Below are 42243 nucleotides of genomic sequence, written 5' to 3' on the forward strand. Positions count from 1 at the left end.
CGCCGGCCCGAGCGGGCCAGCGAGTAGCCCAGCATCCCGCCGCCCATGCCGGTGCCCACGACGATCACGTCCCACACGACGCGTTCGGCCTCGCGCGCACTCAGATCGCCGTCAGCCAATCGAGCTCCTCAGCGGGTGGTGTCCAACGCTTTGCCCGGTCGGGGCGAATCGCGATCCTAGCACCGCATTGCCGTTGTCCGATCTGTTGAAAAATGTTGCGGTGGCCAGCGGCAGCGGCTGTTAGCATCGCCCCCATGTCTGCAGGCGGCGCCCCAGTACGGATCGGCATCCTCGGCGCTTCGCGTTGGGCGCCGACGACGTTCCTCACGCCGGCCAAGGAGAACACCGAGGTCGTCGTGGCCGCGGTGGCCTCACGCGATGCGTCGCGCGCCCGAGACTTCGCCGCCAAACACGGCATCGCCCGGGCACACGACAGCTACGAGGCGCTGCTCGCCGATCCGGACCTGGACGCTGTCTACAACCTGCTGCCGACAAGCGTGCACGGCCGGTGGACCCGGGCCACGCTGGACGCGGGCAAGCACGTGCTGTGCGAAAAGCCGTTCACCGCCAACGCCGCCGAGGCCCGCGAGATCGACGAACTTGCCGCCAAGTCAGACCGGGTCGTGATGGAGGCGCTCCAATACCGCTACCACCCGCTGACCGCTCGCATCGAGCAGATCATCGGTTCGGGAGAGCTGGGCAAGCTGGAGCGGGTGGAGGTAGCCGTCTGCGTGTTACTGCCCAAGCGCTCCAACGGCAACGTCTACGACTACTCCCTGGCCGGGGGCGCGGTGATGGATGCCGGCGTCTATACGGTCGACATGCTCCGCACGTTCGGCGGCTCGACTCCCGAGGTCGTCTCGGCCAAAGCGAAACTGGACGGTCCTCAGGTGGACCGGGTCATGACGGCGGAAGTGCGCTTTGCCGACGGGCACACCGGCCGACTGCACTGCGCGCTGTGGTCGTCGAACCTGTTTTGGGCCAACGCCAAGATCATCGGCGATCGCGGCCAGCTGAGTTACTTCAGCCCGGCGGCGCCGCACCTGTTGCCTCGGCTCTCGATCCGCACTGCCGACGGAAAGCGTGTGGAGCGCTTCCCGCGGCGCACCACCTACGCCTATCAGCTCGACGCTTTCGCCGGGGCGGTGTTGCGCGGGGAGCCGGTGAAGACGACGTCCGAAGGCGCGATCGAGAACATGACCGTCATCGACGGGATCTATCGGGCCGCCGGCCTGCCGCTACGCCAGCCGGGCTGAGCCGCTCATCGGTTCCGATCAGCGACGACGATCCGACTTCGGCGGTTGGATCTCGGGCGGTAGGGAACCATCGGTGAGCCAGCCGTCGACGGTCCGCGAGAAGAGGTCCGGATAGCGTGTGGCCCAATCATGGGGCATGCCGGCTGCGACCCTGTCGACTCCGTTGGGCATTTGCTCCGCGAGTGCTGCTGCCCAGCGGCGCACGACCGGCAGCTCCTTGGCGCCGGTCAAGAACAATGTGGGCGAATCCGATTGGCCGAGTTCCTCGGGAAGCGTGAATCCCGAGGATGCCATGATGACGTCGGCGAGCTGTCCGCTGGTGATGAGACGCACGTCCTCGCGATACTCATCGATATGGGCCGCGGGAACCTTTGCCAGCCAAGCGTTCCGGTAGCCCCTCACCATCGAGCGGTAGAGGGAGTTCCGGGCTGGCAGCGACAGCAGGCGCCGTGTCAACGGCACAAACGGCACCCTGTTGATGGCGGTCCCGCACAGCACCGCCCGATCGACGAGTTTTGGCTCGGTGGCCAGCAACTGCACCCCCACCTGGGCCCCGAGCGATAGGCCCACCACGTGCGCCCGGCCGGTGTCCACCCGGGAGCGGATGAGTTCTGCCACCGCGGTGGCGGCTCGGCCCATCTCGAATGGCCCCTGCTCGAAGCTCTTGCCGTAGTGGGGCAGATCGGGGACCAGACAGTGGAATTGCTGCATTCGTTCGACCACCGGCTCCCAGAACCAGCCGCTCGTATACGCGCCGTGCAGGAAGACGATTGCTGGTGCCCCGACCGGACCGGATTCGCGCACGAACAGGTCCATGCGGCCGACCATATCAGTCATACGCGGGGTTCTTTCCGGTCTACCGGGGGTCCAGCATGGTGGCGCCGGCACGATCAATTCGCCTGTATTCGCCGCCGTTGCGGCAGTCGCATGCCAACTGCGGGTGCGAGCCCAAACTTCTGGTCTATTGTACCGGTGTTGGATTAGACTGCCGGACGGGTTAGCCAGGGGCGGGAGGCCCCTACCATTCCACAACGCGCACGGGGGACCGAAGGGCTAGGTTCCGCGATGGCTGAAGGCGTGTTCGGACGCAGCGATGCTGAGATCGATTTGTTGGTCCGTGGCATGCGGTCGGGGATCGCGGTGGTGGGTTTTGGCTATATCGGCACGGTGATCGGTGCGGTGCTGGCTGATCGGGGTTGGCCGGTGACCGGGATCGATGTGCGACAAAACGTCGTCGATGAGATCAATCTGGGCAAGACCACGGTGCCCGAGCCGGGGCTTGGTGAGTTGGTGGCCGACAACGTGCGGGTGGGTCGGCTTCGTGCCACGACCGATTTCGGTGCCGTCGCGGACAACGATTTTGTGATCGTGACGGTCGGCACGCCGCTGGGTCCGGATTATGAGCCGATCGTTGATGACATCAAGGCGGCGGCGCGGGCGGTGGGGCAGCATCTGCATCGCGGTCACCTGGTGATCCTGAAGAGCACGGTGCCGCCTGACACCACCGAAAATCTGGTGTTGCCGATCCTGGAGGAGGCTTCGGGGCTGCGGGCCGGGGTGGATTTCGGGTTGGCGTTTTGTCCGGAACGGTTGGCCGAGGGGCAGGCCATCCGCGAGTTGACGTCGATCCCGGTGGTGGTGGGTGCGGTCGATGAGCGCACCGCGCGCGCCTGCTGCACGTTGTGGCGACATGCCCTGGGGGTGGAGTCCATTGTCGTCGATGACCCGCGCACGGCCGAGATGGTGAAGCTGGCCGATAACCTGTGGATCGATCTGAACATTGCGATGGCCAATGAGCTGGCCAAGGTGTGCGACCGGCTGGACATGGACGGGCTGCAGGTCATTGAGGCGGCCAACTCGATGCCCAAGGGCACCCACCACGTCAACATTTTGCGCCCGAGTATGGGTGTGGGTGGTTATTGCCTGACGAAGGATCCGTGGTTCGTCAATCATCTGGGGCAGACGCTGGGGTTGGAGCTGGGTATCCCGCGCACGTCGCGGACGGTCAACGACACCATGCCCGCCTACACCTATGGGCTGCTCACCCAGCTGCTGGCCGAGCAGGACAAGGCGATTCAGACCAGCAAGATCGCGGTGCTGGGTATCGCGTTTAAGAACAACACCGGCGATTGCCGGCTCACGCCCACCAAGTATGTCGTGGCCTTGCTGGAGGAGTCGGGCTGCGAGCTGTCGATCCACGACCCGTGGGTGCCCGACGAGGAGGCTCCCACGGTGACCAAGATCCCGCTCACCCCGGACATCGAGTCGGCGGTCAAGGATGCCGACGCCCTGGTGGTGCTGGCGGGCCACCGCGAATTCCACCAGATTCCGCTGGCCCGGCTCGCGGACCTGACGGCATCGGGCTGCGTGTTCCTCGACGGGCGCAACAGCTTCGACCCGGCCGCCGTGCGCGCCGCCGGTTTCGTGTACAAGGGGATCGGCCGATAGCCATACTGCAGGCGAAGGTAACCCGTACACAGAAACGAAAGAGCGAATATGTCTAATGTCGTCGTGACGGGCGGCTACGGCCTGATCGGGTCGCATTTGGTCTCCGCACTGCTGGAGCGTGGCGACTCGGTGACGGTGTTCGACCAGGCAAAGAACACGCGCGACACCAGCATCGACTTCGACCGGCACGCCAACTTCCGGTTCGTGCAAGGCGACGTCACCGATCTGGGGGCACTCGAGGAAGCCCTGACGCCCGGCGTCGACAAAGTCTTCCATCTGGCCGCGGTCGTCGGCGTCAAAAACTATATGAAGGATCCGCTCCAGGTTCTCGACGTCAACGTGACCGGCACCCGCAACGTCCTGGAGCTGTGCCAGCGGCACGGCACCCGCGTGGTTTTCGCCAGCACGTCCGAGGTGTTCGGCAAGAACCCCAACCCGCCGTGGGCCGAGGACGACGACCGCGTGCTCGGTTCGACCAAGACGGCCCGGTGGAGCTACAGCACCAGCAAGGCCATGGCCGAGCATCTGGTCTTCGCGATGTACAGCGCCCACGGACTGCCGGCGACGGTCGTTCGCTACTTCAACGTCTATGGCCCGCGGCAGAACCCGATATTCGTGATCTCGCAGACCATTCACCGCATCCTCAATGGTCTCCCACCGTTGCTCTACGACTCGGGTGACCAAACACGGTGCTTCACCTACGTCGACGACGCCATCGCCGGCACCTTGCTGGCGGCCGACAGCGACGCGGCAATCGGTGAGGCCTTCAACATCGGGAGCATGACCGAGACCACCATGCGCGACGCCATCGAGCTGGCGATCAAGATCGCCAACGTCGATTCGGTGTCCGAGGCCGAAGTTATCGACACGGCGGCGCGCTACGGGGGTCGCTATGAGGACATTCCCCGCCGCATCCCGGACTCGACGAAGGCGCAACGGGAGCTGGGTTGGCGCCTGAAGGTCGATGTCGAGGAGGGGATTCGCCGCACCATCGATTGGGCGCGAGCCAATCCGTGGTACCTCCAAGGACCCGCAGGGGACTAGTGCGAGTGCCGCGCTAGCCGTGGGCGAGCGCGCGATCGGCAAGCGCCCCCATCGCCGGTGCCAACTCCCGGGAGTAATCGGCCGTGATGTGGTTCCAGTCGAGGTAAACCATGGCGTTGCCGACGATGACTGGGCAGCGGTTCGTGGTGCAGAAGAGTTCGGTGAGGTCGGCGTATTGTCCGCCGCTGGTTTTGGTGGCGGTCGTCTCTGCTGCGATGCCGGCGTCGCTCACCGCGGTCGACCGTGGCGGCGAGCAGGCCGTGGCGTCGTCGAGGTGGCCGGACAGACAGTCCGGTACCGCTGTGCCCGGGTCGGGGACCGGCCCCAACACCAGCACCTTGGAACCGGCACTGCGCAGCTGCTGCACCAGGCGGGTCAGGCTGTCGATCCACGCCGGGTCGTACGGCGTGTAACCCGCCTGCCAACTGCCCTCGCTGCGCTCGCGCGACATGCTCACCACGACCAGCCGCGGGTGCTCGGCGCGTAACCGGGCGAGGATCAGGGCGCGCCACTGATCGCAATGCATAAAGCGCTCGATCAAACCATCGAGGTGCTTCGCGATGGGCACGTCGAGCAATGGACAGCCCGCCTTGGCCAGCATCTCGAGCCGCCAGTGCCGTTGCGCGGCGATCTGCTGAAACGCCGGATCCCACATCGCGGCGTGTGAGTCGCCGACCAGGGCCACCGTCGTGCTCGACGCGGTATCGCCCGTCGCGCACTCGGGCTGCCCGCTCTGGTTGGCTCCGCGGAAGCAGCCGCTGGACCACATCGCAGTCTGGCCGGCCGTTGCTTCGGCGACCGGCGGTTGCAGGTTCGACGGTACGGCCGTCATGTCAGCCGATGCCGCGACCGCGGCCTGCGCCTGTGCGAACGCCTGCTGCACCGCCGCGTCATAGGCGTCCATGCCGGCGCCCGCCGTGACCGGTGCCACGTTGATGGTCAACGCCGTGCCCGGCGCGCCGCGGCCGACCGGGATCGGAATCCATGCCAGCATCGCCACGCCCACACCGACGGCCACCGCGGTGGCGCCAGCGCCGACCGCGAAACTGGCCAGTGGGGAGCGGCGCAAAGCAGCGCCGTATCGCAGCGGGGTCTCGACAAAACGCAGTGTGAGCATCCCCAAGCCGCCCGAGAGGAGGACCGCCACCAGCCTGCCGGCCAGCCCCAGCTGATGGCCCAGCAGCGGTACCGCGAGGACGAGCACCGGCCAGTGCCACAGATACCACGAGTAGGACAACCGGCCCATGTCGCGCATCGGCTTGATTGCAAGGATTCGGCCCGCTCCCAGGGTGGGTGTGGCACAGCCGGCGCCGATCACCAGGACGGTCCCGAGCAGGGGCCATATCGCAGCGGTGCCCGGATATGGCGTGGCCGGGGTCAGCTGGTTGCAGACCAACACGATCAGGGCCAGCCCCGCCCATCCGGTGACCGCGGCCGCTCGTGCCGGAAGCCGGCGCCACTGGTTGGCCGTGAGAGCCAGCATCCCGCCCACGGCCAGGTCCCACGCCCGCGTGGGCAGCGAAAAGTACGCCGCCGGAGGCACCAGGTAAGTGGTCAGCAGCGACAGCGCGAATGACAGGATCGCGACCAGCCCGAAGACGATCAGGAAGGAGCGCTTCGGCGCGTTCGATGAGGTAGGAGGAGGGCTGTTGCGCCGACGGGTACGCCGGATCACCCACCAGGTACCGATGATCAGCACGGGCCACACCAGGTAGAACTGCTCCTCGACGCCCAGGGTCCAGTAGTGCTGGAACGGCGACGGCGGCTGGTGGCCGCCGAAGTAGTCGACGTTTTCGTGAATGAACCAGTAGTTGCCGACATACAGCGCGCAGGCGATGCCGTCCTCCACGACGCTTTTTGCCTGCAAAGGCGACAACAAGACGGCCGAGGCGATCACGGTCACGCTGCCGATGAGGGCAGCTACCGGCAGCAGGCGGCGGACCCGTGCCGCATAGAACTTGCGCAGCCCCAGAGTGCCGGTGCTACTGACCTCGCGCCAGAGCTGCCCGGTGATGACGAAACCCGAGATGATGAAGAAGATGTCCGGGCCGACGAACCCACCGCTTGCACCGGGCATGTCGGCGTGAAAGAGAAGGATTGCCACGAGCGTCAGGGCGCGCAGGCCCTCGATGTCCGGGCGGAATTCCTTTTGTGCCGAGCCCCGATCTTGCGCTACCCCGGCAGGGCTAACGCTTTCGGCCTGGACCACGGTCACCCACTTGTCTGAGGAGGCGTTTCATCGAATCGAGGCATTATCACACACACGTACAACGCCTCTCGGCCGAATGCGCCACGCCTGCGCGGGTGCCCGGTTATGCTGCTGGGCGGCTGAGCCGGGGACGCGAGCTGCCGCTTCCATTCCCCAGAACGCGCACGGGAAGTGAAAGGCTAGGATCCCGCCGATGAAATTTGTGCTGGCAAACTGGGGAACTCGCGGCGAAGTCGAACCCTACGTCACTGTCGGCCGCGAACTGGTGCGCCGGGGGCACGACGTACACATGGCCGTCGCGCCTGAAATGGTCGGCTTCACCGAGGCCGCCGGGCCCACGGCGGTCGCCTACGGGCCGGAGTTGAAAGCCATCCTGGACCCGCATCGCGATTTCTGGGCGGGTCTGTTCGCCAACCCCTGGAAGCTCCGGGAGCTGGGCAGGTTGTCGGGCGAATATTCGGCGCCCCTTTCCCAGTGCCGGCCTGAGGTCAGCGCGACGCTGACGTCGCTGGCGGAGGGGTCCGACCTGCTGCTGACCGGCATGAATTTCGAGGCCGACGCGCTCAACGTCGCGCAGTATTGCGACATTCCTTTCGCGACCCTGCACATCTTCCCGCTGCGAGCCAACGGTCAGCTTCTGCCGTTCCTGCCGGCGCCGTTCGCCCGCTCCGCGACCAGGGCGCTCGACTGGCTGGCCTGGCGCGGCGGGAAGAAGGTGGAGGATGCGCAGCGCCGCGAACTCGGTCTGCCGGAGGTGACGCGCCCCTGGCCGCGCCGGATCTCCGAACGCGGATCGCTCGAAATCCAGGCCTACGACGAGGTGTGCTATCCCGGGCTGGCAGCCGAATGGGCGAAATGGGGCCGCCGACGTCCGTTCGTCGGCGCACTGACGATGGAGTTGCCGACGGACGCCGATGAGGATGTCGCGTCGTGGATCGCCGCGGGAACACCCCCGATTTGCTTCGGGTTCGGCAGCGTAGGCGTCGAATCCGCGGCCGACACGCTTGCCATGATCAGCTCGGCATGCGCCCAGCTGGGCGAGCGGGCGTTGGTGTGTGCCGCCGGGTCGGACTACAGCAACGTCCCCCACTCCGAGCACGTCAAGGTCGTGGGCGTGATGAACTACGCGGCGGCTTTGCCCGCCTGCCGCGCCTTCGTGCACCACGGTGGCTGCGGCACCACGAACGCAGGACTGCGCGCGGGACTCCCGACGTTGATCCTCTGGACGTTGCCCGATCAGGGGCTCTGGGGGGCTCGGGTCAAACGACTGAAGGTGGGTACCGGGCGGCGCTTTTCGGCCACCACCGAGAAATCGTTGCTCGCGGATCTGCGCACCGTCCTCGCCCCGCAATGTCGCACGCATGCCCGCGAACTCGCGGCCCGCATGACCAAACCCGCCGAGAGCGTCGCGCTCGCTGCTGATCTTGTGGAAAATTTCGCGCGCCTCAAGCGAGTTGGCTGATCGGCCGGTGTAGGGCCCAACGGCCGACGCCGTCAGTTGTGGGCGAGCGTGCGGTCTGCCAGCGCCGCGATCGCCGGCGCCAACAGCCGGGAGTATTCGAACGTCAGATGGCTCTGGTCGAGATAAACGAGGGTGTTGCCGACGATGACCGGGCAGCGGTTGGCGGTGCAGAACAAGTCGGTGAGGTCGGCGTATTGTCCGCCGCCGGCGGCGGTGGCGGCGGATTCGGCCGTGATGCCGGGTTCGTTCACCGCGGTCGATCTGGGCGGCGAGCAGGCCGTGGCGTCATCGAGGTGGCCGGACAGGCAGATCGGTACGTATGACTGTGGGTCGGGGGTGGGCCCGAGTACCAGCACCTGAGCACCGGTGCCGCGCAGCTCTCGTACCAGGCGGAAGAAACTGTTGTTCCACGCCGAGTCGTAGGACGTGAAACCAGACGGCAAACCGTAGCGGGCACCGTAGCGGCGCAACACGTTGAGCACGATGAGCCGCGGGTGCTCGGCGCCCAACCGGTCGACGATCTGGCCGCGCCACCGCGTGCACTCGGTGTATTCCCGGTGCAGGGTGGGGCTGATGATGTGCAGGTCCAGCAAGGGGCAACCGGCCTTGGCCAGCATTTCCAGCCGCCAGTGCCGCTGGGTGGCGATCTGCTGCAAGGCCGGGTTCCACATCGCGGCGGTGGAGTCGCCGACGAGGGCCACCGTCGTCGTCGAGGCGGTATCGCCCGCGGCGCATTCGGGCTGTCCGTCCTGGAAGAAATTGCGCATGCAGCCGTCGCGGAACAGGACCCCATGTTCGGCTGCGGCGTCGGCCAGCGGGGGTTCGAGGTTCGACGGGACGGCCTTGAGGTCGGCCGATGCTGCTACCGCGGCATGCACCTGCGCGAACGCCTGCTGGACCGCCGCGTCGTAGGCGGCCATGCTGGAGCCCGCGGGGGCGGGCGCCGCGGTGACGCTGAGTGGCGCCACCGGTGCGCCGTGACCGACGGGTGTGGGCACCCACAACAACAGCACCACGCCCACACACACCGCAACCGCGGTGGCCCCACCGCCGAGCGCGAGACTCACCCGCGCAGAGCGGCGCACGGGATCGGCGAACCGCAGCGGATTTTCGATGAACCGCAGCGTGAGCACGGCCAGCACACCGGAGGCTATGGCCGCCGTCAACCTGGCGACCAGCCCCAGCGGGTGGCCCAGCAATGCCGGTGCGAGCAGCAGCACCGGCCAGTGCCACAGATACCACGAGTACGAGATCCGGCCGATCGCGCGCATCGGCGAGGATCCCAATACGCGGCCGCACCCCTGCGACGCTGTGGCGCAGCCGGCGCCGATCACCAGCAGCGCGCCGAGTGTCGGCAGCAGCGCGGCGGTACCCGGATACAGGGTGGCCGGACTCAGCTGGTTGCTGGCAACCAGGATCGCCACCAATCCGGCCCACCCGGTCAGCGCGGAAGCCCGTGGCGGTAGGCGCCGCCACTGGCCGGCCGTGAGGGCGACCAGCCCCCCGGCGGCCAATTGCCAGGCCCGGGTGGGAAGCGAAAAGAACGCGATCGGAGGTGCCACCTCGGTGATCGCAAACGACAGCGCGAACGACGCGGCCGCGACCAGCGCAAGGACCACGAGATAGGGCCTCTGAGACGCGGGGGACGCGGGGTCGGTTCCGGGTTTGCTGCGCCGGTATGCACGTCGGACGAGCCATGCCGTCCCGATGATGAGGGCCGGCCAGATCAGGTAGAACTGTTCTTCCACACCGAGCGACCAGTAGTGCTGGAAGGGCGACGGCGGCATCATGCCGCCGAAGTAGTCGACGCCCTGCTGAATGAACCAATAGTTACTGACATACAGTGCGCTGGCGATGCCGTCGAAGATGACGGTCCGGGCCTGTAACGGGGGGAGCAGGACGGCCGAGCCGATCAGGGTGATGACGCCCACCGTGGCCGATGCCGGCAGCAGTCGGCGGGCCCGGGCCCCGTAGAAGTTGCGCAGCCGCACGGTGCCGGCGCTGCTTACCTCCCGCCACAGCAGCCCGGTGATCAAGAAGCCGGAGATGACGAAGAACACGTCCACCCCGATGAACCCGCCGTCCACCCCGGGCACGTCAGCATGAAACAGGACAACCGCCAGCACCGCGACCGCGCGCAAGCCCTCGATGTCCGGGCGGAACCGCGACTGCGCCGGGCGCCGATCCCGCGCCTCTTCGGTAGGGCGAACGCTGTCGGACTGGCGCAAGGTCACCTACCTGGAACGAGGACACGTTCTTTCGAATCGAGGAATTATCACACACGCGTTCAACATGCCCGCCCGACTTCATCACTATCGAGTGCCTGCGACACCGAGGGCGACGGCGACAGGGTGAAGTAAGGCGCCGCGCACGGCCGGCCCGACCGGGGCTACTTCCGCGGGGCCGTCAGCTGTGTGTGATCGCCTGGCTCGACCGATGATTCGGGTTGCTCGCCGATCCAGTCAAGCAGCGCGGGCAGACCGTCCTCGAGCGTCCACTTCGGGCGCCAGTCGAGCTCGCTCTTTGCCGGGTCGATGTCACACCGCGCGGCGCGCACGTCACCGTCGCGGAATTTCCCGACGACGTTCGGTGGCGGGGCGCCGCAGATGGCGGCGATCCTGTCCGCCAGCTGATGAATGGTTGTCGGGATCCCCGACCCGATGTCGAGGCAGCGTGCCCCGTTCGCGGGTTTCTCGATCGCGGCGAACAGTGCCTCGATGATGTCGTCGATATAGACGAAATCCCGCAAGATCCGTCCGTCCTCGTAGATCTCCAGCGCCTGCTGCTCGCGCGCCAATCGTGCGAAAAGCGCGACTATTCCCGTGTACGAATTGGTCAGCGACTGGCCCGGCCCGTAGACGTTCTGCAGCCGCAGCATGCTCAGATTGGTGTCATGGGCGGCGGTCCAGGCGGCCAGGATGTGCTCCTGGGCGAGTTTGGTAGCGGCGTAGATGTTGGTGGGCCGCGGCTCGGTTCGGCCGGCGCAGCTCGCGAGCGGGACGACGGGATCGTCCGTGGGCCCCTGTGGATCCCAGATACCGGCCACCAGCTGGGCGTGGCTTCGGGGCTGCGGATAGAAGATCTGGGAGCCGTATTGCCAAGCGCCCTCGCCGTAGACGGCGCGTGACGACGCCAGCACCAGTTGGTCGGGCGCGTGTCCCGAGCGGCTCAGGGCGTCAAGAAGTTGAGTCGTCCCCACCACGTTCACCGAACCGTGGCGCGTCGCCTCGGAAAGCGACTGCGCCGTTCCCGTCTCGGCCGCCAAATGGACGATCTGGGCCGGACGGAACAACCGAAGCACGGCATCGCAGTCAGGGGCATGGGTGACATCGCCGGTGAAGAACCGCACCGACGCCGGCAGGTCGATCGCCGCCCGTTCGCCATGCACCTGCGGGTGCAAGACGTCCATGACGGCGACGTCATAACCGGCTTCGACGAGACGGCGCGAAAGCGCAGACCCGATGAAGCCTGCCCCGCCGGTGATGAGAACGCGTGTAGACAACGGCCGACGCCTCCGGTTACTCGGTGAAGGAAATTCGGTGACCGGCACGCGTTGCCAGGGGTGCGGTCCGGGTGATCATACCGAGGCACCACATCTTGATCGGCCGTATCGGTGGGAAGAAAACTACCGGCCTGCCGGACGGCGCTCGGCTGCGCAGACGGCTCAACCGCCGGCTGGCGTGCGGTCGGCCGGCGGCCGTGCGCTGGCGAGCGTGCGGCCGGCGAGCGCACCCATCGCCGGTGCGAGCACCCGCGCGTATTCGCTCGTCAGGTGATCGTCGAAGTACACCATGGTGTTGCCCACCACGACCGGGCACCGGTCGGCGGTGCAGAACAGCTCGGCGAGGTTTTCGTAATGCCCGCCACCGGCTTGGGTGGCGGCGGCCTCATCGGCGATGCCGGCTCGGTTCAACGCCTTCGACCGCGGCGCCGAGCAGGCCATCGCGTCGTTGAGGTGGTCGGACAGGCAGATCGGCACCGACTCGTAGGGATTCGGGACCGGCCCCAGCACCAGCACCTGCGCGTCGATACCGCGCAGCTGCTGCACGAGGCGGGTCAGCCCGTCGGACCATGCCCGGTTGTATGGCTTGGGCAGGTAGTCCAGGCCGCCGTACCCGCGGGACATGCTCACCACGACAAGCCGGGGGTGCTCGGCGCGGAGCCGGGCCATCATCGCACCGCGCCACTGCTCGCAGCGTTGCACGTAATCGACCATGCGCCCGACGAAGCCGGTGGCGGGCAAGCTCATCGGCGGACACGCCCCCTTGGTGAGGGTCTCCAGCCGCCAGTGCTGCTGCTCGGCGACCTGCTGGAACGCCGGCGCCCACATGGTGGCGTGCGAGTCACCCAGCAGGGCGACGGTCGTCGTCGAAGTGGTGTCGCCCAGCACGCACCCGGGCTGTCCGACCCCCAAGAGGTTGCGTTGGCAACCGTTGTAGAACTCAGCTCTGTATTCGGCCGCCGCCTCAGCGAGCTTCGGTTCGAGGTTCGACGGAACGGCCTTCAGGTTGGTGGCCGCCGCGACCGCAGCCTGCGCCTGGGTGAACGCGCTGTGTACCGCCGCGTCGTAGGCGTCGATGGGGGAGCCCGGAGGCGGAGGCGACGCCGTGATGGTCAACCGCGCGGCCGGTGCGCCGCCACCGACCGGGTTGGGCACCTGGCCCATCAGCGCCACGCCCACACAGACCGCGACCGCGGTGGCCGCACCGCCCAGCGCGAGACTGGCCAGGGCCGACCCACGGATCGGAGCGGCGAATCGGAAGGGATCCTCGATGAAACGCAACGTGAGCACAGCCAGCCCGCCGGAGATGAGGACTGTCGCCAGCCTGCCGGCCAGCCCCAGTGGGTGGCCTAGCAAGGCCGCTGCGAGCAGCAGCACCGGCCAGTGCCACAAGTACAAAGAGTAGGAGATCCGGCCGATCGCGCGCATCGGCGTCGTTGCAAGCAGGCGGCCGCATCCCCCGGCGGGCGCGGCACAGCCGGCGCCGATCACCAGCACCGCACCTAGCACCGGCAACAACGCGGCGGTGCCCGGATAGAGGGTGCCCGGGCCGAGCAGCCCGCAGGCCAGCAGGATCACCGCCAGCCCCGCCCATCCCGCGATCGAGGCGGCGCGTGCCGGGAGTCGGCGCAACTGGCCGGCCATGAGGGCCACCAGGCCGCCCGCGGCCAGCTGCCACGCCCGGGTGGGCAGGGAAAAGAACGCCACGGACGGCGCCACGAAAGTGGCGGCCAGCGACAGCGTGAACGACAGGGCTGCGACCAGGGCAAGGACCACCAGATACGGGGTTTGCCTGGAAGGGGTGTGGGCCTTGGTGCGCCGGCGCACCAGCCGGATGAGCAACGTGGTGCCGATGATCAACGCCGGCCACACCAGGTAGAACTGTTCCTCTACACCCAGCGACCAGTAGTGCTGAAACGGCGATGGCGGCTGCGCCGGGGAGAAGTAGCTCAAGCCCTCGTGGGCGAAGTGGTTATTGCTGACATACAGCGCGCTGTAGACCCCGTCCTCGAGCACGCCGCGGGCCTGCAGCGGGGGCAACAGGGCGGCCGCGCCGATCGCGGTGAGCACGCCCACCACGGCCGAGGCCGGCAGCAGCCTGCGAGCCCGGGCTCCGTAAAAGCGGCCCAGCTTCACGGTGCCGGCGGAGCTCACCTCTCGCCACAGCAGCCCCGTGATCAGGAAGCCCGAGATGACGAAGAAGACGTCCACGCCGACGAACCCGCCGCCCACACCGGGCAGGCCGGCGTGAAACAGGACGACAGCCACGACCGCGACAGCGCGCAGGCCCTCGATGTCTGGGCGAAAGCCCGACTCTACTGAGCGCTGAGGCCGCAGTCCTTCGATAGGGCTAACGCGGTCGGCGTGCAGCAAGGAAGCAACCTTGGAAAGAAGAATGAGGATGTGTTCCCCCGGTCCGGGGAAGTATCACACACGTGTTGAACGCATTCGGTATGTTTGCGAATCATTGTTCATCGTCTTGGGCTCCTTGGGCTGTCCAAGAGCTGGCGGAAGGCGGCCTGAAGGTTGTCCTGTTTGAGGTTGGAACCCGGAGTTCGCACATGACCTGGCTCAGGCGCCATGCCGACCCGGTAGGGCCGAGTCGGGCCGAGAACCCGGAGGTGAACCGGTGAGCGTCGTCCATAGTCCGAAAGTGGAACGTCCACCAGTGGATCGGACGAACCTTCATAACGTATGGAAAGCGGTTCTGGTTGGCCTCGCGCTTCTTGCGGCTGCGGCATGTTATGTCCAGCCGCTACTGCTCGTCGCGTTCGGCGTGCTTGTCCTGTTACTCCTCTGTGCGCGCCTCATCTACCGGGATCGCGATCGCTACATTCCGAACCTGTATGCCCGCGACACCCGGGTATATGACGACGCCTATCGCGCGTTTATCCGCCGCACGCTCGAGGACATGCGGGGGTGCAGAATCGGCGGCCACACGCTGTTATGGGAGGCGTCTCGACTGCCGACGCCGGGCCCACAGAGCTCCGACGAACTGCTGCTGGACCTGGGCGTCTGGCTCGGCTGGTCGACGAGGCTGATGTTCGATGCGTCCGGCCGTCAGGTGTACGGCTTCGATACCTTCGAGGGCCTCGTCGAAGACTGGCAAATCGACGACCAGGTCCTCATCAAGCGCGGAACCTTTTCACTGTCGGAACCGCTCGCGCAACGTTCCATGCAGGACACGGGCGTGAGCTTGCAGGACGGGGTTCCCGCTGCGCTCGGTCGCAAGGTGCAGTTCATCAAGGGGAGCACCTATGAGACGTTGGCGCCGTTCTTGGCCGATCGGCCGGGCGCCCCGATCACGTTGTTCCACATGGATTTGGACACCTACGAGAGTTGCCTGCATGCGCTGGAAACGTGCAAGGAGCGCTTCGCCGAAGGATCCATTCTCGTCTTCGACGAATACCTCGTCACCAATGCCGAAATGCTGGCGTTCTTCGAGTTCCAGACCAAGTACGAGCTGGAATGGCGATACCGGGCGTGGGGTCTCGAGATCATGGAGATGAATCTGGAGATGGTTGTCTCGCGGTGGAAACGCGCGACCTACTACCTGCCCTGGATTGCGGGGTATTGGTTGGTGGGCGACGGCAGCTATGTCTGGAAGTTCTTCCGCAGCCGGTTTTGGCGGTTCTGGCTGGGCGCACCGATCGGCGACATCTTCTTCATGCTTGGCGCCGCCGGACAACGGAAGTCGGTCAGCCTCGAAATTACCGGTCTCGGCAAGCTAGACCCGAACCGCCCAGCGTGACCTAGGACCGGGTCGCGATGAAGTTTGTGTTGGCAAGCTGGGGAAGTCGCGGTGATATCGAGCCCAACCTGGCGGTCGGGCGCGAGCTGGTGCTGCGAGGGCACGACGTGTGCATGGCCGTCCCGCCCGATCTGGTCGGCTTCGCCGAGGCGGCCGGGGTCGCGGCGGTCGGCTTCGGACCGGAGTCGCGGTCCATCCTGGATTCGCACCGCGAATTCTGGACCTGTTTCTTCGGCCGCCCCTGGCGGATCGGGGATCTGATGAGGGCGCGGGCCGCAATCGGCGGGCCCCTCCTCCAGAGTTGGCGGGACATGAGCACGACGCTGAGGTCGCTGGCGGACGGCGCCGACCTGATCTTCACCGGCATCAATTTCGAAGACGCCGCCGCCAATGTCGCGGAGTACTACGACATTCCCCTGGCCACGTTGCACTACTTCCCGCTGCGTCCCAACGGCCAGACTTTGCGGTTCCTGCCGGCGCGGCTGCGGCGTTCGGCGGTGGCGGCGTTCTGGTGGGTGTCGTGGCGCGGGATGAAGAAGGTGGAAGACACCCAGCGCCTGGAGCTGGGTCTGCCAAAGGCAACCGGCTCCGCACCGCGACGGATTACCGCACGCGGAGCGCTGGAAATCCAGGCCTATGACGAGGTGTGCTTTCCCGGGCTGGCAGCCGAATGGGCCACCTGGGATCGGCAACGTCCCTTTGTGGGCACGCTGACGCTGGAATTGCAGACGGATGCCGACCAGGACGTCGCGTCGTGGATCGCCGCCGGAACGCCGCCGATCTTTTTCGGGTTCGGCAGCATTCCGGTCGAATCTCCGGCCGACACGATCGCCATGATCGCCGCGGCCTGTGCACAGTTGGGCGAGCGGGCATTGGTAGTCGCCGGCGGGACCGATTACAGCGACGTCCCGCACTTCGACCACGTCAAGGTGGTGGGAGCGATGAATTACGCGACCGTGTTTCCCGCCTGTCGCGCCGTCGTCCACCACGGCGGCTCGGGCACCACGCCTGTCGCCATGCGCGCGGGTGTCCCTCAACTCATCCTTTTCTGGGATCTCGTGCACGCGGTTTATGGGGCCGCGGTGAAACGGCTCGGGGTCGGCACCGCCCGGCGCTTTTCGACGGCGAGTGAGAAATCGATGGTCGCGGATTTGCGGTCCATCCTCGCGCCGGGGTACGCCGCCCGTGCCCGCGAGCTCGCCACCCGGATGACCGAACCCGCCAAAAGCGCCGCGGCCGCCGCCGACCTCTTGGAAAATCTCGCCCGCCTCAAGCGGGTCTGTTGATCGGCATTTGTCAGGCAGCCGCCACGGCCAGGAAGTATGGTTTAGCACTTGTTAGACCTAAGTAGAAGAGCGAGGAGCTCCATGAAGTTTGTGCTGGCGTGCTGGGGAAGCCGTGGCGACATCGAGCCCGTCGCGGTCGTCGGCCGTGAGCTGGCGCGCCGCGGGCACGAAGTGTGCATGGCCGTCCCGCCCGACCAGATCGCCTTCGTCGAGAAGCTAGGGCTTGCGGCGGTCGCCTACGGCGTCGACTGGTCGGAGAGCATGAAACCGTTGCGCAGCTTCATGAGTTTGTTTTTCCGCCAACCCTGGCGAATCCGGGGTCTGATCAAGTTCTGGCGCGACAGATGGGATGTCTTTACCACGTGTTGGGCCGACATGAGCAGGACGCTCGTGTCGGCGGCGGAGGGCGCCGACCTGCTATTGACCGGCCAGAGCTGGGAGGAGCAGGCAAGCAGCGTCGCGGAGTACTACAACATTCCGTTGGCCACGCTGCATTACAACCCGATACGGGCCACCGCCGCGCGCCAGGTCAGGGCGTACGAATGGGGTTATTGGCTCCTGAGCAGGAAGGTCGAGGGCGCGCAGCGCCGTGAACTCGGCCTGCCGAAGGCCACCAAACCCGCGCCCCAACGGATCGTCGAACGCGGCTCGCTGGAGCTGCAGGCCTATGACGCGGCGTTGTTTCCCTGGTTGCCCGCTCAATGGGCGGAATTCACCAAGGAACGACCCAACGTCGGTACGCTGACGCTGGAGTGGCAGACGGATGCCGATGACGAGATCGCGGCGTGGATCGCCGAAGGGGAACCGCCGATTTCCTTCGGCTTCGGCAGCATCCCGGTGGACGACCCGAGCGCGATCATGGCCATGATCGGCGCGGCCACCGCGGAGTTAGGCGTGCGGGGGCTGGTGGTATCCGCCGGCAGCGACTACAGCGACGGCCCCCGTTTTGACCACGTCAAGGTGGTCGACACCATGAACTACGCGCGGATCTTTCCCACCGTTCGCGCGATCGTGCATCGCGGAGGTTCGGGCACCACAAACGCTGCCCTGCGCTCGGGCGTGCCCGCGCTGATTCTCTGGAAGTTGCCCGATCAGTTCTTCTGGGGAAATCAGATCAAACGATTGAAGGTGGGCACCGCCCGGCGCCTTTCGACGGCTAGCACGGAAACGCTCCTGACGGACCTCCGCACCATCCTCACCCCGGGATACGCCGCCCGGGCGCGGGAAGTCGCCGCGCAAATGAGCGATGCCTCCAAAGGCACCGTGGCCGCCGGCGACCTGGTCGAGAATTTCGCCCGCTCGCGGGTCGCCGGCTGACCGGCTAACGGTGAGTCGGCGGCGGCGGAGCGCTTCGTCAGCGCACCGGTGAGCAAGCCGCGTGACGGGCGTCTCAGTTACCTATTCGCGTGACAGGCGTCTCACCCAGCAAGTATGGTCTAGAACTTGTTATACCCATGTCGAGTAGACGGTCTGGAGACGCGGTTGAGCATCAATCCCTTCGATGACGGCGGGGGCTGCTTTTTCGTCTTGGTCAACGACGAGAAGCAACAGCAGATGATCGGCGGTCGGAGATGACCGATCTGCAGAACAATCTCGAGACACCAAAACCGGCGCGTGGATCGCAGGGGACGGGCGACAGCTTCGCGATCGTCGGCTATGCCGTGCGCCTCCCGGGTGCCGCGGATGCCAACGAGTTCTGGGATGTCCTGTGCGAAGGCCGGGATGCTATCTCGGAGGTGCCCCAGGACCGCTGGGATGTCGAGGAATTCTATGACCCGGATCCCGATGCGCCCGGCAAGATCGTCAGCCGCCGGGCCGGATTCATCGAGGACGTGACGGGGTTCGACGCGCCGTTCTTCGGGCTGTCGAACCGCGAAACCATGCTGATCGACCCGCAGCACCGGATATTGCTGGAGACGGCGTGGCAGGCGGTGGAGCATTCGGGAACCGCCCCGTCGGCGCTGGCGAACACCAAGACCGGTGTGTTCATGGGTCTGGGCACCCATGACTACCTGGGATTGATCTCCGAACAGCTGAGTTACGAGGAGATCGAGGCCTACGTCGCGATCGGGACGTCGTCCGCCGCGGGAGCCGGCCGGATCAGCTATGGGCTTGGGCTGCAGGGTCCGGCGGTGTCTGTCGACACCGCGTGCAGCTCGTCGCTGGTGGCCGTCCACCAGGCGTGCCAGGCCCTGCGCTTCGGGGAATGTGACCTCGCGCTGGCCGGCGGCGTGAACGTGCTGCTCAGCGCGAAGACCGCGATGACCTTCTCCCACGCGCACATGCTGGCCCCGGACGGCCGGTGCAAGACCTTCGACGCGGCCGCCGACGGTTATGTGCGCGGCGAGGGCTGCGGTGTCGTGGTCGTCAAGCGCCTCGAGGACGCGATCCGAGACGGTGACCGGATCCGGGCCGTGATCCGAGGGAGCGCGGTCAACCAGGACGGTGCGTCGGGCGGGTTGACGGTGCCCAACGGGGTCGCCCAACAGCGCGTGATCGCCGAGGCGTTGCAGTGCGCGGGTGTCGCGCCCGGTGACGTGGGATACCTGGAGGCGCACGGGACCGGCACCTCGTTGGGTGATCCGATCGAAGTACAGGCCGCCGGTGCCGCATTGGGCAAAGGGCGCGACGCCGACCGGCCGTTGCTGATCGGGTCGGTGAAGACGAACATCGGGCACCTGGAGGCGGCCGCGGGAATCGCGGGTCTGATCAAGGTGATCCTGTCGCTCGAGCACGAGGTGCTGCCGAAGCACTTGAACTTCAGCAAACCGTCGCCGCACATCCCGTGGGACCGGCTTCCCGTGCGGGTGGTCGACGAGGCCCAACCCTGGGCGCGCGCCGACCGGCCCCGGATCGCCGGGATCAGCTCGTTCGGGTTCTCCGGAACCAACGCGCACATCATCCTCCAAGAAGCTCCAGTAGCGCCCGAAGCCGTCGCCGCGGCGCCGCAGGCCCCGTCGGACGACAGGCGGTTCAGCCTGTTGCCGCTCTCGGCGCGCAACCCGGCGGCCCTGGCGGAGCTCGCCCAGGCCTACAGCGGTTGGCTGGCCGCCCACCCGGACGCGTCGTTGGCCGACGTCTGCCTCACCGCCGGGGCCGGGCGATCGCACTTCGAGCACCGGGCCGCCCTGGTGGTGAACTCGACGGACTCCGCACGTGAGCAACTCGCCGCGCTGGCCGACGATCGCCCCGCACCGGGCTTGCTGCGCGGTGACTGCACCGATCGGCCGAAGACGGCGTGGTTGTTCACGGGCCAGGGCAGCCAGTATGCCGGCATGGCACGGGAGCTCTTCGAGACTGAGCCGGTGTTCGCCGAGACGATGACCCGCTGCGCGGCGGCGGTTGCCGACGTGCTCGAAAAGCCGCTGCTGGACGTCATTTTCGATCCGGACGGTGACGACGCCTTGCGCCAAACCAGTTACGCCCAGCCCGCCTTGTTCGCGGTGGAGATGGGCCTGGCCTGCCTCTGGCAGTCGTGGGGCTTCGAAGCGGACGTGGTGATCGGCCACAGCGTCGGCCAGTACACGGCGGCCTGCGTCGCGGGCGTGTTCAGCCTCGAGGACGGAATGCTGCTGATGGCCGAGCGCGGCCGCCTGTTCGGCAGCCTGCCCGAAGGCGGCCGGATGGTCGCGGTCTTCGCCGCCCCCGAGCGGGTGGAAAGCATCACCGACGAATTCCCCAGCCTTTCCGTGGCCGCCTACAACGGCGCCAACACCGTGCTGTCGGGACCCGTGCAGGATCTCGACCAGGCGGTGGCCGGCTTGGAAGCCGACGGTGTGCGCTGTGACTGGCTGGACACCAGCCACGCCTTCCACTCGGCGCTGCTGGATCCGGTCCTCGACGAGTTCGAGTCGTACGCGAACCGTTTTGAGTTCGGCGCACCGCAAAAGACATTGGTGTGCAACCGCACCGGCGCGGCCCTGGGCAGGAGCGCGAAACTGGACGGCGCCTACTGGCGCCGCCATGCGCGCCAACCGGTCGAATTCGCCAAGAGTGTGCGCACACTGGCCGAACTGCACTGCACGATGCTGCTGGAGATCGGGCCCCAACCGATCCTCACCGCGGCGGCCATGCGGGCGTGGCCGGATCCGGGCACCGCACCCCGGGCGATCGCGTCGATGCGTAAGAACATCGCCGATCACCGCCAGATCACCGAAGCGCTCGCCAACGCTTACATCGTCGGGCACCGACCCGACTTCGGCGCTCTGGCGCCGGCGACCGCGCGCAAGCTCGACCTGCCCACCTATCCGTTCCAGCACCGCCAGTACTGGTTCCGTGAGCGGAAGGTGGCGTCCACCCACACTTCCAGCCAGGCCTCAGCCACGCGGACCCAGGCCGTCGGGCTCCTGGAGGACGGCCGGATCGAGGAGCTCGCTGCGCTACTGGGCGGCGGGGACAGTAATCCACAGACCGTCGATGTGCTGAAACAGCTTGCGGCAGAACACAACCAACAGCGTAATGCGCAGTCCGTCGCGGACTCCCGCTACGAGATCCGCTGGGAGAAATCCGCCGTCAAAACCTCGGGCGCGACTGCCGGCGAGGGCATTGCGTGGCTCCTCGTCAGCGACGACGCCGAGGCGGTTCAGCCGTTGGTCGACGCGCTGACCGCACGTGGGCACCGGCACCGGATCGTGGGGTTGCCGGTGTCCGACGCTGACGCGGTTCGGCTCAAAGAGACGTTGCGCACTGCGTCCGCAGACGAACCGACGCTGCGTATCCTGCATCTCGGGGCCCTCGGATCGGACACGGCACCGTCGACGCAGTCGCTGTTGCGGATGCAACACCAAGTCCTGAGCGGGACGCGGCGACTCTTCTGCGCCGCGGCTGCCGCTGAACTGCGCGCGCCCATCTGGCTGATAACCCGTGGCGCACAACGGGTCACCGGCGCGGACAAGGTGTCACCGGCGCAGTCCTGCCTGTGGGGCTTCGGTCGCGCCGCGGCGCTGGAACACCCCCGACTGTGGGGCGGACTGGCGGATCTGGCCGAAGGCGGCGCCTTGGACGGCGGGGTGTGGTCCCGGCTGATCGACCAGCTGGTGGCGGCACCGGCCGGCGAAGACCAACTCGCGCTTCGGGACCAGGCGGTCTACGTTCCCCGGCTGACTCGACGCGCGGGGCAGCCGGCCGCGACACCGCTGGCACTGCGTGAGGACGCGACATATCTGGTGACCGGCGGGCTGGGCGCGATCGGACTGGAAGTCGCGGCATACCTGGCCGCGCATGGAGCCCGGCATCTGGTGCTGACCAGCCGGCGCGCGCCCAGCGACGCCGCGCAACAACGCATCGATGCGATATGCGAGCAGACCGGCGCCGAAGTGCGGGTCATCACGGCCGACGTTTCCAACCCGCACGATGTTGCTCACGTCTTGGCCACCGTGCGGGCCGAACTCCCGCCGCTGGCCGGCGTCGTGCACGCCGCGGGTGAGATCAGCACCACCCCGCTGCAATCCTTGGATGACGCCGAAGTGGATCGGGTGTTCGCCGGGAAGGTGTGGGGCGCTTGGAATTTGAGCGAAGCTACCGCGGACCTGAAGCTGGACTTCTTCCTCAGCACCTCCTCGATTGCCGGGGTATGGGGCGCCGGCGGCCAGACCGCTTACAGCGCGGCCAACGCCTTCCTCGACGGGCTGGCCTGGCGGCTGCGTGAGCAGGGTGTGCCCGGGATCAGCGTCAACTTCGGTCCGTGGTTGGCGGCGGGCATGGCCGACGAGGCCGCCCGCGCGGAGCTGGACAAGCGTGGGGTCCGGCCACTGTCGCCGGCCGATGCATTGGCGGGGATGGCCGAACTGATGGCGTCTTCGGGCAAGGGCGTATCCCACGGGGTGGTGGCCCGGATCGACTGGGCCGGCTTCCTGCCGCTGTACCAGATGGCGGGCAAGCGATCATTCTTCACGCAGTTGCAGCGTGAGGTGCCCGAGTCGGCACAGGCACCGGCAGAGTCCGGGACCACGCAATTGGTCGACCGGCTCACCGCGGCCCCGGTGCAGCAGCGGAAGAAACTCGTCGTGGACTACCTGCGTGACGCCGTCGCGGACGTGACCCGCATCGACCCCGCCGAAGTCCGCGAGGAGGCCGGACTGTTCGACCTCGGCATGGATTCGCTGATGGCCGTCGAACTGCGGCGCCGGCTCGAGCGAGCGGTGGGCGCGCAGCTGCCATCGACCCTGGCGATGGACTACCCGCGTATCACCGACGTCGCGAATTTCCTCATCAACGACGTCCTCAGCCTCGACGCATCGGCGTCCGCGGGTGCGGCGGCGCCGCCGGCGCCGGTCGCCGCCGCGGTGACGGCGCGCACGGACGAGCCGATCGCGATCGTCGCGGTCGCATGCCGCTTCCCGGGTGCGCCCGATCCCGAGGCGTACTGGGACTTGCTGTCCGGCGGTGTCGATGCGATCCGGGAGATCCCGGATGACCGCTTCGACGTCGACGAGTATTACGACCCGGATCCCGAGGCGCCGGGCAAGATCTACACGCGCTACGGCGGATACCTCGAAAGCATCGACGGGTTCGATCCGGAGTTCTTCGGCATTTCCCCGCGCGAAGCCGTGTGGATGGATCCGCAGCAGCGGTTGATGCTGGAGATCGCGTGGGAGGGCCTGGAACGTGCCGGGTATGCGCCTGCGGCGTTGCGCGGCAGTCGAACTGGCGTGTTCGTGGGCGTGGCCGCCAACGAGTACTCCCAGCTGCTGAACGCCAACTCGGTCGAGACCATCGAGGCCCACTTCATCACCGGCAATGCCCTCAATGTCATCGCGGGCCGGGTGGCGTTCGCGCTGGGGCTGGAAGGCCCGGCGATGGCGGTGGACACCGCGTGCAGCGCGTCGCTGGTGGCCGTCCATCAGGCCTGCCAGGCCTTGCATTCCGGTGACTGCGACATGGCGCTGGCCGGTGGGGTGAACGTCTTGGTGAGCCCGGCGTCCATCGTTGCCACCGCGCGCGCCAGGATGCTGGCCGCCGACGGCCGATGCAAGACCTTCGACGCCGCCGCGAACGGCTACGCGCGCAGTGAAGGCTGCGGGATCCTGGTGCTCAAGCGGCTCAGCGATGCGCAGCGCGACGGCGATCACATCTGCGCGGTCATCAAGGGCAGCGCGGTCAACCAGGACGGCGCTTCCAGCGGTCTGACCGTGCCGAACGGCGGTGCGCAGCAACGGCTTATCGCCGCGACGCTGGCTCGCGCCGGTCTCGTCGGCGGGGACGTCGATTACCTCGAGGCGCACGGCACGGGCACCTCGCTGGGTGACCCGATCGAGGTCCAGGCCGCCGCGGCCGCCTACGGCGTTGGCCGCGACCCGAACCGGCCGCTGCTGATCGGATCGGCCAAGACCAACATCGGGCACCTCGAGTCGGCCGCGGGGATCGCCGGTCTGATCAAGGTCGTGTTGTCCTTGCAGCACGAGGTCCTGCCGCAGAACCTTCACTTCGAGAACCCGTCACCGAACATTCCGTGGGACTCGCTGCCGGTCCGGGTGGTGGACCACGCGATTGAGTGGCACGCCAACGGCAGGCCGCGCCGCGCCGGGACAAGCTCGTTCGGATTCTCCGGCACGAATGCACACGTCCTGATCGAGGAGGCGCCGCCGCCATCGGCAGTGGTCGACGTCACCCCGGAAGGCGACGCGGTTCCCGACAACACCGCGACACCGGAGCCGGCCGCCGAAGATCAACCGGTCGGCGTGTTGCCGCTCTCGGCGCGATCACCGGAGGCGCTGGTGACGTTGGCGCAGCGGTATGGAGCCTGGCTGGAGGAGCACCCGGAGGCCGATGTCGCCGATCTGTGCTACACGGCGGGCGTAGGGCGTTCGCATTTCGAACACCGCGCCGCGTTTGTCGTGGATTCGGCCGCGGGTGCCCGCGAGCTGCTGGCCGGATTGGCCGAGAACCGGCTGGGACCGGGTGCGGTGCGTGGCGTGTGCGGTGACCCGCCGAAGACGGCGTGGTTGTTCACCGGTCAGGGTAGCCAGTACCCGGGAATGGCGCGTGAACTGTTCGACACCGAGCCGGTGTTCGCCGACACCGTGCGGCAATGCGCGGAAGCGGTCGATCCGATGCTGCCGCGGCCGTTGCTCGAGGTGCTGTTCGACACTGACAGCGACACCGGCGGTAACGCCGGAAAAGGGCTGGGCCACACCTCTTTTGCGCAGCCGGCGCTGTTCGCCGTCGAGATGGGTCTGGCGCGGCTCTGGCAGTCGTGGGGCATCGAGCCAGACGTGGTGCTGGGGCACAGTGTGGGCCAGTACGCCGCCGCGTGCGTGGCCGGAGTGTTCAGCCTCGAGGACGGGGCACGCCTGATGGCCGAGCGCGGGCGGCTGTTCGGCAGTCTGCCCGAGGGTGGGCGGATGGTCGCGGTATTCGCCGACGCGCAAAAAGTGGACAGCGTCGCCGAAGAATTCCCGCACATTTCGGTCGCCGCCTACAACGGCCCCAACACGGTGCTGTCGGGTCCCGGCGCGGACCTGGAGGAGATCGTCACCACGTTGACCGGCGAGGGAGTGCGCTGCACGTGGCTGGACACCAGTCATGCCTTCCACTCCGAGCTGCTGGACCCGGTGCTTGACGAATTCGAATCGTACGCAAGCAAGTTCGAATTCGCCGTTCCGACCCTGCCCCTTGTGTGCAACCGGACCGGCGCGCTGCTCACCGCGGAAACCCCGCTGGACGCCCAGTATTGGCGGCGACATTCCCGCCAGCCGGTGCAGTTCGCCGAAAGCGTGCGCACCGTGGCGGCGCTGGGCTGCTCGGTGTTGATGGAGATCGGTCCGCAACCGGTCCTGACCAACGCTGCCGTGCAGGCCTGGCCGGAATCCTCGGCCTCCCCGCGTCCGATCGTGTCACTGCGCAAGGACGCCGATGCCCGGCGTCAGATGGCCGAAGCGCTGGCCGCGGCGTACGTCAGCGGCCATCGGCCGGTATTCGCTGCGCTGCACCATCGGCCGCGCCACAAACTCGAACTGCCCACCTATGCTTTCCAGCGCCGTCGTTTCTGGCCCAAGAATGCCGACATCCGCGGCATCGACGGGCATGGCGCCACCGGATCCGGAATCCTGGGGAACTCAAAGGATCTTGCCTCCGGCGACTCCGTCTACACCAGTCGGTGGTCCGTCAACACGCAGCCATGGCTGTCGCATCACGTCATCTACGGCTCGGTAGTCGTTCCGGGCGCGACGTACGCGGCGATGGCCCTTGCCACGGTCGGGGCGCCGGCGCAGGTGCGGGAAGTCTTCTTCTACGAACCGATCATCCTGGGCGACAAGACTTCCCGGGAGGTGCAGCTGGCGGTGCATCCGGTCGACGGCGGCTGGACCTTCCAGGTGCACAGCCGCCCGTACGGTGATCGTGACGCCGAGTGGTCGTTGAACGCCGACGGTCAGATCGTCAGCGGTGGCGCTGATGTCCAGGACGAGCCCGCACTGGAGCCGACGGAATCCATCGACGCGGCCTGCGAGCGGCTGGGCCGCGCGCGTCCGCAACAGCTGTTCGACACCTTCGCCGACATGGAGCTGACCTGGGGTCCCACCTGGTCCACGTCGCTCAAATCGCTATGGTCCGGTGACGGCGAGGCGATCGGCGATATCGCCATCGGCGACGAGCTTGCCGAACACCTCGGCAGCGAGCCGATCCATCCGGTGCTGCTCGATCTGTGCACCGGAATTGCCTTCCCGGCCTTGGAGGCGGCGCTCGCGGCGACCGAGGATGGCGGGGGTTTGAGCGATCTGTTCCTGCCGCTGCGGTACGGGCGGGTGGTGCTGCATGACGAGATGCCACGGCGGTTCTACTGCCGCGCGCGGTGGCAGAAGGGCGGTCTCGACAGCGAAACCCAGGCGTTCGATCTCGATTTCGTGGATCGTGACGGTCGCCAGCTGGGCGAGATTCGCGACTTCACCGTCAAGCGCGCGCCCCGGGAGGCGTTGCTGCGCGGGCTCGGCGGCGATGCCACCCGCAACCTGTACACCCTCGGCTGGGAGGAGGTGCCGGCACCGGCATCGGGCGGCGCTGTCGCAAACGGCGACGGCACCTGGCTGATCGCCGGGTTCGACGAGCTGGCGGCCGACGTGCCCGGTTGTGTCTCCGTGGACCGTGCATCGGTGGATCCGGAGCGCTGGAAGCGGGTGTTCGCGGAGGCTCAGGAGCGCGGTGCGCCGGTCTCCGGCGTGGTCTGGCGCAGCCCCGGGCGGCCCGACGCGGAAGAGTCGGGCGCCGAATTCGCCGCGCGGCTGGAGACCGAGATCGATGAGCTGCTCACCGTCGTGCGCACGGTGTTGGCCCAGCAAGACCTGAAACTCACCGGCGGACTGTGGATCGTCACCGAACGGGCGGTGGCGACCGAGCCCGGCGAGCCGGTCGACCCGGCTCAGTCGGCGCTGTGGGGCTTTGGACGGACCGTCATCACCGAGCAGCCGAGCCTGCGCTGCAGGCTGGTCGACTGCGACGGGGCCGACGACGCCGTGCGTTCGCTGGCCGGCCTGCTCGGCGCACCCGCCGACGAACCGGAAATCGCACTGCGACAAGGAAAGTACTTGGTCCCGCGGCTGCTGCCGTGGGCGCGCAGCGGCCACCTCCCGGTGCCCCGCGCTACCGATTACAACCTGGAGCCGACCGAACGCGGCGCGATCGACAACCTTCATCTGGTCGAGACGCACGTGCCGCCGCCGAGCGCGGGCGAGGTGCAGATCCGGGTGGAGGCCGCGGGCCTCAACTTCCGGGATGTGCTGAACGTGCTCGGCCTGTATCCGGGCGACCCGGGGCGGGTCGGCGGCGGCGACCTCGCCGGCGTCGTCACGGAGTTGGGCGCCGGGGTCACCGGATTCGAGGTTGGCCAGCGCGTCTTCGGCTTCATGCCGGGCGGGTTCCCCACCCGGGTCAATGTGCCGGCCCAGTTCCTGGCGGCGGTGCCGAACGGGGTGAGCGCGGTAGGGGCGGCGACCATACCCGCCGGGGCGCTGACGACCCGACTCGCTTTCGACTGGGCGAAGGTGGGACCGGGTGACCGGGTTCTCATCCATGCCGCCAGTGGTGGCGTCGGCCTGGCCGCGATCCAGATAGCACAGCAGCGCGGCGCGATCGTCTTCGCCACCGCCAGCACCTACAAGCGGGCGGCGCTGCGCAAAATGGGCGTGGAACACATCTACGACTCGCGCAGTACGGATTTCGCGGACCAGATCCTGGCCGACACCGGCGGCGCCGGCGTCGACGTCGTCCTGAACAGCCTCACCAATGAAGGGTTCATCGCGGCGACGGTGCGGGCGACCGCACAGGGCGGCCGGTTCGCCGAAATCGCCAAGCGCGACATCTGGACTCGCGAGCAGATGGCCGCGGCCCGTCCCGATATCGACTACGAGATCATCGCGCTGGACGCATGCATCGAGCACGAACCCGAGCGGACGGGGAAGTTGCTGACCGAGGTCGCCGACAGCATGGCCAAGGGCGAGTTGAAGCCGATCGCTGCCGAGGTCTACCCGGTGACGGAGGCGAAGACCGCGTTCCGCCGGATGCAGCAGGCGCGACACATCGGAAAGATCGTGCTGCAGATGCCGAAACCGCTGCAGCCGCGCGCCGATCGGAGCTACCTGATCACCGGCGGCCTCGGTGCGCTCGGCCTGCACACGGCGGCCCACCTGGCCCAACTCGGGGCCGGTGACATCGTCCTGACCAGTCGGCGTCTGCCCGATGCCGAGGCTCAGCGGGCAATCGACGACATCACGGAGCGCTACCGGACCCGCATCCACATCTTCGCGGCCGACGTCGGCGACGAAGCGCAGATCACCGCGGTGTTGGACCGGATCCGGGCGGAGTTGCCGCCGCTCGCGGGGGTCGCGCACCTGGCGGGCGTCCTCGACGACGCGCTGCTGCCACAGCAGAGCTCCGAAAGCTTCCGGAAGGCGTTGGCACCCAAGGCCTTCGGCGGCTGCTACCTGCATCGGCTCACGAAGGACGACGATCTTGATTTCTTCATCGTCTACTCTTCGGCCTCCAGCGTGATCGGTTCGCCCGGCCAGGCCAACTACGCGACCGCCAACGCGCTGCTCGACGGGCTCGTTGCCGAGCGCCGGGCCCAGGGCATGCCCGCGACCGCAATCAACTGGGGTCCGTGGGCAAAGGGTGGCATGGCCACTTCGCACGCCGCGCGCGCCAATCTCAGTGCGCAGGGCCTCATCCCGCTGGAACCTTCGGCCGCCCTCAACGCGCTCGACGAGATCGTCGCACACGGAACTGCGCAGGCAACCGTCATCAAAGCCAACTGGCAGCGCGCCGCGAAGGGGCTGGGCGCCACTCGCCCGGCGATGCTCGACCATGTGCTGCCGAGCGCTGTCACGGCGACGCGCGGCGACAGCGAGTTGTTGCGACAACTGCACGAGGTACCCGAGGCCGAGCGCGGCAGCTTCCTCACGGAGTACCTGCGGTACGAAGTCCAGAATTTCCTGAGGCTCGCACAACCGCCGGCCGCAACCAGCCGGTTCCTGGAGCTCGGCACCGATTCACTGATGGCGGTCGAATTCAGCAACCGGTTGCTTCCACAGTTCGGTGGCGCGTTCACGATCAGCGCGACCGCGGTATTCGACTATCCGACCATCGGGTCGCTGGCCGAGTACCTGGCCGGTCAGGTGCCGGAGTCCGATAAGGCGGGTTCAGTCGGCTTGGCCGAGCCTACGTAAGCCACGCCCCGAAACCGCCGGGCCACGTCGGTGTTCGCGCGCGTTTCGGTTCAGCAGCGTAGGAAGCCTGAAGTCAGCGATCCAGATTGCTAATCCGGAGGCCCGCAGCCGTTCCCTCGAGCCTCCCCAGACGGTCAAGAAACTAGACGGGAGGGTGCGGGGACGTGGCCACGGAACGCGAGCTTGTCGACCCGCCTGCGGGCAGCAAGCGGATTCTCGTCACCGGCGCACCCCGCTCCGGCACGACCTGGACTGGCCGAATGATTGCGCAGGCACCGGGGATGGGGTACCTCCACGAGCCGTTCACCACCGAAAACGGTGACTTATGCGGCTTCGCCAATCCGATTAAAGCCCAGTTCCAGTACATCACCGACGAGAACTCTTACCCATTCGACAAATATCTTGAGGGACTGGTTAGTTTCAAGTACCCCTTGGGGACAAATCTCATCCACGCCAAGAGCGCGAGGGAAGCGGCTCGAAGTCTATTGGCGTTTGCGAATCTTTCCACGCACCGACTGAGAAAAAAGACGGCTGTCATGAAAGATCCCATCGCCATATTTTCCGCCCCCTGGTTGGCTCGCCAATTCGATATGAACGTTGTCGTCATGATCCGGCATCCCGCCGCGCTATGTTCCAGCCTGAAAATTTTGAAGTGGAAATTCGACTTCAACCACTTCCTGAGACAGCCGCAACTCATGCGCGAAACTCGATTGGCGGATTTCGACTCGGATATTCGGTATTTCGCCGAGCATGAACAAGAAATTATCCCGGTGGGTGCCCTGTTATGGAACTGCATATACGCAGTGGTAGACGAGTACCGCATGCGCTATCCGGGGTGGCTGTTCCTCAAGCACGAAGAATTATCCATGGATCCGGTGGGCAGTTTTCAAAAAATCTATGCGGCGCTCGGCCTGGAATTCACCACCAGCGTCCGAAGCGCCATCGAGGCGAGCTCGGGCGAGCAGAACCCTTCCGAACCGCAGCGGGGCGATGAATTCACGATCAGGCGAAACAGCAAGGTGAACGTCTCAAACTGGATGAATCGGCTCAGCGACCGCGAGATTTCCACGATCAGAAAGCGGACAGGTGACGTATCGCGGCTGTTCTACTCGGATCTCGACTGGTGACGTCCCGAATGCAGGGCTGCCGGGGACGACGCTAGGCGGCTTCGGTACGCAATTGAGATCTCAGTATCCGGTACTCCAATAGGCCGGCCCGCATCTGTTCGTAGATCGCGGACCCGGGCAGGGACAGGAAGTTCGCAACACGTGCATTTCCGTCGCCATAAACCTGAGCCCAGGTGTCACTTGCTTGATCGCGCGAGGCCAGCACGTTAGCGGTAATATCCCGGTCGCTTTCTGTGACGAAGCCCGATCGCTTTAAACGCATCCTCACCTGGTCCCAGTCCTCGGGACTTAAAAAGTCGGTGTGTAAGAACCATCCCGCGGGCCGGCAAATCCTTCGAACTTCACTCAGGAACTTCGGCAAATTGCCATAGGAATGTGAGGACTCCACGTTGATGATGGCATCGCACGACGCATCGGACAGGGGAATATTCAGTGCATCGCCGACCCGGAAGTCTATCGGACGCTTGACGTGCGTTTTACTGCAGAAAGCGATCGCTTCCGAGGACATGTCGATGCCGATCACCTGCGCGTTGAACTTCTCCGCGACAAGTGCGGCGTTGCCGCCGCGGCCACATCCTATTTCGACGACTGTGCGGTCATTGAGGTCAACCGGTCCAACGACTTCGAACACCAGCCGGACCGAGTTGGCGTTGAAAGTTCCCGGGCGAATGGTGAACGCAGATTCGTCGTTGGAACCCAGCGTGGCGTACCCATAATTGAGAAAAAATGATGAATCCGCGACCCCGGCGTCCTCTAGCCGGCGGCTGAGCAGATTGTAAAAGCTTTTCCACCCGCCGGCGGTCGTGGAGAGCAGGTCGTCAGCGAGGTGCTCCGACATTGCAACTGGTGAATTATCCGTCGATTCAACCTGCGTCGAAGCTTCGCTGTGGTTGTCCATTTATGTCGTCCCAACCGGATCTGCTTTGACCCATGATCGGTCACATGGTGTCTTTTATTATGGATATTTCATTCGGAATACACCGGTCCAACGTGCCGCCCAATCACGTTGCATGCTACACGACCGGCTCGCGTCGGGTAACGGCTCAACCTGCACGCGTTAGGCGTCGTAAATTCATGTGGTCCAGCCACCAACTCACCTCGATCGGCTCGCCCGGCGCATCGGCCATGTCGCCTCACTAAATTGCGCCGTCCACACCGCGTGGCGACGTCTGCCACCGCAAAGATCCCTGCTTCGTCGTCGGAAGTTCTGATGAGACCGTTGGTCGCGGCCGGCGCGCTGCACCGTTGAATGTGCGCGCCCGACGCACCCGGCACCGCGACCACGGTCGCCGGCGCTCCGGCGTTGGTTCGCGCCGAGGTAACTGTGCGGGCAACCGTCATCAGGTTGACCGGTGCGCCGCGCAGGGCGGGGCTCCGGAGACTCCGCGACTTACCCCAGGCGCGGGGCGGCGATTTCCCCCACCTAATACATAGGCGCCGTGGCGGACCGCGACCGAGGGTCCCTGGCGCCTTGCGGCGGCACGGCGGCGTGGAGCCACCGCTAGGAGGCCACCGGGGCGGCGTCGTCGGGTCGGAGATCCCGGGGCGCCCCGGGACGGGCGAGCAGTCCAAATATGTCGCGTGAGCCGCGGCGGTCGCGGCGGGACCACCCGACAGAGCCCGCTACGCAGACCATGGGTAGCGGAGCGAGCGGTGAAACCATACTAATAGTTCGTCTAGGCAACGTTCCGGATGCGGTGGTGTCAGCAGAACCCCGCCACCTCAAATTCCGCGAAGGCTTAGACAAGCTCTGTGGGGCTCCAGTATGGTTTAGAACTTGTTGTACCCATGTCCAGTAGACGGGTCTGGAGACGCGGTGAGCACTAATCCATTCGACGACGACGACGGCAGTTTCTTCGTCTTGGTCAACGATGAGGAACAACACAGCCTGTGGCCGGCCTTCGCCGATGTTCCAGCCGGCTGGCAGGTGGTGTACGGCGAAGCGGACCGCGCAGCGTGCCTGGACTATATCGAACAGAACTGGACCGATATACGGCCGAAAACTCTGCGCGAAAGGTTAGCGGCGGGACAGGGGTTTGATAGGTAATCCGGATGGAACTTGATGACCGGGCTCTCCCGCTGACGCGGGGACAGCTGGACATTTGGCTCGCGCAGGAAACGGGTCACTCCGGCACGGAGTGGCAGCTTGGCGTCCTCGTGCGATTCGACGGCACGGTAGACCGCGAGTTGCTTCAGCGCGCGATCCGTCACGTGATGCGGGAGGCCGAACCGGCCAGGGCCGCCGTGTTCGAGGTGGACGGCCACGTCGTCCAGAGGGCGATCGATTGCCCCGACTTCGAGCTGGCCTTCCACGACCTGAGCGACACGCGCCATCCGGTGCAGGAAGCCCGTCGCATGGCGTTATCGATACAACACACGCCAATGCCCTCCGACGGCCCGCTGTTCAATTTCACTTTATTCCAAACATGGTCCGATGAATTCTACTTGTTCGGGTGCTTTCACCACATGATCGTGGACGGCTCCGGAATTACGCTGATCGCCAATCGGATTGCGACCGTCTACGCGGCAATTGTTTCGAATGCACCCATTCCTCCTACTTTCTTCGGCTCGCTGCAGGACTTGGTCCGCTGCGAATCGGAATACGAAGCGTCCACCGATTATCTGGACGATCAGGACTATTGGGCCAGGAATCTTCCACCGGAAAGCGGACCACAGAACGGGTTTCTCCCGGCCGTGGATGAGGCGGACGGGTCTGAGCCTTCCGCGCCGGTTCGACTGGACGCTGCCGTGCTTCGGCGAGTTCAAGAATTGTCCGACGGGTGGAATATGCCTCGATCGTCGGTCATCACCGCGGCGTGTGCGCTTTTGGTGCGCGGGTGGTGCGCCGAGGGCTCAGAGGTGGTGCTCGACTTCCCGGTCAGCAGGCGCGTGCGTCCGGAGTCAAAGACGCTGCCGGGCATGGTTTCCGGAGTGGTGCCGCTGGTGTTGAGCGTTGCGCCGCAAGCCACGGTCGCCGGCTTCTGTGAATATGTCGATGCGCGAATCCGGGAGGCGCTGGACCATCAGCGGTTCCCGGTGCACGCCCTCGAACGCAAGGCCGACCCGCGCGGCGCGGGACAGCGAGCCGGTCGGGTCAGCGTCAACTTCATGCCGTCGAAGATGACGATGGACTTCGCCGGTGTCGCGGCCTCGGCGTCCTTCACCAATCCCGTTCAGGTGGGCGCCTTCGCGTTGATCTTCTCTGGCGGCGGCGACCAGCTTTTTCTCAGCACGGCGGGCGCCGGGGGCCCGTTTGCGAAGCTCGAGGTCTCGGAATTAGCGAGACGGTTGGGCCGGGCACTGGCGGCTATGACCGCCGACCCGGCGCGGCGGCTCTCGTCGCTGGATCTTCACGATGCCGCCGAGCTCGACGGGCTGGATGGGTGGGGTAACCGCGCGGTATTGAGCCGGCCGGCACCCGCGTCGCAGTCCATTCCGGCGATGTTCGCCGCGCAGACAGCCCGCGCCCCGGAGGCGGTGGCGATCACTTTCGGGGAATCATCGTGGACCTACCGAGAGGTTGAGGAGACCGCCAACCGGTTGGCGCACCTACTGGCCGGCCACGGGGTGGGCCCGGGGCAGCGGGTGGCGCTGCTGCTGGAGCGTTCGGCCGAAGCGATCGTGGCGATTCTGGCGGTGCTCAAAACCGGGGCGGCGTACGTGCCGATCGACCCGGCGGTGCCGGCGGCCCGAATCGAGTTCATGCTCGACGATGCCGCGCCGATCGCGGCGATCACCACCGGCGCCTTGGCCGATCGGCTGGGCGGGCGCGATCTGCTGATCGTCGATGTCGCCGAGGTCGCAGACCCTGAAGTCGGCCGTCAACCCGGCACGGTGCTGCCGGTGCCCGAGCCGGACAACATCGCCTACCTCATCTACACCTCGGGGACCACGGGTGTCCCTAAAGGGGTGGCCATCACCCACCACAACGTGACCCGGCTGCTGGAGTCCCTGGACGTCGAGCTGTCGCCGGGGCAGGTGTGGTCGCAGTGGCATTCGCTGGCCTTCGACGTCTCGGTGTGCGAGATCTGGGGTGCGCTGCTGTCCGGCGGCCGACTCGTGGTGGTGCCCGAGTCGGTGGCCCGCTCGCCCGAAGATTTCCATGCGCTATTGGTCAAAGAACAGGTCGAAGTCTTAAGCCAGACCCCGTCGGCGTTCTATGCGCTGCAAACCGCGGACGCGCTCTCACCCGAGCAGGGACGTCAACTCCGACTTCATGCGGTGATCTTCGCCGGTGAAGCACTGGAACCGCAGCGGTTGCGGACGTGGCTGGACAATCATCCGGAAGCACCCCGGCTGCTCAACTTGTATGGCACGACAGAGACGACGGTGCATGCCTCGTTCCGGGAGATCTTCCCCGATGATGTCGATCGCTCGGCCAGCCCTATCGGCGTCCCGTTGGGCCAGTACGCGTTCTTCGTGCTCGATGCGTGGATGCAGCCGGTCCCGCCCGGGGTCGTGGGGGAGTTGTATGTGGCCGGCGGCGGCGCGGGGTCTGGGTATTGGCGGCGGCCGGGCCTGACGTCGACGCGGTTTGTGGCGTGCCCGTTCGGGGAGCCCGGGGCGCGCATGTATCGCACCGGGGACCTGGCGTGGTGGGGTACCGACGGGCAGCTGCGGTACGTGGGTCGTGCCGATCAGCAGGTCAAGATTCGCGGCTTCCGCATCGAGCTGGGTGAAGTCCAAGCTGCCCTCGCCGAACTGGACGGTGTCGAGCAGGCGGTGGTGATCGCGCGCGAGGACCGTCCCGGCGACAAGCGCCTGGTGGGGTACGTGACAGGGACCGCCGAGCCGGCCGCCGCACGCGTTGCGCTGGCCGAGCGGTTGCCGGCGTACATGGTGCCGGCCGCGGTCGTGGTGATCGAGGCGGTGCCCCTGACGGTCAACGGCAAACTCGACAAGCGAGCCCTGCCGGCACCCGAGTATCGGGACGTCGATCGCTATCGGGCCCCGGGCAACGCGGTCGAGGAGATCCTGGCCGACATCTACGCGCAGGTGCTCGGGCTGGAGCGCGTCGGGGTGGACGAGTCGTTCTTCGAGCTCGGCGGGGACAGCATCCTGTCGATGCAGGTGGTGGCGCGCGCGCGGGCCGCCGGGGTGGTGTGCCGGCCGCGAGATATTTTCGTCGAGCAAACGGTGGCCCAGCTGGCGCGGGTAGCCGAAGTGGCCACCGGTGACGCCGACGTGAGCGACGAGGGCCTCGGTCCGGTGGTCGCGACACCGATCATGTGCTGGCTGCGCGGTGTCGAGGGACCGGTCGATCAGTTCAACCAGACGGTGTCGGTGCAGGCCCCGGCCGGGGTGACGGAGGCCGACGTGGTCGCGGTGCTGCAGGCCGTGCTGGATCGCCACGCCACGCTGCGGATGCGGGTCGAGGACGACGGCGCCGGCGGCTGGTCGTGCATGGTGCCCGAGGCCGGCTCGGTGGATGCGCGCGGGTACCTGCGCGCGGTGCCGGTGCTGTCCGATGAGGCGGTGATCGAGGCGCGGTCGCGGTTGGATCCGGCGGCCGGGGTGATGCTGAGTGCCCTCTGGGCGGCCGACGCCGGGCAGTTGGTGTTGATCGTTCACCACCTCGCCGTTGACGGGGTGTCGTGGCGGATCCTGCTCGAGGACCTCAACATTGCCTGGGCCCAGCATCGCGGTGGGCAGCAGTTGGTGTTGCCGGCGCCCGGGACCTCGTTTGCCCGCTGGGCGTCGCTGTTGGCCGAGCACGCGCACCGCCCGGAAATCGTGGCGCAGGCCGACGCGTGGCGGCAGATCACGGCGGCGCCCGCGGCGCTGCCGGCGGTGCGTCCCGAAGTGGATACCTATGCGAGCGCGGGCAACCTGTCGGCGCAGCTGGATGCCGAGACCACCCGGGCGCTGCTCGATGAGGTGCCGGCGGCGTTTCATGCCGGGGTGCACGACATCCTGCTGATCGCGTTCGCCTTGGCGCTGGCGGAATTTGTGGGCGGCGGTGCGCCGATCGCTATCGACGTGGAGGGTCACGGGCGCCAAGAGGAGCTGGCTCCCCATGTCGACCTGTCTCGCACGGTCGGCTGGTTCACGACCAAATACCCCGTATCCATCGCGGTCGCAGGCCTGGACTGGGCGCGGGTGGTGGCCGGTGACGCGGGGCTGGGGACGTTCATCAAAGACGCCAAAGAGCAACTTCGCGCGCTGCCGGACGGCTTGACTTACGGGGCGCTGCGCTACTTGAACAGCGATGTCGACCTGCCACCGTCCGACCCGCCGATCGGGTTCAACTACCTGGGGCGGCTCGGTGGGGCGGGCGAGGTGTCCGGTGACGTTTGGCGGCTCAGCCAGGACGGCTGGTCGGTCACCGACGTCGCCGCCGCCATCCCCATGCCGTTGATGCACACCGTGGAGCTCAACGCCAGCACGGTCGACGCCGATACCGGCCCGCAGCTGCACGCCCGCTGGACGTGGGCCCCCTCGACCCTGGACCACGCGCAGGTCAGCCGGCTTAACCGGTTGTGGTTCGACGCGTTGGCCGGCATCAGCGCGCATGTGCGAAGCGGCGGGGGCGGATTGACGCCCTCCGACATCGCTGCCGGTCTCAGCCAGCAACAAATCGACGACCTTCAGCGGCAATATGCGGATAGCTGACGTTTTGCCACTGACCCCCTTGCAGCAGGGGCTGTGGTTCCATGCCATCACCGATCAGGGCGGCGACGACGTCTATGCCGTACAGCTGGAGATCGCGCTGAGCGGTCCGGTCGATCCGGACCGCCTGCGCAAGGCGGTGCACGCGGTGGTCACCCGCCACCCCAACCTGGCGGCCCGATTCTCCGACAAGTTCGACCAGCCGGTGCAGATCATCCCGGCCGATCCCGTCGTGCCGTGGCGCTACGTCGACCTTCGCGGGGGCCGCCCGGACCTCGATGAGCAGATCCGGCAGGTGTGCGCCGCCGAACGCGCCGCGGTCTGCAATCTCACCAACCAGCCGGCCTTCCGCGCCGCGCTCATCGGCACCGCCGACGATCAGCACCGGTTGGTGCTGACCAATCACCACATCGTGCTGGACGGCTGGTCGCTGCCGATCCTGCTGGGGGAGATATTCGCCAGCTATCACGGGCGATGGCTGCCCGCGGCGGCGAAGTACCGCAGCTTCGTGACATGGCTGACGAGCCGTGACCTTGATGCCGCGCGCGCAGCCTGGCGTGAGGTGATGGCCGGATTCGACACCCCGACATTGCTGGCCCCGCCGGGCCGGCTGGGCCTGGGGCCGCGCGGCGTTGCCTCGTTCCGCGTGCCCGAGCAGACCACGCGGGCGCTCGGCGAGCTGGCGCGCTCGAGTCACACCACCGTCAGCACCGTGGTGCAGGCCGCCTGGGCGCGACTGCTGGTGGGGCTGACCGGGCGGCACGACGTCGCCTTCGGCACGACGGTGTCGGGGAGGCCGCCCGAGCTGACCGGCGCGGACTCGATGGTGGGCCTCTTCATCAACACGGTGCCGGTGCGGGCGAGCATCACGGCGACGACCACCACCACCGACCTGCTCGACCAACTGCAAAACGCCTACCACCACACACTCGACCACCAGCACCTGGCGCTCACCGAGATGCACCGCGTCACCGGCCTGGACCAGCTGTTCGACACCTTTTTCGTGTACGAGAACTACCCGCTCGACGCGGCCGCGTTGTCGGGCGGCCAAGGTGACCAAGGGTTGGCCATCACCGATTTCGCCCACCGCGAATACAACCACTACCCGCTTGCGGTCCAGGCCATGCCGGGCACGGAAATGGGTCTTCGCGTCGAATTCGACACCGACGTGTTCGACGCCGCCGACATCGAGAGGCTGATCGAGCGGTTCCAGCGGGTGCTGACGGCGATGACCGCCGATCCGGGCCGGCGGTTGTCATCGATGGATGTGCTTGACACCGCCGAACACGCCCGGCTGCAGAGGTGGGGCAACCGCACGGGGTTGACCCAGCCGGTGGGTGTGCCGGTGTCGATTCCGGTGCTGTTCGGCGCGCAGGTGGCGCGCACGCCGGACGCGGTGGCGATCAGCGCGGGGGAGCGTTCGTGGACCTACCGCGAGGTCAAGCAGGCGGCCAACCGATTGGCGCACCTGTTGACCGGCCAGGGTGTGGGTCCGGGCCAGCGCGTGGCGCTGTTGTTGCCGCGGTCGGCCGACGCGGTCGTGGCGATGTTGGCGGTGCTGAAGACCGGGGCGGCGTACGTGCCGATCGACCCGACGGTGCCGGCGGCCCGGATGGGGTTCGTGCTCGACGACGCCGCGCCGATCGCGGCGATCACGACCGCCGGCTTGGCGGATCGGCTGCACGGACGCGGCGTGGCAGTCATCGACATCAACGACCCCGCCATCGATCGCCAACCCAGCACCGCGTTGCCGGCGCCGGCCCCCGATGACATCGCCTACCTCATATACACGTCGGGTACCACCGGAACCCCGAAGGGCGTGGCGATCCCGCATCGCAACGTGACGCGGCTGCTGGAGACGCTGGACGCCGATCTGGAGCTGGCGGGGCAGGTCTGGTCGCAGTGTCATTCGTTGGCCTTCGATTTCTCGGTGTGGGAGATCTGGGGCGCGCTCCTCTACGGCGGCCGGCTGGTGATCGTGCCGGATTCGGTGGTCCGCTCCCCGCAAGACCTGCACGCTTTGCTGGTGACCGAACAGGTCACCGTGCTGAGCCAGACCCCGTCGGCCTTCTATGCGTTGCAGACCGCCGATGCGGCACAGCCCGAGCCGGAGCCTCGGCTGAAGCTCGAGGCCGTGGTGTTTGGCGGCGAGGCGCTGGAGCCGCAGCGGCTGCGGAGCTGGCTGGACAACCATCCGGGCTTGCCGCGGCTGATCAATATGTATGGCATCACCGAGACGACCGTGCATGCGTCGTTCCGGGAGATCGTCGTCAGCGACGTCGACAGCGTCGCCAGCCCCATCGGGGTACCGCTGGCCCACCTGGAGTTTTTCGTGCTCGACGGGTGGTTGCGGCCGGTCCTGCCGGGTGTGGTGGGGGAGTTGTACGTGGCCGGCGCCGGAGTCGCGGACGGCTATGTGGGTCGGGCGGCGCTGAGCGCGACGCGGTTTGTGGCCTGCCCGTTCGTCGGGCCGGGAGCATCGGGACAACGGATGTATCGCACCGGGGACCTGGTGTGGTGGGGCGCTGACGGACAACTGCGGTACGTGGGACGCGCCGACAAGCAGGTCAAGATCCGCGGGTACCGCATCGAACTCGGCGAAATCCAGGCAGCACTGAGCGCGCTGGACGGCGTAAAGCAGGCTGCGGTGATCGCCCGCGAGGACCGCCCCGGCGACAAGCGACTGGTGGGCTACGTCACCGGGATCGCGGATCCGGCGTCGTTCGCAGCGTCGGCGCGTGCGGCGCTGGCCGAGCGGCTCCCGCCATACATGGTGCCGACCGCGGTGGTGGTGCTGGACGCGCTGCCATTGACGGTCAACGGCAAACTCGACACCCGGGCGCTGCCGGCACCCGAATACCAGGATGGCGACCACTATCGCGCCCCCACCAACGCGGTCGAGGAGCTGCTGGCCGACATCTACGCGCAGGTTCTGGGTGTGGAGCCGCCGCGGCTGGTAGGGGTGGATGAGTCGTTCTTCGACCTCGGTGGGGATTCGCTGTCGGCCGTGCGGCTGATCGCCGCGGTCAACAGCGGCCTGGACGCCGGTCTGTCGGTCCGTACGTTGTTCGAGGCGCCCACGGTTGCCCAGTTGGCGACGCGCATCGGTGGGGACGAAGCCCGGTTGGAGCCGTTGACGGCCGTGGAGCGGCCCGCGGTGATTCCGTTGTCGTTTGCCCAGAGCCGGTTGTGGTTCATCGACCAGTTCCAGGGTCCCTCGACGATCTACAACATGGCGGTCGCCTTGCGGTTGCGCGGGCGGATGGATGCCTTTGATGAAGAAGCATTGGGCGCGGCGCTGGCCGACGTGGTGGTCCGGCAGGAGAGCCTGCGCACGTTGTTTGCCGCCTACGACGGCATACCGCGCCAGCTGATCGTGCCTCCCGAGCGGGCCGACTTCGGTTGGGCAATCGTCGACGCGATCGGCTGGTCGGAGAGCCAGCTGGGCGAGGCCTTCGACACCGTGGCGCGTCACCCGTTCGATCTGGCGGCCGAGATCCCCATGCGCGCAAGGCTTTTCCGGGTTGCCGAGGATGAACACGTGCTGGTTGCGGTGGTGCATCACATCGCCGCCGACGGCGCGTCGATCACTCCGCTGGTGCGGGATCTCGGGGTGGCCTACGCCTGCCGCCGGGTGGGGCAAGCCCCCGACTGGGGCGGTCTGGCCGTGCAGTACGCCGATTACACGCTGTGGCAGCGCGCGCAGCTTGGCGATCTCAGCGATAGCGGCAGCCGCATCGCCGCGCAGTTGGCCTACTGGCAAGAGGCCCTGGCCGGGATGCCGGAGCACCTGCAACTGCCCACCGATCGGCCCTACCCGCCGGTCGCGGACTACCGCGGCGCGAGCGTGTCGGTGGACTGGCCGGCCGAGCTGCAGCGGCAGGTCGCCCGGGTGGCGCGCGAACACAACGCCACCAGCTTCATGGTGATGCAGGCCGCCATGGCCGTGTTGCTGGCCAAGCTCAGCGCGAGTTCCGATGTGTCCGTGGGCTTCCCGATCGCCGGGCGTGGGGACCCGGCGCTGGACGAGCTGGTGGGCTTCTTCGTCAACACCCTGGTGTTGCGGGTCGATCTGGCCGGTGATCCCAGCGTCGCCGAGCTGCTCGCTCAGGTGCGCGCGCGCAGCCTGGCCGCCTACGAGCACCAAGACGTGCCCTTCGAGGTACTGGTGGAAAGGCTCAACCCGACCCGAAGCCTGACCCACCACCCGCTGGTCCAGGTGATGTTGGCCTGGCAGAGCGGGCAGGGGCAGGGCACCACCGGCCCCGCGGCGGGGTTGGCCTTGGCTGGCTTGCAGGTCACACCGTTGCCGCTCGACACCCGGACTGCCCGCACCGACCTGGCGTTCTCCCTGGGCGAGACGTGGACCGACGCCGGCGAGCCCGCCGGAATCGCCGGGGCGGTGGAATTCCGCACCGACGTGTTCGACGCCGCCAGCATCGAAGCGCTGATCGAGCGACTCAAGCGGGTGTTGGTCGCCCTGACGGCGGATCCGGGGCGGCGCCTGTCGTCGGTGGATCTGCTCGATGAGGCGGAGCACGCCCGCCTCGATGAGGCGGGCAACCGCGCGGTGTTGGGCCGGCCCGCGCCGGTCGCGGTGTCGGTACCGGAGCTGTTCGCCGCGCAGGTGGCCCGCGCCCCGGAGGCCCCGGCGGTGACCTTCGGGGGCCGGTCAATGACCTACCGGGAACTCGACGAGGCCGCTAACCGGTTCGCGCACTTGCTGTCTGGCCATGGTGTCCGCCCCGGTGCGTGTGTGGCGTTGCTGTTGGAGCGGTCGGCGCAGGCCGTCGTGGCCATGCTGGCGGTGCTCAAGACCGGGGCGGCCTACCTGGCGATCGACCCGGCGCTGCCGGCGGCCCGGGTCGGGTTCATGCTCGACGATGCCGCGCC

18 protein-coding genes are annotated in these 42243 nt (G+C 67.1%); 12 read left to right on the forward strand and 6 right to left on the reverse strand.

Translation table 11 applies throughout. The features are described 5' to 3' along the window. The first annotated feature begins 254 nt into the window (after nt 1-254). Entirely contained in the window at nt 255-1256 is a 1002-nt protein-coding gene (locus tag A5787_RS01035) for a Gfo/Idh/MocA family protein (protein ID WP_066960344.1), read from the forward strand. An 18-nt stretch (nt 1257-1274) separates the two neighbouring features. Here A5787_RS01035 and A5787_RS01040 read toward each other — a convergent pair whose 3' ends face one another. Beyond that, the gene (locus A5787_RS01040) at nt 1275-2072 is read right to left on the reverse strand and encodes an alpha/beta fold hydrolase (RefSeq protein ID WP_197506933.1); all 798 of its coding nucleotides are present in this window, start codon (nt 2070-2072) and stop codon (nt 1275-1277) included. A gap of 249 nt (nt 2073-2321) precedes the next feature. Here A5787_RS01040 and A5787_RS01045 point away from each other — a divergent pair, with 249 nt between their 5' ends. Both A5787_RS01045 and A5787_RS01050 read left to right on the forward strand, forming a co-directional pair. Beyond that, complete coding sequence (locus tag A5787_RS01045) at nt 2322-3704, forward strand: nucleotide sugar dehydrogenase (RefSeq protein ID WP_082977009.1); 1383 nt, start codon at nt 2322-2324, stop codon at nt 3702-3704. A 48-nt stretch (nt 3705-3752) separates the two neighbouring features. Next, nucleotides 3753-4748: an NAD(P)-dependent oxidoreductase gene (locus A5787_RS01050; RefSeq protein WP_066960349.1), complete on the forward strand. Its 996-nt coding sequence runs from the start codon at nt 3753-3755 to the stop codon at nt 4746-4748. A 13-nt stretch (nt 4749-4761) separates the two neighbouring features. Here the strand turns inward: A5787_RS01050 and A5787_RS01055 are convergent, their stop codons facing one another. After that, nucleotides 4762-6963, reverse strand: coding sequence for an acyltransferase family protein (locus tag A5787_RS01055; protein ID WP_066960352.1), 2202 nt, complete (start codon nt 6961-6963; stop codon nt 4762-4764). Nucleotides 6964-7150: 187 nt separating this feature from the next. Here A5787_RS01055 and A5787_RS01060 point away from each other — a divergent pair, with 187 nt between their 5' ends. Beyond that, entirely contained in the window at nt 7151-8419 is a 1269-nt protein-coding gene (locus A5787_RS01060; RefSeq protein ID WP_066960355.1) for a glycosyltransferase, read from the forward strand. Between the two features lie 32 nt (nt 8420-8451). Here the strand turns inward: A5787_RS01060 and A5787_RS01065 are convergent, their stop codons facing one another. The 3 genes from A5787_RS01065 to A5787_RS01075 form a co-directional block, all read right to left on the reverse strand. After that, nucleotides 8452-10653 carry an acyltransferase family protein gene (locus A5787_RS01065; protein ID WP_066960358.1) on the reverse strand — a complete coding sequence of 734 codons (2202 nt, stop codon included), beginning with the start codon at nt 10651-10653 and terminating at the stop codon, nt 8452-8454. Between the two features lie 155 nt (nt 10654-10808). Beyond that, the gene (locus A5787_RS01070) at nt 10809-11921 is read right to left on the reverse strand and encodes an NAD(P)-dependent oxidoreductase (RefSeq protein WP_066960361.1); all 1113 of its coding nucleotides are present in this window, start codon (nt 11919-11921) and stop codon (nt 10809-10811) included. 162 nt (nt 11922-12083) lie between these two features. Beyond that, nucleotides 12084-14318, reverse strand: coding sequence for an acyltransferase family protein (locus tag A5787_RS01075; protein ID WP_066960364.1), 2235 nt, complete (start codon nt 14316-14318; stop codon nt 12084-12086). Between the two features lie 271 nt (nt 14319-14589). Between A5787_RS01075 and A5787_RS01080 the strand changes: the two genes are divergently transcribed. From A5787_RS01080 to A5787_RS01100, 5 genes are all read left to right on the forward strand, one after another. After that, nucleotides 14590-15672 (forward strand): class I SAM-dependent methyltransferase, encoded by a 1083-nt coding sequence (locus A5787_RS01080; RefSeq protein ID WP_231993749.1) that lies wholly within the window; start codon nt 14590-14592, stop codon nt 15670-15672. Nucleotides 15673-15689: 17 nt separating this feature from the next. Next, nucleotides 15690-16958 carry a glycosyltransferase gene (locus A5787_RS01085; protein ID WP_066960370.1) on the forward strand — a complete coding sequence of 423 codons (1269 nt, stop codon included), beginning with the start codon at nt 15690-15692 and terminating at the stop codon, nt 16956-16958. Between the two features lie 81 nt (nt 16959-17039). Continuing rightward, nucleotides 17040-18275, forward strand: coding sequence for a glycosyltransferase (locus A5787_RS01090; protein WP_066960373.1), 1236 nt, complete (start codon nt 17040-17042; stop codon nt 18273-18275). 254 nt (nt 18276-18529) lie between these two features. Beyond that, nucleotides 18530-29614 carry a type I polyketide synthase gene (locus tag A5787_RS01095; RefSeq protein WP_066960376.1) on the forward strand — a complete coding sequence of 3695 codons (11085 nt, stop codon included), beginning with the start codon at nt 18530-18532 and terminating at the stop codon, nt 29612-29614. 164 nt (nt 29615-29778) lie between these two features. After that, entirely contained in the window at nt 29779-30741 is a 963-nt protein-coding gene (locus tag A5787_RS01100) for a sulfotransferase (protein WP_082977011.1), read from the forward strand. Nucleotides 30742-30772: 31 nt separating this feature from the next. Here A5787_RS01100 and A5787_RS01105 read toward each other — a convergent pair whose 3' ends face one another. Continuing rightward, nucleotides 30773-31639, reverse strand: coding sequence for a class I SAM-dependent methyltransferase (locus tag A5787_RS01105; protein ID WP_082977012.1), 867 nt, complete (start codon nt 31637-31639; stop codon nt 30773-30775). A gap of 918 nt (nt 31640-32557) precedes the next feature. On the opposite strand from A5787_RS01105, the gene A5787_RS01110 reads away from it, so the two are divergent. From A5787_RS01110 to A5787_RS28715, 3 genes are all read left to right on the forward strand, one after another. Next, complete coding sequence (locus A5787_RS01110; protein ID WP_066960386.1) at nt 32558-32788, forward strand: MbtH family protein; 231 nt, start codon at nt 32558-32560, stop codon at nt 32786-32788. A 5-nt stretch (nt 32789-32793) separates the two neighbouring features. Continuing rightward, nucleotides 32794-37353 (forward strand): non-ribosomal peptide synthetase, encoded by a 4560-nt coding sequence (locus A5787_RS28710; RefSeq protein ID WP_066960389.1) that lies wholly within the window; start codon nt 32794-32796, stop codon nt 37351-37353. A gap of 4 nt (nt 37354-37357) precedes the next feature. Next, nucleotides 37358-42243: amino acid adenylation domain-containing protein (locus tag A5787_RS28715; RefSeq protein WP_369829067.1), on the forward strand; the 4886-nt coding region annotated here is incomplete at its 3' end.

This window comes from Mycobacterium sp. 852002-50816_SCH5313054-b, assembly GCF_001667185.1.
Taxonomy (GTDB): domain Bacteria; phylum Actinomycetota; class Actinomycetes; order Mycobacteriales; family Mycobacteriaceae; genus Mycobacterium.

Bases quoted from the DNA above. Each gene is read 5' to 3' on its own strand.
- A5787_RS28710 (WP_066960389.1), top strand. From the start codon at position 32,794: ATGGAACTTGATGACCGGGCTCTCCCGCTGACGCGGGGACAGCTGGAC.
- A5787_RS01050 (WP_066960349.1), top strand. From the start codon at position 3,753: ATGTCTAATGTCGTCGTGACGGGCGGCTACGGCCTGATCGGGTCGCAT.
- A5787_RS01090 (WP_066960373.1), top strand. From the start codon at position 17,040: ATGAAGTTTGTGCTGGCGTGCTGGGGAAGCCGTGGCGACATCGAGCCC.
- A5787_RS01035 (WP_066960344.1), top strand. From the start codon at position 255: ATGTCTGCAGGCGGCGCCCCAGTACGGATCGGCATCCTCGGCGCTTCG.
- A5787_RS01040 (WP_197506933.1), bottom strand. From the start codon at position 2,072: ATGGACCTGTTCGTGCGCGAATCCGGTCCGGTCGGGGCACCAGCAATC.
- A5787_RS01045 (WP_082977009.1), top strand. From the start codon at position 2,322: ATGGCTGAAGGCGTGTTCGGACGCAGCGATGCTGAGATCGATTTGTTG.
- A5787_RS01105 (WP_082977012.1), bottom strand. From the start codon at position 31,639: ATGGACAACCACAGCGAAGCTTCGACGCAGGTTGAATCGACGGATAAT.
- A5787_RS01095 (WP_066960376.1), top strand. From the start codon at position 18,530: ATGACCGATCTGCAGAACAATCTCGAGACACCAAAACCGGCGCGTGGA.
- A5787_RS01060 (WP_066960355.1), top strand. From the start codon at position 7,151: ATGAAATTTGTGCTGGCAAACTGGGGAACTCGCGGCGAAGTCGAACCC.
- A5787_RS01085 (WP_066960370.1), top strand. From the start codon at position 15,690: ATGAAGTTTGTGTTGGCAAGCTGGGGAAGTCGCGGTGATATCGAGCCC.